Source organism: Herbaspirillum sp. NPDC101397 (assembly GCF_044767325.1).
Taxonomy (GTDB): domain Bacteria; phylum Pseudomonadota; class Gammaproteobacteria; order Burkholderiales; family Burkholderiaceae_D; genus Herbaspirillum.
The window spans coordinates 115,344-171,987 of the sequence record NZ_JBIWNS010000001.1 but is presented as its reverse complement, the minus strand read 5'-3'; the positions used below and the strand labels follow the sequence as shown (position 1 = coordinate 171,987).

The window sequence follows — 56,644 nt, the reverse complement described above, 5'->3', positions numbered from 1 at the left end:
CAGATGGCGCCGAAACCGCGTGCGGCGGTCTTGATTTCAACGGAGCAGCCGCCTTGCAGGTCAACTGATTCGATCAGCACTTCGAGGTTGCCCGAGCTGACCACGCCGACCAGTTCGGCCTTGGCGGAGAGCTTGCGGATGCCGTTTTCAAAACGATAATTCAAGGTTTCCATATCACCAGTTCCTGAAACGTTTGGGCGGGTTGTACAGGCCGCCGGAAGCGCGCACCAGATCCTTCATGTTCTTGGCCGCCAACAGATCGCGCGTAGCCAGACGCTTGTCGATGCCCATGTCTTCTGCGCGGCGGATGATGCCCCGGTCGCGCAGATTCTCGACCATGCGCTTGTCGCGCGCCAGGCCCACCGGCGTATAGCCGGCGACGCCGCGGATCGCCTGCTCGCGCTCTTCTTCGGTACGGCACAGCAGCAGATTGGCGATGCCTTCTTCGGTCAGGATGTGGGTGACGTCGTCGCCGTAGATCATCACCGGCGGGATCGGCATGTTGGCCTGCTCGGCCAGTTGCCAGGCGTCGAGCCGCTCGACGAAGGCCGGCTGCATGTGTTCGCGGAAGGTCTCCACGGTCTGCACCACCAGCTTCTGCCCGCGCGGGATGGTGTTCTTGCCGGCCCGGGCCTGCTGACCGGCCTTGAGCCACGCCGGGCTGGCGTGACGGCGGCCGCGCGCGTCGGCGCCCATGTTGGGTGCGCCGCCGAAACCGGCGATGCGGCCCAGCGTCGCCGTCGACGAATTGCCCTGTAAGTCGATTTGCAGCGTCGAGCCGATGAACATGTCGCAGGCGTAATGACCGGCGGTCTGCGAGAAGGCGCGGTTGCTGCGCATGGAGCCGTCGGGTCCGATGAAGAAGATGTCGGGACGCGCGCGGATGTAGTCTTCCATGCCCAGTTCGGAGCCGAAAGAATGCACCGACTCGACGAAGCCCGCTTCAATCGCCGGGATCAATGCAGGATGCGGATTGAGCGCCCAATGCTTGCAGATCTTGCCGCGCAGGCCCAGCGATGCGCCATAGGTCGGCAGGATCAGCTCGATGGCGGCGGTGTCGAAGCCGATGCCGTGGTTGAGGCGCTGGACTTCGTATTCGGCGTAGATGCCCTTGATGGCCATCATCGCCATGAGCACCTGGATCTCCGAGATTTGCGCCGGGTCGCGCGTAAACAAGGGCTCGATGTAATGCGGCGTCGGCGCCTTGGTCACGAAGCTGACCCAGTCGGCCGGGATGTCGATGCGCGGCAGCACGTCGACGATTTCATCGACCTGGGCGATGACGATGCCGCTGCTGAAGGTGGTCGCCTCGACGATCGCCGGCGTGTCCTCGGTGTTGGGACCGGTGTAGAGATTGCCGTGGCGATCCGCCGCCTGCGCCGCCACCAGGGCAACGCGCGGGGTCAGGTCGACGAAATAGCGGCCGAACAATTCCAGATAGGTATGGATGGCGCCGATATTGAGTTTGCCGGCCGACGCCAGCTTGGCCAACCGGCCGGCCTGGGGACCGGAGAAGGAAAAGTCCAGTTTCGAGGCGATGCCTTTTTCGAAGACGTCCAGATGCTCCGGCAAGGCCAGCACCGAGAACAGCATGTGCAGGTCGTGCACGCGCGCCGGATCGAGTCCGGCCAGCGCCTTCGACAGGAAGTCGGCCTGCTTCTGGTTATTGCCTTCGAGACAGACGCGATCGCCCGATTCGATGACGGCGTACAACAAATCGGCAATGCGCGCCACCGGCAAGAGCTTGCCTTCGAGCGAACTGCCCAGCACGCTGCTTGCGCGCGCCAGGCGTTCATTGCGATTGGTTTGCCGACGATTCCAGACGTGGCCGGTGGCAGACATTTACTTCACTCCCATGATGATGTCGGGCAAGCCGGTGGCGATGCCCGGGAAGACGCACAGCAGGATCACGGCCAGGAACATCAGCGCCAGGAACGGGATCGTGCCTTTGATCACTTCCGACAGCGGGATGTCGGGCGCGATATTCTTGATCACGAACAAGTTCAAGCCGACGGGTGGATGGATCAGGCCCATTTCCATCACCACGGTCATGACGATGCCGAACCAGATCAGGTCAAACCCGGCTTCACGCAACGGCGGCAGGATGATCGGCGCGGTCATCAGGATGATCGACACCGGCGGCAGGAAGAAGCCGAGCACGATCACCATCAGAAGGATCACCGCCAGCAGCAGCCATTTCGACAGGTGCATGTCCACCACCCACTGCGCCGCCGACTGGCTGATGTGCAGGTAACTCATCACGTAGGAATACAGCAGCGACATGCCGATGATCAGCAGCAGCATGCCCGACTCCTTGATGGTCGAGTTGAGGAAAGGCACCAGCTCGCGCGGCTTGTAGATGCGATAGACAACGGCGATCAGCACGATGGCCAGCAAGGCGCCCAGCCCGGCGGTTTCGGATGGTGTCGCAAAACCGCCGTACAGCGCGACCATGACGCCGATCAGCAGGATCAGGAAAGGCAGCACGCGCGGCAGCATTTCCACCTTTTGCGCCAGCGTGAAATGCTCGTCGTCGAGGTAAGCCGACTTCTCGCCGCCGCCGGTGTAGATGGCATGGGCCATCTTGTACTCTTTGCGGGCGCGATACATGGCGTAACCGGCGAACAGGATCACCAGCAACACGCCCGGCCCGATGCCGGCGAGGAACAGGCGTCCCAGCGATTGCTCGGCGGCCACCGCGTACAGGATCATGGTGATCGACGGCGGCAACAGGATGCCCAGCGTGCCGCCCGCAGCGATGATGCCTGCCGCAAACCCGGGCGAGTAACCGCGACGGCGCATTTCCGGAATGCCGGCCGAGCCGATGGCAGAACAGGTTGCCGGCGACGAACCCGCCATCGCGGCAAACAAGGCGCAGGCAAACACGTTGGCGATGCCGAGGCCGCCCGGCACGCGATTCAACCAGGCGTGAATGGCCGAGTACAAGTCTTTGCCGGCAGGCGATTTACCGATCGCCGCCCCCTTGAGGATGAACAGCGGAATCGACAATAAGGTAATGGAAGCGATTTCTTCGTAGACGTTTTGCGTGACGGTGTCGAGCGAAGACGCCGGCATGAAGAAATACATGAACGAGGTCGCCACCACGCCCAGCGCAAATGCGATGGGCATGCCGGAGCACATCACGAGGATGGTGACGATCCCGTACAGGGAACCGAGAACTAAAGGCGTCATGCTTGCTCCTTGGCCGCTACAGATGCAGGTACAGTGCCGGTGATGCGGGTCAATACCTGCACCAGCAATTGCAGCGTCAGCACGGTCATGCCGATCGCCATCATCGAATAGGGAATCCACAGCGGCGGCGCGAACGTCGACGAGGTGGTCTGGCCGTCGACCCAGGCTTCGTGGAACAGCGTCCACGACTTCCAGGCGAAGAACGCGCAGAACACGAACGAGATCAGGTCGACGATGAACATGCGCACCTGGTTGGCCCGGGGCGACAGGAAGCCGGCCAGCGCTTCGATGCCGATATGGCCGCGCAGCGATTGCACGTACGCCGAGCACAGGAAGATCACACCCACCAGCATGAACACCGACGCCTCATCCTGCCAGTCGGTCGGCTGGTGGAAGAAGTAACGCACCACCACCGAATACGTCAGGATGATCGACGTCAGCATCAGCGCGATCATCGCCAGGAACACCGCGAGCTTGTTGAACTTCGCCAGCGCGTGGTGCAATCCGGCAACGACGGGGTTGGCCGGCACCGCGGGCTTGGCTTGCGGCTGCATCTCGAAGCCGTGACTCATAGGAGCTTCTCCGCCAGTTTGAGCAGATTGGCGCAGTTGGCATTGCGTGCGGCGAAGTCTTTCCAGGCGGTGGCGCGGGCGATGTCCTGCCATTTCTTGACGGTCGCGGCGTTGAGGTCGACCACCTTGGCGCCGGCCTTCTGGTACACGGCGGCGACGGCGACGTCATCGGTCTGCGCAGCCTTCAGCGCGAACTGCTCCATCTCGGCGCCGACGGCCATGATGGCGGCCTGCTGGTCCTTGGTCAGTTTTTCGAACACGGACTTGGAAATCATCAGCGGCTCGAACATGTACCAGTAGGCCTTGTCGCGACCGGTGGTCAGCGCCTTGGCGACTTCTTCCAGGCGGAAGGAGATGAACGAGGTCGACGAGGTCATCGCCGCGTCCATCGCACCGGTCTGCATGGCGGCGTAGATTTCGTTGGACGGCAAGGTCACGACGGCAGCGCCGGCTTCCTTCAGGATCAGGTCCATTTCACGCGAGCCGCCACGCACTTTCATGCCCTTGGCGTCTTCCGGCTCGATGATGGGCTTGGTGCGGGAAGCGACGCCGCCGGCCTGCCAGATCCAGCTGACGATGAGGATGCCCTTCTCCGCCAGGATGCGCGCCAGCTCCTTGCCGACTTCGGCGTTCTTCCACGCCGAGCCTTGCGCGTACGAGGTCACCAGGCCGGGCATCAGGCCGATGTTGGTTTCAGGGACTTCGCCGCCGGCGTAGTTGAGCGGCACCAGCGACAGGTCGAGCGCGCCCTTGCGCATGGCCGAGAACTGCGAATTGACCTTCATCAGCGAGGAGCCGGGATAGATCTCGAACTTGAGGCTGCCGTTGGTGCGCTTGGCGACGCCTTCGGCAAACATGCGCGTGAGGCGGTCGCGGAAGTCGCCTTCGTTGATGGTGCCGCCGGGGAATTGGTGGGAAATCTTCAGCGAGGTGGTTGCGCCCTGCGCCCACACCGACGAACTTGCCGTCCACAGTGGTGCGGTCGCGAGTGCACCGATGATGCTTCTACGTTTTTGCGAAGTCATTGTTGATCCTCCTTAAGGTGAGAGAAATACTGCTTTTTTGTGCTTTTTTAGTTGGTGCTATGTATCTAACTTCTTATCAACTTGGAGGCGCCGGAATGTCTCTTCCGTGTTTCCGGCGCCGTTGAATTTGTTGTCGCTTTGCTTTTTTAAGCGGATTTCTTGTATACACGTTCTTACAAAACAAATACATTGTCAAGCATCAAAGATGATTTAGAATGGTTTCATTGCATACTTGATATCAATCCATGGATACCCCTAAGAAACGTTCTGAGACCTTGCGCGAATCGATCGAAGAATTGATCGCCGTCGGCAAGCTCGCACCCGGCCAGCATCTGGACGAGACGGTTCTGGCCGAGCAGTTCGGCGTCTCGCGTACGCCGATCCGCGAAGCGTTGATCCAGTTGGCGTCGATGGGCATCATCGTGATGCGGCCGCGGCGCGGCGCCATCGTGGCCGAGATCGGACCGCAGCAGTTGATCGAGATGTTTGAAGTAATGGCCGAGCTGGAAGCCATGTGCGGACGTCTGGCGGCACGCCGCATGTCGGCCGCCGAGCATACTTCACTGATGGCGGCGCACCAGGCCTGCAAGGACGCGCGCGACGCGGTCGATCCGGATACCTATTTCTACAAGAACGAAGACTTCCACGGCCAGATCTACGCCGGCAGTCATAACGCCTTCCTGGAAGAACAGGCGCGCGTGCTGCAACGCCGCCTGCGCCCTTACCGCCGTCTGCAGCTGCGCGTGCGCGACCGCCTGAAACGGTCTTACGACGAGCATGAAGGCGTGGTCAACGCCATCATCGCCGGCGACAGCGAACGCACCGTGGAGCTGCTGCGCCAGCATGTGATGATCCAGGGCCAGCGTTTTGCCGACCTGGTGGCATCGCTGCATCAGCTCAAGATTGCACCCAACGGCGAGAAGCAGTCGCTCAGCGACGCCCTGGCCTGATCAGCATTAATCAAGACTGAAACGCCACAGCACGTCCAGTACGTGCTGGGTCGGGCGTTCGATATTCTCCGCGCGATGCGCAATCCCCAATTGTCTCCACAAGGCCGGTCGCAGCGGCAGCATCTGCACGCGCGGATCGGGTAGCGGCGCGCCCTGCTCGTGCGGCAACAGCGTCGCGCCGTAACCTGCCGCCACCAGGCTCTTGATGGCATCGTTGTAATTGAGCTGGATGCGCGGCGCCGGCCGTTGCCCGCCGCCCGCAAACCATTCCTGCGTCAGGTGCGACAGCCGCGTGCCGGCGTCGTTGAGGATCAGCGGCTGCGCCGCCAGCCATTCTGGGGTGACCTGGGCCGGGCTGCGCCAGCCGGACGGCAGGAAGGCCATCACCGGATCGCGCCGCCATGGCTGCACCACCAGCCGCGCCACCGGCGTTTGCGGCAAAGCCACCAGGCCGACGTCGAGCGTGCCTTCGCTGAGCCGGCTCAGCGTGTCCTGCGAGGTCAGCACCTCCACCTGCACATCAATGCCGGGGTGATCCTGCCCCAGCACCTCCAGCGCCTGCGGCAGAAGATGCGCAATCGCGCCGGTGGAGGCGCCCAGCCGCACGCGTCCGGCCAGTCCCTGCACCTGCCGCTGCACGTCTTCCAACGCTTGCTCGGCATCGGCCAGCAGGCGGCGCGCCCGTTCGATCAGGGTTTCGCCGATGGTGGTCGGCCGGATCTGGCCGCGCTTGCGCGACAGCAAGGCGGCGCCGATGCGCTCTTCCAGGTCGGCGATGTGCAGGCTGATGGTCGGCGGCGCCAGATGCAGCACGCGCGCGGCCTCGGCGAAAGAGCCATGGTCGGCGATGGCCACCAGCGTGCGCAGGCGATCCAGGTTGATTTCTCTCATGGCGAACCTCGGGTTAAAGGTCTAAATCAGTAAAACTGAATGTTGTCGTTATTAAATTCAACTTTTCTTATTTTAACAAGACGCCGAAGATGAGTGCCTCATCCATCCCAATTGTTCATTTAAGGAACGCGATCATGGCCAAACCTCTTGTTTTCATCGACGGCGACCAGGGCACCACCGGTCTGCTGATCCACGATCGCCTGCGTCATCGCAGCGACCTGCAACTGGCGACGCTGCCGGCAGCCGAGCGCAAAGACGCAGCCCGTCGCGCCGAAGCCATCAACGCCTGCGACATCGCCATCCTGTGCCTGCCGGATGCCGCCGCGCGCGAGGCGGTTGCGGCCATCGAGAATCCGGCCGTACGCGTGATCGACGCCAGTTCCGCGCATCGCACCACGGCGGGCTGGGTCTACGGCTTTCCGGAAATGGACGCCGGCCAGGCGCAGCGCATCGCAACGGCCTCGCGCGTGACCAATCCGGGCTGCTATCCGACCGGCGCGATCAGCCTCTTGCGCCCGCTGATTGAAGCCGGCCTGGTGCCGCGCGACTATCCGGTCAGCGTGCATGCCGTGTCGGGTTATTCGGGCGGCGGCCGTCCCTCGGTGGAGCAATACGAAGGTCCGCAAGGCGCACAGGCGCCCGCCTTCCAGCTGTACGGCACGGCGCTGGCGCACAAGCATCCGCCTGAAATGCAGCGCTACACCGGCCTCGATCATCGTCCGCTCTTCGTACCGGCCTATGGTGCGTTCCGCCAGGGCATCGTGCTGACCATCCCGCTTGAGTTGCGCCTGCTGGCGTCCGGCGTCGAGGGCAAGCAATTGCATGCCGCGCTCGAGCGCCACTATGCCGGCGCCGCACACGTCCGCGTGATCCCATTGGAAGAAACCAAAACGCTGACGCACCTGAACCCGCAAGCGCTCAACGGCACCAACAACATGGATCTGGGTGTGTTCATCAATGAGGAGCACGGACACGTGCTGTTGTCGGCCGTGTTCGACAATCTTGGCAAGGGCGCCTCGGGTGCGGCGGTGCAGAATCTCGATCTGATGCTCGGGCACGCCTGAACTACAGCGTTCTGAGGCTTTCGAAGTAACGCACGTCGCCGCTGAGCGGATCTGTGAAGGCGATCGAGCGCGCCAGCAGTTTCAGCGGCGCGTCATAGTCGTCGGCCATGCCGGCCGGCACGACGTGCGGATAGAAGTTGTCGTTGACAATGGGGACACCGAGCGCCGCCATGTGCACGCGCAGTTGATGCTTGCGCCCGGTGACCGGATTGAGGCGGTACAAACCCAGCACGCCGCGCCGCTCGATGAGATCGACGTGCGTCTCCGAGTTGGGCTCGCCCTCTTCTTCGCGCATCAGGAAGAATTTGTCGGCGTCGACCATCCGGCTGCGATGCACGAAGGGAAAGCTGCGCCCTTCCAGCATCCCGGCCAGCGCTTCGTAGGTCTTGTCCATCGTGCGTTGCTGGAACATCGCCTGGTACGCGCCGCGGCTGGCGGGATTGTGCGAAAAGATGATCACGCCGGCGGTCTCGCGATCGAGCCGGTGGATCGGCGTCAGGTCGGCCAGGCCGGTTTTCTTCTTCAAGCGCACCAGCAGGCTTTCATGCAGGAAGCGGCCGGTCGGAATCACCGGCACGAAATGCGGTTTGTCGACTACCAGCAGATGCGCGTCCTGATGCAGGATCTGTTCGGTGAAGGGAATCGGCGCTTCGCTGCCTTCCAGGTCGCGGTAGTAAAAGATGCAGTCGCCGCGCCGGTAAGGCGAGTCCGGCGCCAGCGCGACGCCATCCTGATTGACCACTTCGCCGCGCGCCATCCGTAGCCGCCACGCCTCTTCCGTCACGCCGGGAAAGCGCGCCACCAGAAAATCCAGCATGTTGCTCCACGAGCCGGCCGCATCCTGCAGCCACAGATAGCTGGGGGCGACGCCGTCCTTGAGCGGCAAAGGCGCGGTCGGTTTCATCGGAGGTCCTTCATGCTTTACCGCTGATCTTGCGCGCGGCGCGGCGCTGCCAGGCGATCACGCTTGGGTTGTTGTCCAGATGCGCCTTGATGCGGCTGCGCTGGGTATCATTGAGCGGCAAGCTTTGCAACAACGCCGGCCAACTTTGCATCGCACGCTCGACGGTGTCGACCAGCACCATTTGCAGCTTGGGTTCGGGAATGTGCCAGATATTGGCCAGCTCGCGCAGCACTGCGGGCGTCAGCAACTGGCGCGCCTTCTCGCCCGGTGCAAACGCCAATGCATGACCTTGACCGGCGAGGTAAGCCGAATACGCCACGATGTCATAGGCCGGCGACAGCTCAGCCGCCTGCGGCATGCGATACAACAAGCTGAAGTTCTTGAGATGGGCGTCGAAGTTGCCGAGCAGTTCATTCACCTTGATCCGGCGCAGCAATTCGAACAAATCTTCCTCGCCCTTGATGCTGCGCTCTTGCAACACCACGCCGAGCGCCGCATAAGTGCCGGCATATTTGGCCGCCGCCGGGGTACCGGTGATCTGAGCGAAGTCTTCCATATGCAGCCGCCCGGTGGCAGTGCCGGCGTCGCGGTCGAAACGATGGATCAGCAGGAAATTTTCGGCATCGCTGCGCAAGCCAAACGGCAGCCGATCGGCAATCGCCGTCAGCGGCACCAGTTCATGCTCGCACACCTGGACACCGGCAGCGCGCGCCAGCGCCAGCGAGGAGAACTCCACTTCCGGCATCTGCGGATAATCCGAGGCCGGCAGCTTGCCGATGAAATGCGCCCCGCGCGCGTCCTTGGAACGCATCACATAACGCCCGCCCGCTGCGCGCACCAGACCGATCTTGGGCTGCACGCCGGAGATCGATTCGCCGTCGGGCGTGGGCAACTGGCCGGCACTCATTTCGTAGCTGTCGCGCCCCTGGCCGATCAGGCGGCCGAGATGGCGATCATCGAGCGTTTCCGACAGCGCTGAGACGTCGCCGGGCAAATCCTTGCCGCAATATGCCAGCAGGCCGAATTCGTCGTCCGGCGCCAGGCCGGCGCGCTCGATCAGGTGCTTGCGCAACTGGCCTTCCGGCAGCAGGTTTTGGAAAAATGCCGGCAAGCCGCCCTTGCCGTCGCCGCGATTGGCTTCCAGCGCAGGATTGAGCAATTGGGCGACGGTGCGCTCTTCAGTCGAGCCGCGATACAGCTGCGACAGTACCGGTCGGTTCGGGTCGATGGCGTAGGCATCGTCGAAGCGGAAATACACGCGCCCGTCGTCGAGCGCAAACAGCGAACCGACCTCGGTGACGCCGAGCCGGATGCGCAGGGACCGCAACATACTCATGATCCGTTCCTCATCAAGGCGTGCAGGCGCTCGGACAACTCCGTGCGCTCGCCCTCACCGTCCTGTTCAGCGGCGCGCTGTGCCGAGACTTCCCGCGGCACCAGCAACAACTCCAGCCCGAGTTCGGTGCAGATCGACAGCAGTTTGCTGAGTTCGATATTGCCCTTGCCGGTTTCCAGCGCCTGCAAGGTGTTGCGGTGGATGCCGCTGCGCTCGGCCAGACTGGTCGAACTGAGTTGCCGGGCCTTGCGAGCGCTGCGGATCTGACTACCGAGGGCGAGAAGTGATTGCATAATAAATTGTGCTGATTGGCTTGATGTCCATTTTATTATGCATTTTTGAAAAAGCAAGGATTTGCATATTAAATTAGTCATATATATAAAATGACTAATTAATTATGCAATTTATTGATCAATTACAAAAAACTGCTCCGGCAATAAAAAATCGCCCCGGAGGGCGATTTCAAAGCACAAGACCGACAATCGAAAATCAGGCAACAGTGTTAACGTTGCGACCGATATTTGGATTGGCAGGCAGAGGCAAGGCATTCAAGAGGCCCACGGCAGTAGTAGCCTGGACATCGAGCGCCTTTTTCAGCATCGCAATATTGACGGAATCACTTGTCTCTTTCGCGGCAAGTGCCGAAGCGACGGCGGGAATGTTACCAACGTCCATGATTCACTCCTTTGATGATGTCACCCTATAACGTCATCTTTTCGTATTTCTTTACGACAATCAAGACGTTTTACAAAAATAAACGAAGTTTTTTACCCCATTTATTGCCAATAAAACAAAGACTTAGCAATTCACCATGACGTCCGCAGTAGCTTGCGGCCAAAAAAAATCGCACCCGTGACGGATGCGATTGAATGGAAACCCGCATAATCCGGTTTCCTCCCCCTCAGGCCTTGGTATTGATGAGACGGCCGATATTCGGGTTGGCTGGCAGGGCCGGACTGACCAGGCCGATCACATCGTCGACGACGTGATTGGCGACCTTGGTCAGGTCCAAACCTATCCCTTCCACAGCTTTTTTCGCCAGCCAGGCGGTTGCGACACCAGTTGCCAGAGATGCGATCTCCATGATGACTCCTTTTACTAACCAGGCTTATGCAACTCCCCGTTAGCGACACAATCTGACATCTCTTTACGAAAATCACATGTCCTTATCTTTGTTTTACACAGGTTAAGATTGCGCCCCTGAACCGCTTACACTGGCCTCCGCCCCCTTCTTCATTGCACCCATGCTCCACCTATTAGAAAAAATCAGCGCCGCTCTTGCCACCACCCCCGCCGGCAGCGAACTCGACCATGCCATCGCACTGGTCAAGGCCTTGCGCCCGCAAAAGCGCGAAGCCCCGGAACTCGCCATCACCAACGTGCGCACCCTGACGCACTTGCTGCAGCAGCATCCGCACCACGCCGCGGCGCTGCGCCATCACCTGCTGCATCTGCTGTCGGTGCGTCGCCAGACCAGCCTGTATACCGATATCGGCATCCTGTCGAACGACGGCTTCTTCTCCGAACTGCACCGCCGCCTCGCCTACCGCGTGCTGCCGCCGGCGCTGGATGAGCGCTACCTGTCCGACTGCCTGGAACAGCTGTTTCCCTTCAACACCGACTATCTGTGGATGCGCGCAGTGCCGGTCGACGATTGGGCTGCGCTGTTCGAGGTATTGCAGAACGCCGATGATGAACTGCCGCCCAAAATCGACAATCTCGACAATCTTGACAAGTTCGACGAGCAAAAGACCCTGACCGAGATCCTGCTGGCCATCCAGGTGCTGTCCTACCGCATCAGCGCGATCGGCATCGAGCCGGAGCTGATCCGCATCTACAGCGACGTCAAGGCCTTCGAATCACCGTTCCTGATGCAGAACGTCGAACTACACCGCTATCTCGATGGCTACATGCATCACCTCAATGGCGACCCGACGCCGCTGGAAGACGCCAGCCACGTGCTGGTGATGCTGGATCAATGCCAGGAAGTCGTCAGCCGCATCCGCAAGAGCACGCTGCGCCTGGGCACCAGCATCGCCGTCACTTACCGGCTGGTGCGTCTGGACCAGCATCTGGACCGCCTGCGCAAGCTGCTGTCGCTGGTCGACGTCGGCAAGCCTGAAAATGCCGCGGCGCTGGCAACGCAAAAGCGCGCCATCGGCCTCGAACTGGGACTGGAACTGATCGAGGCGCACAACCGCAAGTACACCGTGCGCGACCTGTTCGCCGCGAACATCAACCTGCTGGCGCGCAACATCACCGAAAACGCCAGCCGCACCGGCGAGCACTACATCGCCGAAGACCGGCGCGAATATGCCTCCATGTACAAATCGGCGGCGGGCGCGGGCTTCATCATCGGCTTCATGTCGATGATCAAGATCCTGTTCTCCTATCTGCGGGCGGCGCCGCTGGTGGAAGCCTTCCTGTTCAGCATGAATTATTCGCTCGGCTTCATGCTGATCCACGTGCTGCATTTCACCGTGGCGACCAAGCAGCCGGCCATGACCGCCTCGCGCATCGCCGCCGGACTGCACAGCAGCGACGGCCGCAACCTCGATCTCGACAGCCTGACCGACCTGATCGTCAAGGTGATCCGCACGCAGTTCGTCGCGGTGCTGGGCAACCTGACGATCGCCTTCCCGGTGGCGTACCTGCTGGCGAGCGGCTACTTCATGCTGGCAGGCCATCACTTCGTCTCGCCGGACAAGGCGCAGCACCTGCTGCACGACATCGATCCGTTCTCCAGCCTGGCGCTGTTCCATGCTGCGATTGCGGGCGTGTGCCTGTTCCTGGCGGGCTTGATCTCCGGCTATTACGACAACAAGGCGCTCTATACGCGCATGTCGCAGCGCGTGGCCCGCGCACGCTGGCTCAGCCGCATGCTGGGCAAGGCGCGCACGGCGCGATTGGGGGATTATCTGGAAACCAGCCTGGGCGGCCTGATGGGGAATTTTTACTTCGGCATCCTGCTGGGCACCATCGGCACCGTCGGTTTCCTGCTCGGGCTACCGATCGACATCCGCCACATCACATTTGCGGCGGCCAATTTCGCCATTGCGCTGGTCGGGCTCGACCATACCGTCGGCTGGAGCGTGATCGCGGTCTCGACGTTCGGCGTACTGGCGATCGGTACGATCAACCTGTGGGTGAGCTTTTCACTGGCGCTGTTCGTGGCGCTGCGTTCACGCCAGGTGAAATTCCGCCACGGCTGGCCGCTGCTGAAGTCGCTGTGCGCGCGCTTCCTGAGGAAGCCTGTGGATTTCTTCATTCCGCCCCGTGCTGCGCCGGTAGCGCAGGATGGACCTGAATCAGCCTAGGTTCAGCTTAGGACCAGCCCAAGTTCTATCGGGCCGGCTTGTCCAGCTGTTCGTACACGCTGTTGGCGATGCGCGCCAGCTCCGTCCGGTCGATGCTGCCCGATAAGGCGTAGCCGAATTTGCCGTCGATCCAGTAGAACACGTTGACCGTACCTTCCTGTGCAAAGCGGAAGCCGGTGTCCTTGTTCTGCACCTGGTCGGTCGAAACGTACAAAGTCAGTCGCCGCCCCGCCCCGTCGTGGTACATGAACTGCGCCACCGGTGCGCTCTGACCCGGCAGCAAACGTCCGCCGATCAGTTCGTAACCCAGGGGAGCAAGTTTGGGCGCGCGGACATCGGCGCCGATACGTTTGGACAGCCAGCGCACCAGCGCTTCTTCCTGGTCGGCGCCCACTTCCACCGGACGACGTGGATCGGGCGTGTAGACGGCGTGCGCCACGGCGGCGCGACGCGCCATCATCAGCGGCGCATCCACACGCGTCGCGTTACCCGCGACTGCGGCAATCCAGCCCACCGGCGACGACTGCGCCGCACCGTGCAGGTACCAGCCGCCAGCGCCGGCAAAGATCGCGACGATGAACACTGCGGCGTAACGCCGCAGCAATTCCCAATTGCTGCTGGGACGCGCCGACAAGCGCACCGGCAGCGGCTCGTCCAGCACCGGATCGAACAGCAGATGCAAGGCCTGGTTCTGGTGGCGGTAAGTGCGCAGGCGCTCCGCTTCTTCCGGATGGTGTTCAAGCCAGGCGGCAACGTCGGCCAGCCGCTCCTGCGGCAGCAAGCCGTCGACATAGCCCTGCAAATCGGCTTCAGTAACCGGCAACGGGTTCGGATTCATTTGACCACCTTCAACGTCGAATGCTGGGGCCGTCCCTCGACCAGCATGCGCAAGCGTTCGCGCGCCCGCGACAAGCGCGACATGACGGTGCCGAGCGGGATGCCCAGCGTCGCGGCCACTTCTTCATAGGTCATCTCTTCGAGCACGACCAGCAATAAAATCTCGCGTTGCTCGGCCGCCAGCTGGCGCAGGGCCGATTCGAGGTCGTAGCCGACCAGGCGGTCCGGCGCATACGCCGGCGTTGCCAGCGCATCTTCGTCATCCAGCGTGACCGTGGGAATCACGGGCTTGCGGCGCTGGTCGACGTGCAGGTTGTGCATGATGCTGAACAGCCAGGGTCGCATGTCGCCGCTGCGGCGCCAGCTCGCCAGCTTTTGCCAGGCGCGCTCCATGGTGTCCTGCACCAGGTCGTCGGCGCCGGCGCGATCACCTACCAGCGCCCGCGCATAACGGCGCAGGCGCGGCAGGCAAGCCAGCAGGTGACTTTCGTCGGACATGGACTCAGGCTGGGAGTTGAAGATGGAGATGGATCAGTTCTTGACGACGTGCCAGATGTTCTTGAAGTTGTCGCCGGTACGATCGCCCGGATTCTTGTCGGAGGCGAACAGGTACAGCGGCTTGCCGTTGAGGGCCAGTTGCGCGCTGCCGTCGTCGCGCTTGATCACCGAGAACGGTGCGCTTGGCGTGCCGACCGGCGCCACAGGCGGCCAGGCGGTAGCGCAAGGACCGTTGCAGACGCTCTTGCCGACCGGATCGTTGTCAAACGTGTAGACGGTCATGCCCTTGGTGGTGACGAGGACGTCGTCGGCTTTCTTGACGGCCATCTCTTCAGCAAAGGCGGCAGGTGCGGCGGAGGACAGCAAGGTCAATGTCAGCAGGGACAGTGGGAGCAGTTTCATGGCGGTATTCCTTTCATTGCAGGGTTGCGCGGTTTTGCCTTACCCATGACAAGGTAGACGTGTGCAGCGCGGTTTTATTCCGCTACAACGAAAATATATTCTGTCCGCCTCAATACTTTACTTTGTAACAACAGTCCTCTGCATCGGCGCCAGCAAGGCCAGCAGCTTGTTCTGCGTGCGCGACGGGATGTTCGACTTGTCCATCGCCGCCTGCAGATCCTCCACCAGCGCGTTGAACTGCATGTTGTTGAGCGCCAAGCCCTGGTGCACTTCCTTCATCGGGTCGCCGCTGTACTTGCACGGACCGCCGCTCAGTTCGCAGAACTGTTCGGTGATCAGCTTGGCCAGCCGCTTCATGTCGGTTTCCTTGAAGGTGTCCTTGATGCGGACGTCAGCCAGCGCCAGCGCCAGCGTGTCGTCAACCACTTTGGTCAGCACTTCCAGCCCGCCCAAGTCGCGGTACAGGCTGTCATCGGTTTTTTGGGCATGGACCGGCAAGGCGGTCGCCAGCGCAATCAGCACAAGCGAGATCGCGGCCAGCCGGCCCGATGTTGTCGTCGGATATTTCATCAGAAGCCCGCCTGCACGGAAAGATAGACGCCATCCTGGCGCTTGAGGTTATAGATGGTGATGTCGCCGAGCGAAACATAGGCCAGCGTCAGCGACAGGTTTTTGCTCGGGAACCAGGCGACGAAGGCGTCGTAATAATCCTTCTCGTTGTCGGCGCCGAGGTTGCGCGGCTTCATGCGATATTCCGCACCGACCACCCATTGGCGATTGAGCAGATAGGCCACCGAGCTTTCCAGCATGGCCTGGTAGCGGTCGCCCTTGTCGCCGCCGAAACCGAGGATGCCCATCTGGTTGGCCTTGGTGGCGCGCACCGTAGCGTTGAGCAGCAGGCTCTGGTCGAGGAACAGTTTCGTCGCGGCGAGGTAGTAATCGATGCCAGAATCACTCTTGGCTCCCAGGTCCTTGACGTTGGTGACCGCGCCCAGGCCGCCGATGCCGTTGTTGCGCTTGACCATCACGCCGGCGGCGATCTGCGGCATCCAGGTATCCTGGTCATAGACGATGTCGCCGGCCAGCTTGACTTTCACGCCGTAGATGTCCTGATCGATGCGCAAATTGTTGAGCGGCGCCAGGCTGCCGGTGAAGCGCTGCTTGGCCACCGACAGCTCGACCCGGTCGGCGATGCCGACGGCCACGCCGTACGAGGCCAGCTTGTAATCCTGGGTGCCGACATAGGTGTAATGCACATTGGCGCCGTAGCTGTCGCGACTGCCGTAGCCGGTGATGGTGGCCCACGGCACCAGGCCGCCGCCGCCCGCGCCTTCGACCTGGACCACGCCGGCCGTAGCCATCAGCTTGCCCATGTCGGGCGTCATTGCGCTTTGCGCCGATGCTGCGGCCGACATCAATGCCATGCATGCGCCTGATGCGATCAGGGATGCCCGTCGCAGCGCCCTTCCTGTTTTATTGGTCATGTATTTCCCCCTTCCCCAACTCTGCTGCTCCGAATCTGTATCGACTCCAGGTGCAGCAATTCAAATTGCCATGTTCTCCGACTGGCTCGGCACTTCCGGCGGCGTCCATTGCTCCAGCCACTCGATGAAGCGGTCGCCGGGCATCGGCTTGCTCATGAAATAACCTTGCGCCTGGTCGCAACCCATTTGCCGCAACAGGTTCCAGACCGCCAGCGTCTCCAGCCCTTCCGCCACCACGCGCAGGCCCATGTTGTGGCCCAGGTCGATGGTCGACTTGACGATCTTGGCGTCGTCGGCGTCGTGCTCCATGTTCATCACGAAGGATTTGTCGATCTTCAGTTCGTCCACCGGCAGCCGCTTGAGGTAAGCCAGCGAAGAATAGCCGGTGCCGAAATCGTCAATCGCCAGTTCCACGCCCATGGCGTGCAGCCGCTCCAGCGTCAGCTGCGCGCGCACCGGATCGTCCATGATGGCGCTCTCGGTGATCTCCAGGCACATCGACGACGGCGCCAGGTTATTGCGTTCCAGGATATCGGCAAAGTGCTCCGGCAAATCCTGATCCAACAGATCACGTGTCGACAGATTGACCGAAAACTTGAGCGAAATCCCGCGACTTTGCAGTTCGCTGCAGAGGATTGCCGTTTTGCCAAGCATCCACGACGTCAGCATGCGGATGAAGCCGGTGGTCTCGGCAAACGGGATGAAATTGTCCGGACCGATGAAACCCTTTTCCGGATGCATCCAGCGCACCAGCGCCTCGGCGCCGACCACGCGCCCCGAAGCCAGATCGACCTTGGGCTGGGCGTACAGCAGGAATTCGTCGCGGTCGAGCGCGCGGCGCAGTTCGCTCAAGAGGCTCAGGCTTTCCTGGCTGCTCTTGTCGATGGATGGTTCGTAGACGGTGAAACCGCTGCCGCGCCGCTTGGCGACATACATCGCCACTTCGGCGTTGCTCAGCAGGGTGTCGCTGTTTTCACCGTTTTCCGGATAGCCGGCGATGCCGATGCCGGCGCCCAGGTCCACGGTCTGCTCGTCAATCGACAGCGGCACTTCCAGCGAACTCAGGATGCGCTTGGCCTGGCGCACCGCTTCAACCTGATCGGTGGCCGGCAGCAGGATCGCGTACTCGTCGCCGCCGAGACGGGCAACCTTGTCGTTTTCACGTTCCAGCTGCTGTTCCAGACGGCGTCCCACCTGGCGCAGCAGGCTGTCGCCGAAGCTGTGGCCGAGCACGTCGTTGACGTGCTGGAAGCGGTCCAGATCCATCATCAGGATGTGGCATTGGCCGCCGGTGGTTTTGGCGCGCTCGATGGCGGTGTTGAGCAGCGTGGCGAACTGCACGCGATTGGGCAGATCGGTCAGCGGATCCCAATACGCCAGCCGGCGAATTTCCAGTTCGCGGTTGGCGATGCCGGAACGCATGCTTTCAAATGCGTCGGCCAGCTTGCCGATTTCGTCGCCGCCCTTGATGTCGATGCGGGCTCGGTAGTCGCCGGTGCCGAGCCGTTTGGCGACGTCGGCCAATGCGCGCAACGGACTGGTGATGCGGCGCGCCACAAAGGCGCTGGCAAAGATCGCCATGATCACGCCGATGATGCTGATGGACAGCAGGATCAGTTGCAGGCGGCGATACGGCGCCACCGCTTCGCTGATCGAACGCTGCAGCACCGCCACCGCGCTCTGGCTGCCCTGGCCTTTGGCCAGCACCAGCATGCGCGCGCTGTAGTCGTTGTCTGCGATGCTCAGTTGGGGAATGAAACTGTTGCTGGCCGGCGACTGCGGCAATTGCGACATCAGCATCGCCGATTCCGGCTTGGCCAGCGTCGACACATCCTGCTGCCATTGGCCTGCGCGCGTGCTGACCAGCACGCTGACTTGCAGCGACGACAAGGCGCGCATGTCGGAAATCAGTTTTTTATCGACCGGGAAGCCCATCACGACCCAGCCGATGATGACCGGGGCCCGTACCGGCACCGCGACGATCTGGAACAGGTTGTCGTCGACGATCACAGTGTCGGAGGCGCCGTTGGTGGCGGCGGCTTTGCTGACCAGCTCCAGCGCGCTGCGCTGCAGGTCGGTGCTGGGATAAGCTTGGGTGGAAGCTTTGACACGCTGGTCGGTGCCGATCAGCATCGATAGTGTCGAGCCGATGCGCGCGCCGTGGTTTTCGAGTACGGAGGTGATGGTTTCGCGATCGTCGGTGCCGATCGCCTGGCGGAACCCGAAGTCGGACGCCAGCAGCCGTGCGCCCTGGGTCAGCTTGTCGGCGTTCTGTTCCAGCAGGCGCAGGAACACACGCTCGCCGATGATCAGCTCGTCGCGGATCGAGGCGCGCGCGTTTTCATCAATCGCCTTGCGAATGGCAATGAAACCCGCCAGCTGGACCAGCAGGATCAGGATGATGAACAGTGCAACGATGCGGTTTTCCAGCCGATGCCAACGCACTTGTGAGCTCCCCGTTTCTCTTAGCTTGCGGTTACGCTTATTCCACCGGAACGGCCTTGACGTTCAGCTTGACCGAGGCCTGCAAGTCAGCGCCCTGGTAAGTGATCGGCTGTTCCATGGCTGCCTCATTGGGCGCCATTTTGAAATACCAGGCCTTCAGCGCGTACTTGCCGTTGACCAGACCGTCCAGCTTCACGCGGCCGGCCATGTCGGTCTTGCCGAAGAACGGCGTATTGACCACTTGCACGTACGCGACCATCTGGTCATGGATATTACAGCCCAGCACCACGGTGCCGACCTTGTCGAACAGGATCGGGCTGGTCGGGACGCCGGAATACAGCTTCAACTCGAAGGTCTTGGCCGGCGAAAACGAATACACGTGATGCCGCACCTTGTCGTGATTGGGGAAGAGGATGGGCGTACCGACTTGCACCACGCTTACCAGAGGAAAGAATTTGACGTCTTTTTGCTCGACTTCGGCCGGCTTGAGCGATTTCGGCACCGCCTGGCCGCTGGTCGGCTCTGCATAGACCACGGCATTGGGCACGGGTGCGCCGTTGACATCGAGAACCTGTACCGTGACGCTCGCGGCTGCAGCGCTCAAGGCCGCACCGGCCGCCAGCAACGCAAGACTCCCTTCCAGCATGCGACGGGCATGCCGGTGAACAAACGATAGACGCATGATCGTTACGAATTTGAAAAACGGATCGAAAAATCGGCAGCACAACCTGCCAGCCTGCTCACCTCGGAATTATTATTAGCGACGTTTTTGGCGAGCGAGACCCATTATGCAATTAATTCGACCTTTGCGCTGTTAAATAACCGACAACTGCCGGAACAATTTCGGAGCGCACACTGGCGGCATTCAGTCCCGGCGGCGCGATCAGCACCACGGCATTGACCAGCGCCTTGAGCATGCGCTGGACCACAAACGCCGCCACATCCACGTCCGGCGCGCTGATGCTCTTGCGATGCTTGGTCAGGACGCCGCGGATGGCTTCAAAGAAGCGCTGGCGGACATGGTTCGACACCGGCAGGTGAAACGAAGGAAATTCTTCTTCCAGAATGCGATTGAGTTCCGGCTCAACCAGGTGGGCCGCCACCAGCGCTTCGATCAGCGCTTCAAAATCGCGTTCGAGGCTGCCCGACGCATCCATCTTTGCCACCACTTCCTCGAACAGATGCAGCATGCGCGCGACATGGCGCTCGCGCAGCGCAAAAATCAGCGCATCCTTGTTGGGAAAATACTGATACAGCGAACCGACGCTGATGCCTGCGGCTTCCGCCACGAGATTGGTGTTGGTCTTGGCGTAACCGCGTTCCACCAGCACCCTTGCCATGGCGTCGAGGATGGTGTCGACCATGGCTTTCGAGCGTGCTTGGCGAGGTTCTTTGCGAGGTTGCAGTTTCATTTTTCAATCCAGTTTTCTAACATGAGCTAATGTTCGTATATACGAGTATAATACAAAAAGATGAGTTTTTACTCGCTAGCGTGCAAACGGCCTCAGCAAGTCGCCACCGGCCAGGAAATTCAAACGGTGGCAGCAACCTCGTCGAAAAATTCAGTTTCAAATTTCAAATAGCAGTTTCAGATCGTCTTTTCGATTCACATCCAGATACAGCAATAAGAATCCACTTTGGAGAATGTCATGAAATCCGCCTCATCGCCCGCACTGCGTTTGCGGGTGATCGCCCTTTGCGCGCTCACCATCGGCATGTTCGGCCTGTCCGGCTGTGCCAGCTTCAGCGGCATCGACAGCGATAAACACATGGCGCAACCCGGCGATTACGCCGCCGAGCGCAGCCTGGCCGGCCAGGGCCAATGGCCTGCGGCCAACTGGGTCGGCCAGTTCGGGGATGCGCAACTGAGCGCGCTGATCGCCGAAGCCATGGAAAACAGCCCCAACCTGCAACAGGCGCAGGCGCGCATTGCCTCGGCCAGCGCACTGGCTGAGAGCAAAGGCGCGCCACTGCTGCCGACCGTCACCGCTGACGCTTCGTTCACGCGCAACCTGTTCCCGGAAACCACCATTTACCCGCCACCTTACGGCGGCAGCTGGTACAACGAGAAAAAAGCCTTCCTGAACCTGGGCTACGAGCTGGACGTCTGGGGCAAGAATCACGCCGCGCTGGCGCAAGCCGTATCGCAACAGAAGGCCGCAGAAGCTGCTGCCCAGGAAACCCGCCTGGTGTTGGCCAGCTCGATCGCCTCGACCTACAACCAGCTGGCGACTGAATATGCACTGCACGATATTGCGCAGCGCACGGTCAACCAGCGCGAGTCGCTGCAAAGGATTACCGTCGACCGCGTCAAGACCGGTCTGGATACACAAATCGAACGCAGCCAGTCGCAAGGCAGCAGCGCGGAAGCACGCGCCCAGCTGGCGCAAAGCGAAGGCCAGATCACGCTGACGCGCCAGCAGCTCGGCGTGCTGATCGGCAAAGGCCCGGACCGCGGGCTGCAAATCGCCGCGCCACGCATGGCCACGCTGACCACGCCGGAACTGCCGGCGCAATTGCCGCTGAATCTGCTGGGCCGCCGTCCCGACATCGTCGCGGCGCGCTGGCAGGTGGAAGCCGCCACCAAGGACATCGACGTCGCCAAGGCGCGCTTCTATCCCGACATCAACCTGTCGGCCATGATCGGCTTCGACTCCCTGCTCAATACGAATCCGTTCACGGCCTCCAGCAAGAGCATTGCGTTCGGTCCGGCGATCAGCCTGCCGATCTTCGAAGGCGGCGCCCTGCGCGCCAATCTGAAGGGATCGTATGCGTCGTATGACATGGCGGTGGCGTCCTATAACCAGACGCTCAACGAAGCCTACGGCGACGTCGCCAAGCAGATCACCGGCATCCGTTCGATCGATCGCCAGTTGCCGATCCGCCGCGAAGCGCTGGCGTCAACCCAGCGCGCCTACGATCTGGCGCGCGAACGCTATCGCATCGGCCTGACTTCGCAACTGGTGGTGCTCAACGCCGAGACCGCTCTGCTCGCCCAGCAACAGGCGCTGATCAACCTGGAAGCCAGCAAGCGCAACCAGCAGATCGGTCTGTTCAAGGCGCTCGGCGGCGGCTTCGATGCGCAGCAGGCGGGACTGGCTATTGCCACAACTGCAGCCCCCGCAAGCCCGGCGGCGACCAAAGCCCAATAATTTTTATCAGATAGATACAAGCGTGACGCGACCGCCCATGAGCGGCTGCGCCTCCCAGAAAAAACAAAGAAATGCACGGAGTAATTCATGAGTGAAGCCCTTCCACAAAACGGCAACGCCGCCAACGGTAACGGTAACGGTAACGGCAATGGCAAACGCAAGCGCCAATTGCTGGTGTTGACGTTCGTCCTGATCATCGTCGCCATCGGCCTGTTCCTGTACTGGTTCTTGCACGCCCGCTTCTTCGAAGAAACCGACGACGCTTACGTCGGCGGCAACGTCGTGCAGATTTCGGCCCAGGTCGGCGGCACCGTCACGGCGATCAAGGCCGACGACACGCAAGTCGTCAAGGCAGGCCAGCAACTGGTCTCGCTGGACGCCGCCGACACCAAGCTGGCGCTGGCGCAAGCCGAAGCCGCATTGGCCCAGGCCGTGCGCCAGACGCGTCAGACTTTCCTGAACAACGACACGCTGGCGGCCAACGTCACTGCCGCTGAAACAAATCTCGCCCGCACCCGCGACGACCTGCAGCGCCGTCAGGCCGGCATCGCTTCGGGCGCCGTCTCGCAAGAAGATCTGGCCCATGCGCAGGACGCCGTCAAGAACGCCGCCGCCTCGCTGGAACAAGCCCGTGCCGGTCTGGCCGCCAATCGCGCCCTGACCGACCACACCAGCGTCACCGAACATCCGAACGTGCTGCAGGCGGCCACACAAGTGCGCAATGCCTACCTAAACTACGCCCGCGTGAACATCGTGGCGCCAGTCTCCGGCTTCGTGTCCAAGCGTTCGGTGCAACTGGGCCAGCGCATTGCTCCAGGCAACCCGCTGATGGCCATCGTGCCGCTGGAACAGATCTGGATCGACGCCAACTTCAAGGAAGGCCAGTTGAAGCACATCCGTATCGGCCAACCGGTTGAAGTGATTGCCGACGTCTACGGCTCCAGCGTCAAGTACAAGGGCACCGTGGTCGGCTTCTCGGCCGGCACCGGCGGCGCCTTCTCGCTGCTGCCTGCGCAAAATGCCACCGGCAACTGGATCAAGGTAGTCCAGCGCGTGCCGGTGCGCATCGCGCTTGACCCGCAGGAAGTCCAGGCACATCCGCTGCGCGTCGGCCTGTCCACCACCGCCACCGTGGACATCCACGGCGACGGCAAGACGCTGGAGGCCGTCCCCACCAACTTCCAGACCAACGTCTACAGCGACCTCGGCAAGCAAGCCGATGAGATCGTCGACCGCATCATCAGCGACAACGCCAGTGGCTTGCCCACCCAGGCGGCGTCGAAGAAGAAGGCCGCCATCGTCATTCCTCACACCTGATCGGACGCATCCTCCATGGCGAGCAGTCCTCAAACCTATACACCTCCGCCGCCGCTGACCGGCGGCAAGCTGGTGCTGGGCACCTTGTGCGTGTCGCTGGCGGTGTTCATGAACGTGCTCGATTCGTCGATTGCGAACGTGGCAATCCCGACCATCTCGGGCAACCTCGGCGTCTCCATCGATGAAGGCACCTGGGTCATTACCTCCTTTGCGGCGGCCAATGCGATCTCGATCCCGCTGACCGGCTGGCTGACGCAGCGCATCGGCGCGGTGCGTCTGTTCGTGTCGTCGGTGCTGCTGTTCGTACTGGCGTCGTGGCTGTGCGGCCTGGCGCCGACGCTGCCGATCCTGCTGGGCGCGCGCGTCCTGCAAGGCCTGGTAGCGGGCCCGATGGTGCCTTTGTCGCAGTCGTTGCTGCTGGGGGCCTACCCCAAATCCAAAGCATCATTCGCGCTGGCGCTATGGGGCATGACCGCCGTGGTCGCGCCGGTGGCGGGACCGGCGCTGGGCGGCTGGATTACCGATGCTTATAAATGGCCGTGGATCTTCTACATCAACATCCCGGTCGGCTTGCTGGCCGCCGGCATGACAATGGCGATCTACAAGGATCGTGAAAGTCCCACGCACAAACTGCCGATCGACACCATCGGCCTGCTGTTGCTGATTACCTGGGTAGCGGCGTTCCAGATCATGCTCGACAAGGGCAAGGACCTGGACTGGTTTGCCTCGCCGACCATCGTCACGCTGGGCATCATTGCAGCGGTGGCTTTCGCCTACTTCGTGATCTGGGAGTTGAACAACGACCATCCGGTGGTGGACTTGCGCCTGTTCGGCAGGCGCAACTTCTTCGGCGGCACGGTGGCGATCTCGATCGGTTACGGCGTGTTCTTCGGCAACCTGGTGCTGCTGCCGCAATGGCTGCAGCAATATCTCGGCTATCGCTCCATCGACTCCGGCCTGTCGACCGCGCCGATCGGGATTTTCGCGGTGATCCTGATGCCGCTGATCGGCAAGTTCCTGCCGCGCATGGATGCGCGCAAGGTGGCCACGGCATCCTTCGTCGGCTTTGCCTGCGTGTTCTTCATGCGCTCGCGCTACAACCTCGAAGTCGACCAGTGGACGGTCATCTTGCCGACGCTGTTGCAAGGCATCCCGACCGCGATGTTCTTCGTGCCGCTGACGGTGCTGCTGCTGTCCGGCCTGCCGCCGGAACGCATCCCCGCCGCCGCCGGCCTGTCGAGCTTCGTACGCGTGTTCTGCGGCGCGATCGGCACTTCCGTGGCAACCACGGCATGGAACAATCGCACCATCGTCCATCATGCACAATTGACGGAACATGCAACGCCCTACAGCACGGCCTTGCAACAAATGTTCAGCAATCTGACCGGCAGTTTCGGCATGAGCACCGAGCAGGCCACCGGCCTGATCGAGCGCAACCTGAACGCGCAGGCGGCGATGATCGGCATCAACGACATCTTCTGGCTGTCGGGCGTGATTTTCCTCGTGATCATTCCGGTGATCTGGATCATCAAGCCGGCCAAGGGCAACGCAGGAGCAGAAGCGGCGGCTGCGGCGCACTGATACGCGATTATCTTTTCGTGCAAAGAAAAAGCGCTCGCTCCCTCTCGGGACGAGCGCTTTTTTCATGATCGCTGAAAGCGTTCAGGCCGACAAGATCCGATGGTGGAATCGCAAGTGATCTTCCATGAAGGTCGAGATGAAGTAATAGCCGTGGTCGTAGCCGGCATGCCGGCGCAATTCCAGTGGCTGCTTCGCCTGGTCGCAGGCGGCTTCGAATTCCTGCGGCAACAATTGCTCCGCCAGGAATTTGTCGGCCAGTCCCTGGTCGACCAGGATGCCTTGCGGGAACGGCGTCGCGGCCTTGCGCATCAACGCGCTGGCGTCATGTTCCAGCCAGGTCGCGCGGTCGCCACCGAGATAATTGCCGAACGCCTTCTCACCCCAAGGACATTGGGACGGCGCCGCGATCGGTGCGAACGCCGACACTGAGCGATAGACCTCGGGATGGCGCAGCGCCAGCGTCAGCGCGCCATGACCACCCATTGAGTGGCCGAAGACGCCAAGGCGGGCAGCGTCTGCGGCAAACTCTTTCACGATCAGTGCGCGCAGCTCCTGCACCACGTACGACTCCATGCGATAGTGCGTGCTCCACGGCGCCTGCGTGGCGTCAAGATAAAAGCCGGCGCCGACGCCGAAGTCCCAGGAGTCGCTTTCACCCCGGACATTCGCCCCGCGCGGACTGGTGTCCGGCGCCACCAGCATGATGCCAAGTTCGGCGGCGATGCGCTGGGCGCCGCCCTTGATCATGAAAGTCTCTTCGGTACAAGTCAGGCCGGCCAGGTAAAACAGCACCGGCACCGGTCCCTGCTTCGCCTGCGGCGGCGTGAACACCGAGAAACGCATCGGCAGGCCGATCTTTTGCGAGTCGTGTTTGTAGAAGCCCTGCACGCCGCCGAAGCAGGCGTGCTCGCTCAACAGTTCCGGCGTCACGTCAGAACTCGACAACGGAGCGGATCGATTCACCGCTCTTCATCAGGTCGAAGCCTTCGTTGATGCGTTCCAGTGGCAGCTTGTGCGTGATCAGGTCGTCGATGTTGAGCTTGCCTTCCATATACCAGTCGACGATCTTCGGCACGTCGGTGCGGCCGCGTGCGCCGCCGAAGGCAGATCCCTTCCAGACCCGGCCGGTGACCAGCTGGAACGGACGAGTGCTGATTTCCTGGCCGGCTGCAGCCACGCCGATGATGATCGACTGACCCCAGCCCTTGTGACAGCATTCCAGTGACTGGCGCATGGTGGTGGTGTTGCCGATGCACTCGAAACTGTAATCGGCGCCGCCGTCAGTCAGGCCGATGATGGCGTCGACCACGTTGGAGACATCCTTGGGATTGATGAAATCGGTCATGCCGAATTTGCGCGCCATGGCTTCACGGCCAGGGTTCAGGTCGACGCCGATGATCTTGTTGGCGCCCACCATCTTGGCTGCCTGGATCACGTTCAGGCCGATGCCGCCGAGACCGAATACGACCACGTTGGCGCCTGCCTCCACCTTGGCCGTGAACAGCACGGCGCCGACCCCGGTGGTGACGCCACAGCCGATGTAGCAAACCTTGTCGAACGGCGCATCTTCACGAATCTTGGCCAGGGCGATTTCCGGCACCACGATGTAGTTGGAAAACGTCGACGTGCCCATATAGTGGAACAGCGGCTTGCCGTCCAGCGAGAAGCGGCTGGTCGCATCCGGCATCAGGCCGCGGCCCTGGGTCGAGCGGATCGCCTGGCACAGATTGGTTTTTTGCGAGAGGCAGAATTTGCACTCGCGGCATTCCGGCGTGTACAGCGGAATGACGTGGTCATCCTTTTTCAGACTCTTGACGCCGGGACCGACGTCGACCACCACGCCCGCGCCTTCGTGGCCGAGGATGGCCGGAAAAATGCCTTCCGGGTCGGCGCCCGAGAGCGTGTAGTAATCAGTATGGCAAATGCCGGTGGCCTTGATCTCGACCAGTACTTCACCGGCCTTGGGACCGCCCAGTTCGACTTCCTCAATGGTCAATGGCTTGCCTGCCTGCCAGGCGACTGCTGCTTTGGTCTTCATGAATATGTCCCTTTGATCTGTTGATGGAAAATGTCGGCGCACTTGTAGAATTCATCGGCAGCTTGTGAACGATCATCAATCATGGCGTTCATCACGCTCGTTGCGATCATTGCGACCATTGCGAACGGGTCGCATTCCGGCTCAAAAAAATGCGCAAAAAACAGGCAACCGCGATGCGTTCCGCCGAAGGGCCGTATTATCGCATTGCCTGAAGGAATTGGTTTGCAAGGAAATAATTGTCCTTCGCTCAAGGAAGCAGAACTTTGACCGTAAACGATCTGTCTGCATCTGTCGACGGATGACAAAGCATTGCGCTTGCGGTATGGTTAATCCATAAAGAGACGATTCACAGAAGAAACAAAATAAGGATCGATCTTGCCAAGCAATACTCCTTGCGGACAAGAACAATTACCGGGGGACACCGGTTTTGTTTTGATTACAGCAACATCACTCAATACTGGGCAAATGGGAAAAGGGATAAAGTCGCTAGGAAGGTCAACCAGTACGTTACGGACTTTGCTTTTTTTTGTAGTGTTCGTCATCGCCGTCATCAGCGCTCAGACATGGTGGGAAGTCGAGCAGGACCGGCAACTGACGATCGCTTCCGAAAAAGGCAGCTCTATGGTGGCCGTGCGCAGCGTCGAAGAGCACGCGGAACGGATCCTGGCCGACATCGACCATATGCTGGCGTCGACGGCAGTCGCCATCCAGACCGCCGACCAGCACATCCTCGACGACGACGTCGGTCTCTATCAACTGCTCTCCGATGAAAAGCAGTCGCTGGCGCCGGTGCAGTCGCTGCGGTTCGTCGACCTGACCGGTGTCAGCCGCGCCAGTTCCATGCGCGTCGGCGCCACCGAGATCGAACTCAACGACCTGCAATTGCGCGAGGTCGACGCCAATCCGGCCCTGCCACACTACTTCGTCGGCATGCTCGCCAAGAGTCGCTACAACCAAGAGCTGGTGCTGCCCATCGCCCGCAACCTGTACATGCGCGGACAACATGTGGGCATGATCGTGGCCGAGCTGCGCGTCTCCTATTTCTTCGACTTCTACAAACGCATCACCAACTACCAGGCCATCGTTTCGCTACGCAAGGACGACGGCTCGCTGATGATCCGCTCGCCATTCGAGGAAGCCTGGCTGAACAAGAGCCTGCGCGACGCCAAGAGCATGGTCAACATCCGCAACGGCCCGGCTGAAGGCGCTTTCGAGGAAACCTCGGCGCTGACCGGCGAGTATCTGTTGTTTACCTACAAGAAAATCCCCGGAGCGGGGATGGTCGCCGTCTACGCGCGCCGCATGGATGACGTGCTGTCGCCATGGAAAAGCCGTACCTTGAATCGCATCCTGCTGTCGATCGGCATCAGCGGCTTCATCGTGCTGGCGCTGATCGCGTTCCTGATCTATTACAACTACAAGCAGAAGCGCGACGACGTGCTGACCGAGAGCGAGCATCGCTATCGCAAGCTGTACGAAGAAGGCAATGATCCCATCGTCCTGCTCAGCCCGGACATGCTGTACATTGACTGCAATGCGGCCGCGGTGAAGTTCTTCGGCGTCGCCGACAAGCAGCGCATCATCGGCAAGAAGGTCGGCTTGTTCTCGCGTCAGAGCGCGCTGCAATTGCAACAGCCCGACATCGCCGAACTGATCGAAAAAGCCATCGCCGGCGAGCCGCAGCAGTTCGAATGGGTCACCATCCGCCGTCACAAGATCATCTACACCGACGTCACCATCAACCGCACCGAACTGGACAAAGGCTTCGCAATTTTCGCGATCCTGCGCGACATCAGCGCCCGCAAGCGCGCCGAGCTGCTGCAGGGAACGCAGAATCGTATCCTGCACCTGGTGATGACGGACGCCGACCTGGAAGACATCCTCAAGGAAATCGCGCTGTTCGCCGATTCCCAGATTCCGCAAAGCATCTGCTCCATCTTGCTGCTCAACGACGACAACACGCGTTTTTCTGCGATCATCTCCGCGCGCCTGTCCGACCGCGCGCGGCATGGCTACCTGACCATGCCGATCGCACACGGCAACGGCGCCAGCAGCGAAGCCGTGATCACACGCATGCCCTACGTGGTCGGCGACATCCAGAGCGATCCGGTGATGAGCAACGCGCGCCAATACATCCACCTGGAAGAGTTTCCCTCGTGCGGTTCCTGGCCGATCATCGGCAAGGAAGGCCAGGTGCTTGGCGTGTTCTCCGCCCTGCTCAAGGAGCACGGCATCCCCAGTAGCGAATACCTGCACCTGACCGGTGTCGCAGCCGACCTCGCCAGCGTCGCCATCGAAAGCCGCAAGGCCGAGGAACGCATCCGCCACCTCGCGCACTACGACGAACTGACCGGCCTGCCGAATCGTTTCCTGTGCACCCAGCACATCAGCAATGCCATTGCCCATGCGGAACATCGCGGTGGCCAGGTCGCCGTGTTCCTGATGGATCTGGATCGCTTCAAGAACATCAACGACACCTTCGGCCATGAAACCGGCGAAGCGCTGCTGAGCGAGATCGCCCTGCGCTTCCGCCACTGCCTGCGCGAGCTCGATATCCTGGCGCGCGTCGGCGGTGATGAATTCATCGTCCTCGTCGACGACTACGACGATCCGTTGCAACTCGGCGAAATCGCCCAGAAACTCCTGTCGGTGGCGCGCAAGCCGTTCGACATCAGTGGTCACGAATGCCAGCTCAGCGCCAGCATCGGCATCGCCACTTATCCGACCGACGGTCCCAATGCGCAGACGCTGATCAAGAATGCAGACATCGCCATGTACCGCGCCAAGCACAACGGCAAGGACGATTACCGCTTCTATTCAGATGAAGTCAACACGCACACCGTCGAGCGCATCGCGCTCGAAACCGAGCTGCGTCGCGCCATTGAACGCCGCGAATTCGTGGTGCATTACCAGCCCAAGGTGGAGCTCGCCAGCGCGCGCATCGTCGGCGCCGAAGCACTGGTGCGCTGGCAGCATCCGGTGCGCGGTCTGCTGCCCCCGGGCGAATTCATCGGCCTGGCCGAAGAAGCCGGCCTGATCGACCAGATCGGCCTGCTGGTGCTCGACAGCGCCTGTGCCGACATCGTCAAGCTCAACCAGCTCGGGCTGCCGTTCGGCCGTATCGCCATCAATCTGGCCGGCAGCCAGTTCAACGATGACAACCTGCTGGCCGACATCCAGCGCGTAGTGCAGGCACGCGGCGTGTCTTCCGCCAGCCTGGAATTCGAGATCACCGAAAGCATGGTGATGCACAACCGGGAACAGGCCATCGCCATCATGGACGGCATCCGCGCGCTCGGCTTCACGATCTCGATCGACGACTTCGGCACCGGCTACTCGTCGCTGGCCTATCTCAAGCGTTTCCCGGTCGACAACGTCAAGATCGACCGCTCCTTCATCACCGACATTCCACACGACGCCAACGGCAGCGCCATCGTCCAGGCCATCATCGCGATGGCGCACGCGCTCAACCTGAAGGTCGTCACCGAAGGCGTGGAAACCGAAGTGCAGTTGCAAGCCTTGCAAGTATTCGGCTCCGACGAATACCAGGGCTACTTCTTCAGTCGCCCGATCCCGCATGAGCAATTCGTGGAAATGCTGCAGCGGTACGCCCCTGCCTGAACCTCTGCCGCACGCATCCTCGGCGGCAGAAAACTCCCAATGCATGTACATTGACGTTTTTGCGTTGCTTACGCACGTTTCCCGCATAAGCAAATAGGAACTTTGTTGCACCTGCATCAACAAGTCCTCATAAAATAAGCCTGCTTCAAATCATTCATTCATGGGAGTCGTGATGGCATTGTCCTTCAAGAAAAAATTGCTCAGCCTGGCGTTCACCGGCCTGGCCGCCGCCGCTGTGCTGCCGTTGACCGCACACTCGTCGCTGGCCGCCGAACTCAAGCTCGGCCTGTTTGCCGACGTGTCCACGCTGGACCCGCACTTCAACAACATCGCGCCGAACATTTCGCTGTCATCGCATCTGTTCGACGCGCTGGTCAACGTCGACGCGACCGGCAAGCTGATCCCGGGTCTGGCGGTATCGTGGAAAGCCATCGATCCGACCACCTGGGAATTCAAGCTGCGCCGCGGCGTGAAGTTCCATGACGGCTCTGACTTCACCGCCGAAGACGTGGTGTTCTCGCTGGACCGCCCTGCTACCCTGACCAACAGCCCGGGCCCGTTCACCAGCTACACCAAGCAGATCATCGGCAAGGAAATCGTCGATCCCTACACCGTGCGCCTGAAGACCGCCGCGCCGTATGGCCCGCTGGCGCTGGACGTGAGCACCATCTTCATCGTCTCTAAGAAGGCGGCGCAAAACGCCACCACCGAAGACTTCAACAGCGGCAAGGCGCTGATCGGCACCGGTCCGTTCAAGTTCGGCAACTTCAAGCGGGGCGACAGCATCGAGCTGATCCGCAACGACAGCTATTGGGGCGGCAAGGCCGACTGGGACAAGGTCACCTTCCGTATCCTGACTTCCGACGGCGCGCGTCTGGCCGCCTTGCTGGCCGGTGAAGTCGACGCCATCGACAGCGTGCCACCGGCCGACGTGCCGAAGCTGAAGACCAATCCGAAGTTCAGCCTGGTGCAACGCACCTCGTGGCGCACGATTTTCTGGACGCTGGATCAGTCGCGCGACAAGACGCCTGACATCACCGACAAGTCCGGCAAGCCACTGGACAAGAATCCGCTGAAGGACATCCGTGTCCGCCAGGCGATCTCCAAAGCGATCAACCGCCAGGCCCTGACCGAACGCACGCTGGAAGGCCTCGGCACGCCGGCTTCCAATATCGTTGCGCCGGGCATCCTCGGTTACGCCGACAACCTGAAGGTCGAGAAGTACGATCCGGAAGGCGCCAAGAAGCTGCTGGCCGCCGCCGGTTATCCAAACGGTTTCGCGCTGACGCTGCACGGTCCCAACAACCGCTACATCAACGATGAGCGTGTCGTGCAAACAGTGGCGCAGTTCCTGAGCCGCGTCGGCATCCAGACCAAGGTCGAAACCTTCCCGCTGTCGGTCTACTTCGGCAAGGCCCGCAACGGCGACTTCAGCGTTTCGCTGTTGGGCTGGGGCACACTGGCCGGAGACTTCGGCCTGCGTACGCTGGTCGGCACCACCGACGCCAGCACCGGCTGGGGTTCGTGGAACTGGGGCAAGTACAGCAATCCGCAAGTGGACAAGCTGGTGCAATCCTCACTCGGTTCGGTCGATGAAAAGCAACGCCAGGAGTTTGCCAAGCAGGCTGCCACCGTGGCGCTGAACGACTACGCCGTGATCCCGCTGCATCACCAGTATGCAACGTGGGCGGTGCGCAAGGGCCTGAAGTACACCCCGCGCATCGACGAATTCACCTTCGCGCATCAGTTCCATCCGCAGTAAGCGCGGCAATGATGACAAAAGACCTGCCGGTTCTCCCGCAGGTCTTTTTTCTTGTTCGGACGCAGGTCTCGATATCGTTAATATCGTTAATATCGTTGATGTCGTTGTAATATTTCGCCAGCCCGTCGCGACTCACGTACGGCGTCCCGCCTTCTTCCATGATCGATAAAACATGAGCATACATTTCCTGCGTTCGTTTTCCTTCGTCGCTGCTGCCGTCGTACTTTCACAGGCGCACGCACAAGCCACCGGCGACGTCGTCGAGCTGCCGCTGGTCTCCGGCTGGTACGACGGTAAGGTGGTGCGCTACGTGACCACCGACGTCTCCGACAAAAAAGCCGCAGTTGAGATGGGCGCCAACTACGTGCCGCGTCTGGCCAACGCCATCAATCAAGCGCGTCAGCCCGGCCAGCCAAGTGCCGTCGAGCGCATCTATGCATTCGCGAATTTCAAGCAAGGCGGCGTGCTGCCGTCGCTGCCCTCACCGATCGGCGCAGCCAACGCCAACCTGAACTATTCGCCGCTATGGCAGGTACACAAGGTTACCTGGCTGGCTGGAAAGCAGCCGCGCCTGTTGAAGTCTGAAGAGGAAGTATTGGCCGCAGAAGAAGCCGGCCAGGTGAGCATAGAAAAGACCAATCTGGTGGTCAATTGCCCGGTGGTGTTTTCGGAAGCGGACGGGCCGCTGCCGCATGTGAAGATTCATCTCGCCAACCAGGACCCCGAACCCTGATGTTGATATTGATGTTGAGGTTGATGGCTTGATTATTTTTTGCTGGTGTTGTCGACCAGCCGATCAACATGGAACAGTTGCGGGAATAGCCTGATCCAGAGCGCCACCACTACCAGCGTGCCGATGCCGCCGATCAGCACCGCCGGCACCGCGCCGAACCATGCGGCGGTCAGCCCGGACTCGAATTCGCCAAGCTGGTTCGAGGTGCCGATGAAGACCGAATTCACCGCGCTCACGCGGCCACGCATTTCGTCGGGCGTCTCCAGCTGCACGAAGGTCGAGCGCACCACCACGCTGATCATGTCCGAGGCGCCCAGCACCACCAGCGCCAACAGCGATACGACGAAGGACTGTGACAGTCCGAACACAATCGTGGCCAACCCGAAAATCCCCACCGCGATGAACATGGTGCGGCCGATGCGGCCCTTGAGCGGATTGCGCGCCAGGAAGATCGCCACCGACAAGGCGCCCACCGCCGGCGCCGAGCGCAGCAGCCCGAGCCCGACCGAGTTGGTGTGCAAGATGTCATGCGCATACACCGGCAGCAGCGCCGTCGCGCCGCCCAGCAGCACCGCGAACAGATCAAGCGAAATGGCGCCGAAGATCGCCGGCTTGCTACGGATGTAGGCAATGCCGGCAAACACGGATTTGAGCGTGGCGTTCTCGCGTTTGCTCGGTGGCGTTTCCACCTTGATCATCGACACCAGCACGCTGCACAGCACGAACAGGACACAGCTGGTGATGTACACCGTCGATGGCCCTGCTACATAAAGGAAGCCACCGATGGCAGGTCCAATGATGATCGCCACCTGCGTCGCCGATGCAGATCCTGCCACCGCACGCGGCAACAACGAAGGTTGTATCAGCGTCGGCAGCATGGCCGACATGGTTGGTTTGCTGAAGGCGCGGCCGGCGCCGATCACGAACACGATGGCGAAGATCGCCTCCTTGGTGAGCCAGCCGCCGAGGCTGCCCGCCGCCAGCAAACCGGCGGCGATCGCTTCCACCAGGATGCTCAGGCGTGCGACCTGGCGACGGTCATGCCGGTCCGCCACGTGACCGACCACGAACACCAGGAACAGCGAAGGAATGAATTGCACCAGTCCGACAATGCCCAGGTCGAAAGGACTATGCGTGAGTTGATAGACCTGCCAGCCGACCGCGACGATCTGCATTTGCAATGCAATCGTGGAGGCTACGCTGGCGAGCCAGAACAATCGGAAAGAGCGATGATGTAACAGCTGTTCTGGCACGATGGCGGAGGTCATTGGCGAGGATTTTTCTTGTGCGGGATGGTGCGTGAAAGCGGGTGCTGCGAGGATTGCAGCGCGCGGATATACTACTTCATTTCCCGCACGCCGTCTTTCGCGTTTGCCTGGTCTTTCGCGCTCCTGCGCTTTCCCAAAGGATTCATACATGCAATACCGCCCACTTGGCCGCACCAACATCAACGTCAGCCTGATCACACTCGGCACCATGACCTGGGGTGAACAGAACACCGAAGCTGAAGCGCACGCGCAGCTCGACTACGCCACCGAACGCGGCATCAACCTGATCGACGTCGCCGAGATGTATCCGGTGCCGCCCAAGGCGGAAACCCAGGGCCTGAGCGAACGCTACCTTGGCACCTGGCTCAGGAAGTCCGGCAAGCGCGACCAACTGCTGATCGCCACCAAGGCCACCGGCCCTGCCCGCAAGCCGCACAACCCGCGCCACGTGCGCGGCGGCATCAACAACTTCGACCGCAAAGGACTGACCGAGGCGCTCAACGGCAGCCTCGAACGCCTGCAGCTCGATCACGTCGACCTGTACCAGTTGCACTGGCCGGACCGCAGCGTCAACAGCTTCGGCCAGCTCAACTACAGCCACATCGCCGATGAAGAAACCGTCGCCATCGACGAGACCCTGAGCATCCTGTCCGAGTTCGTCAAGGCGGGCAAGATCCGCCACATCGGCCTGTCGAATGAAACCTCGTGGGGCGTGGCGCAGTTCCTGCGCGCGGCCGAGAAGTTCGATCTCGAGCGCATCGTCACGATCCAGAATCCTTACAATTTGCTGAATCGCAGTTTCGAAATCAACCTCGCTGAATTCGCCCACCGCGAGCAAGTCGGCCTGCTGGCCTATTCGCCGCTGGCCTTCGGCGTGCTGTCGGGCAAATATGAAAACGGCGCTCGCCCTGCCGGCGGTCGTCTGACTTTATTCGAACGCTTCGCCCGCTACACCAACCCCCAAGCCGAAGCGGCCGCCAAGGCCTATGTCGCACTCGCCCGCAAGCACGGCATCGATCCGGCGCAACTGGCGCTGGCCTATGTCAACAGCCGCCCTTTCGTGACGTCAAACATCATCGGCGCCACCACGCTGGAACAGCTGCGCAGCAACATCGACAGCCTGTCGGTGCAACTGTCGCCGGAAATCGTCGAGCAAATCGACGCGATCCACAAGACGCAGCCGAATCCGGCGCCCTGAACTCCGATTCAGCGTCCCAAACAAAAAGCCCGCCGGTTTGCGCCGACGGGCTTTTTTAATATTGCAGCGAATTACTTTGCGCCGAGATTGGCGGTCTCCTTGTAGATTTCCTGGATCAGGTCCTTGCCGACGCGCGACTCCATCGACTTGTGCACCGGCAGCAAGGCCTTGCGCCATTCGGCCTTTTCGGCGTCGGTCAGGTAATACACCTTGGTCTTGCCGGAAGCCTTGATCGCCGCCAGCGCATCTTCGTTCTCTTGCTGGGCGATGGCGTTGGCGTAGCGCGTTGCATCCTTCATGGCCGACTCAAGCTGGCCGCGCACATCCGCTGGCAGGCTATCCCAGAACTTCTTGTTCACGATCACCGCATAACCGATGTAGCCGTGATCGGACACGGTCAGCTGCGATTGCACTTCATGCACTTTCTGGGAATAGATGTTCGACGGCGTATTTTCGCTGCCGTCGACCACACCGGTCTGCATCGCCTGGTAGACCTCGGAGAACGCCAGCACCTGCGGATTGGCTTTGAGCGCGCGGAACTGCTCGTCCAGCACCTTGGACGACTGGATGCGCATCTTCATGCCGCGAAAATCGTCGACCTTGTGCAACGGCTTGTTGGCGGTCATCACCTTCATGCCGTTGTCCCAGTAGGCCAGGCCCTTGATGCCCTTGGTTTCCAGTTTCCTGAACAGGTTCTGGCCGATCGGTCCTTCAGTGATGCGCGCCAGCACCGCGCGATTGGGGAAGATATAGGGCAGATCGAAGACCTCATATTCCTTCACGCCCAGCGGGCCGAACTTGGCCAGCGACGGCGCCAGCATCTGCACCGCGCCGAGCTGCAAGGCTTCCAGCTCCTCCTTGTCCTTGTAGAGCTGGCTGTTCGGATATACCTCGACCTTCACGCGTCCTTTGGTGCGCTCTTCGGCGAGTTGCTTGAAACGCTCCGCGCCCTTGCCCTTGGGCGTGTTGTTGGCCACCACGTGGCTGAACTTGATGACGATGGTCTGCTGCGCCAGCGCCGGGGTTGCCTGCAGTGCGAATGACAACAAGGCTGCGGTCGTAGCCGCAGCGAATAGTTTTTTGGTCATGCATTGTCTCCTTGATGATGCCGCTACAAAAAAGCAATCAGAAAACGATCAGATCGCGCAATCCTTCCCCTGAAGCCAGACGGTCGAAGCCGCTGTTGATATCCGAGAGCGCCAGCCGCTGTCCCATCAGTTTGTCGATCGGCAAGCGGCCGCTCTTGTATAGGCCGATGTAACGCGGGATGTCGCGCAGCGGCACGCAGGAGCCGATGTAGCTGCCCTTGACCGTGCGTTCCTCGGCCACCAGGCTGACTTGCTGCAAGGCCCATTTCTGGTCGGGGGCAGGCAGGCCCGCGGTGACCGTCATGCCGCCGCGGCGCGTCATGCGGTAGGCGGCTTCCATCGCTTGCACCGAGCCCGCCATTTCGAAGGCATAGTCGACGCCGCCCTTGGTCAGCGCCCTGACCTTTTCCACCGCGTCTGGGTCGCGCGCATTGACCGTCGCCGTGGCGCCGAGGGATTTAGCCAGCGCCAGCTTGCTGTCGTGCAAGTCGACCGCAATCACTTCACGGGCGCCCGAGGCCAGCGCGCCCAGCATGGCGCACAAACCGACGCCGCCCAGTCCAAGCACGGCGGCGGTGGTGCCGGCCTTGACCTCGGCCGTGTTGACGGCTGCGCCGACGCCGGTCAGTACTGCGCAGCCGAACAAAGCGGCCTCGATCGGATCGATGTCGGCCTCGACCTTGACGCAGGAGCGGCGCGACACCACGGCATGGTCGGCGAAGGCCGATACGCCCATGTGATGATTGACCGGCTTGTTCTGCGCACGCAGGCGCAAGGCGCCCGACAGCAGCTGACCCTTGGTGTTGGTTTCGGCGCCCGGTTCGCACAGCGCCGGACGGCCTTCCATGCACGGCAGGCAATGGCCGCAGCTCGGCACGAACACCAACACCACGAGGTCGCCGCGCCGCAGGTCGGTGACGCCTGCACCGACCTCGAGCACTTCGCCCGAGGCTTCATGGCCCAACGCCATCGGCACCGGCCGCGGACGTACCCCGGTAATCACCGACAAGTCGGAGTGGCACAGGCCGGCGGCGCGCATCTTGACCAGCACTTCGCCTGGTCCGGGCGCGTCGAGATCGAGTTCCTCAATACGCAAGGGACGGCTGCCGGCGAAAGGCTCGACGGTGGTTGTTTCTCTCAATACTGCTGCCTGAATCTTCATGTTGTCTTCTCCGGTTCGAATGAATCCTCAGATGATACGACCACCGTCGACCGGCACTTCCATTCCGGTCAAAAAATGCGAGGCATCGGTGGCGAGGAACACGGCGACGTTGGCAACATCCGCGCCTTCGCACATGCGTCCCAGCGGGATGGTGGCGATGAAGCGCGCACGATTCTCCGGCGTGTCGGGCACGCCCATGAACTGCTCCAGCAAGCCGGTTGCCCCCATTACCGGGCAGATCGCATGTACGCGGATGCGATCCGGCGCCAGTTCGACCGCCATCGATTTCGACAGCATGTTGACCGCGCCCTTGGAGCTGTTGTACCAGGTCAGCCCCGGACGTGGACGGATGCCCGCCACCGAACCGATATTGAGCATCACGCCGCCGCGGTCCTTCTGCTGCGCATTGCGCTGGCGCATCAGCGGCAGCACTGCGCGCGTCATGTGATAGATCGACTTGACGTTGATCGCGTACATGCGATCAAAGGTTGCCTCGTCGACATCCAGCATGGGCTGGTTGCGATGCGTGGTGCCGGCGTTGTTGACGATGATGTCCGGCGCGCCGAAGCGGTCGACGCAATGCTTGACGGCGGCGTTGACGTCGGTCGCGCTGGTGACGTCGCAGATCACGGCGCTGGCTGCGCTGCCGAGCTCATGCGCCAGCAATTGCGCGCCGTCGTAGTTGATGTCCGCCAGCACCACTTTGGCGCCCTCGCGTACATAGGCGCGTGCAATTTCAGCGCCGAAGCCGGAAGCCGCACCGGTGACGATGGCGACCTTGTCGAGTAACTGAGTCATGGCAGCGCCTTATTTGTAATAGTGGACGACGGTCTTGGTGGTGCTCATTTCTTCCAGCGCCAGCAAGCCCTTCTCGCGGCCGTGGCCGCTCTTCTTGACGCCGCCGAACGGTAATTCGACGCCGCCGCCGGCGCCGTAGCAGTTGATGAACACCTGGCCGCTCAGCACGCGCTGTGAGACGCGCGCCTGGCGCCCGCCGTTCTCGGTCCAGATGCCGGCAGCGAGGCCGAACTCGGTGGCGTTGGCCAGCTCGATGGCGTCTTCCTCGTCCTTGAACGGGATCGCCGACAGCACTGGTCCGAACACTTCCTTGCAGGCCAGCCGGTGATCGCGCGGCACGCGGCCGAAAAAGGCCGGCTTGACGAAATAACCGTCGGCCGGCAAGTCCTTGCCGAAGGCGCCTTCGGCCAGCAGCGGCACGCCCGATTCGACCGCCTCGCTGATGAACTTGCGCACGCGATCGTATTGCTTCTTGTTGACGATGGGGCCGCAATCGAGATCCATCTCGGGCGTGCCGACCGTCACCGCCTTGAAGCGCTCGGCCACCGCCGCGACGAACTTGTCGTAGATGCTTTCCTGCACCAGCAGACGGCTGCCGGCCGAGCAAGTCTGGCCGGCGTTCTGCGTGATGGCCTTGACGATCACCGGCAGCGCCTTATCGAAATCGACGTCTTCGAACACGATCTGCGGCGACTTGCCGCCCAGCTCCAGCACGCAGGCAACGTGGTTGCGCGCAGTCGCTTCCTGCACCATGACGCCGACTTCGGGCGATCCGGTGAAGGTGGCGAAATCGATGCCGGGATGCGCGGTGAGTGCGGCGCCGGCTTCATGGCCGTAGCCGGTGACCAGGTTCAGCGCGCCCGGCGGGAAGCCGGCTTCGATGGCCAGCTCGGCGATCTTGATGCCGCTCAGGCAGGCATCTTCCGACGGCTTGAGCACGGTGGCGTTACCCATCGCCAGCGCCGGCGCCAGCGAACGGCCGAACATCTGCGCCGGATAATTCCACGGAATAATGTGCGCGGTCACGCCATGCGGCACGCGCACCAGGCTGACGTTATAGCCTTCCAGGTAAGGAATGGTTTCGCCGTGGATCTTGTCGGCGGCGGTGCCGTAGAACTCGAAATAGCGCGCCACCACCTTGACGTCGTTGCGCGCCACGGTGATCGGCTTGCCGGTGTCGCGCGCTTCCAGCTGGGCGATTTCCTCGGCGTTGGAGAGGATCAGTTCACCCAGCTTCTGCAGCAGGCGGCCGCGCTCGGTCGCGGTCATCCTGCCCCACGGCCCGCTCAATGCACGGCGTGCTGCGTCCACCGCCAGCTTGACGTCGGCTTCCCCACCGCGCGAAATGCTGCTGAACACCTTGGCATTACTGGGATCGATGACATCGATGGTGCGTTCGTCCTGAGCCGCTTGCCAGCGGCCGTCTATCAGTATGGTTTTCATGGTTGTCTCCGGTAGGTTAAATTTTGGGTTCAGTTTTTCGGTTCAGTGCACGGGCACAGCATGGGTCAGATGCGTCAATTCACCGCGCTCCAATGTGAGGGTGTCGTCGGGCAGGTCACGCAACAGGCTGCGATTGGATTCGGTAACCACCACGCAGACTTCGCTGTCGATCTCGCGCAGACGGCGCAGCGATTCGCCGTACTGTGTCGCCAGCACCGGCGCCAGTCCCTGGAACGGCTCGTCCAGCAGCACCAGGCGTGTACCGGCCATCAGCGCGCGGCCGAGAGCGGCGATCTTGCCCTGGCCTCCGGACAGCGCAGCGCCCGAGCGCGGCAGCATTTCCTTGAGCTGCGGCACCACCGTCAGGGCTTTCTCCAGGCGACGGTCGACTTCTGCAGTGGACAGGCCCAGCACGTCGCACGGCAGGCGCAGGTTTTCTTCCACGGTGAAGGTCGGGAACATCACCCGGTCTTCCGGCGCATAGCCGATGCCGAGCGCGACGCGGCCATGCGCCGGCACCGCAGCCAGGTCGCGGCCGTCGAACTCGATCACGCCTTCCTGCAGCGGAATCAGGCCCATGACGGCGCGCAGCAAGGTGGTCTTGCCGGCGCCGTTGCGGCCCACTACGGCCAGCAGGCCGCCGGCGCGGAACTCCGTCTCGATCTGGCGCAGCACGGTGATGCCGGCGATGCGCGCGCTGACGTTCTTGATTTTCAGCATGTCATTCTCCGATCACGTTGCGGCGGATTTCGGGGTTGGCGAGCACTTCCTGTGGCGGTCCGTCGGCGGCGATGCGGCCCGAAATCCAGGCCGCCACGCGCGTCGCGTACTGCGTCACGATGTCGACGTCATGCTCGACGAAGATCGAGGTGATCTTCTGCTCGTCGAGTACACGCATGATGATCGCCATCAGTCCGTGCTTTTCATCGGTGGACACGCCGCTGGTCGGTTCATCCATGATCAGCAGCTTGGGCTGCAACACCAGCGCCATGGCGATGTCGAGCAGTTTGCGCTGGCCTTCCGGCAGCAGCGAGCACAGTTCGTCGGCGCGGGCGCGCAGGCCGACCAGCTCCAGGATATGGTCGACTTCCGTGGCCGGGATCGCACGGCTGAGCGGAGTCCAGATACGCAAGCGGCCGGTCCGTCCGGCTGCCGCCAGCTGTATGCATTCGCGCACGGTGTGCTCGAGGAACAGCTGCGGCAACTGGAACGACCGGCCGATGCCGCGCTGGACGATGGCGCGCGGCGACAAACGCGTGATGTCGCGTCCGTCGAAGCTGACTGTACCCCCGCTGGGCCGGATGAAGCCGGTGCAGATGTTGATGAAGGTGGTCTTGCCGGCGCCGTTCTGGCCGATCACCGCCAGGCGTTCTCCGGGATGCAGCTCGAAGTTGATGTTGTCGGCCACGACAAGACCGCCGAAGGCGAGCTGCAGTCCGCTTGTTTGCAATAAGGGCTGGGTCATTTCGGCTCCTTCCGGAACAGCAGACCGGACAAGCCGGTCGGCACGAAGAACACCAGTCCGATCAGCACGAAGCCCAACACCATCTGCCAGGCGCCTGTGAACAGCGCCGCCGAGTACAGCTTGACGAACTCGAACACCAGCGCACCCAAGAAAGCACCGACCGGATGGCCGACGCCGCCGAGGATGGAGATGAACACGATCTCGCCCGAGCGCACCCAGTAGCCCATCTCCGGTGTCACCAGCCCCTGCATCAGCGCAAACATCGCGCCCGACAAGCCACACAGCGCAGCCGAGATGACGTAGCCGATCCACAGCGCCCGGTTAGCCGAGAGGCCGACGTATTCCAGCCGCGTCTCGTTGGTCTTGACCGCGGTCAGCGCCTGCCCGGCGATCGACATCATGTAGCGCTGAACGCCCCAGGCCAGCACCACCGCCAACACCACGGCCACGATCAGCAAGGTGGTTTCAAAGCCGTCACGCTCCATGCGTACGCCGAAGAAAGTCGGACGCGCCAGACGAATGCCGTCGGTGCCGCCGGTCAGGCTGTAGAACTTGCCGAGGATGGAGAACAGCACCATCGACAGCGCCAGATTCAGCATGCCGAAGAAGATCGCCCGGTAACGCACCACGAACAAGCCGATCACCATGCCCATGACCGCGCCGAACACCGTGCCGAGCAGGATCAGCACAGCGCTGTCGAGCTCCGGCATGGCGCGCGCCGTGAAGGCCACCGCATAACCGGCCGCGCAGGAAAACATCGCATGGCCGAACGACAGTTGCCCGGAACGGATCAGGATGGAAACGCCCAGCGCGGCGATGCCGAAACTGGTGGCGACGACCATCGGTGTTTTAAGCCAGGGCCAGATCATCGGCAATCCCAGCGCAAACACCACCAGCAGGACGCCGGCTATTTTTATTTTCGGCGATATTATTGTTGACATCAGACTCTCCTCGCCTGGGCCACGGAGAACAATCCCTGTGGACGGAACAACAACACCAGCACCATGATCAGGTACGGCACCAGCACTTCGCTTTCAGGCTGCAGATAGACCGCGAACGAACGCGTCAGGCCGATCAGGATCGCCGTGATCAGCGTGCCTTCGATCTGCCCGAGGCCGGCGGTGGCGACCACCGCGAACGACAGCACGATCATGTCGGCGCCGATGCCCGGCACCAGCGAAGTCGTCGGCGACGCCAGTGCGCCGCCGAGGGCGCCCAGCATCGAGCCGACCACGAAGGTCAGCAGGCAGATGCGACGGGCGTCGATGCCCATCGCCATTGCCACCTCGCGGTTGTGCGCCACGGCGACAATCTGGCGTCCGGTGCTGCTCGACTTGAGGAAATGCCGCAAGCCGAAGAACACCACCAGCGCCACGCCCGGCAACACCATCAGCTGATAGCGCGTGTACGTAATGCCAAGCACCTCGGCCACGCCGAGATAGTTGACGATGTCGGAAACGAAATAAGGCTGGGATCCCCAGATCAGCCGTTGCAGATCTTCAAAGATCATGAAGGCGGCGAAGGTCACCAGCAGCTGCAGTATCTGTTCCTTGTGATAGATACGGCGCAGCAGGAAGATTTCCATGACGGCTCCCATGACGGCGCCGACCACCAGCGCGGCCACCAGCAGCCAGACGAAGGACCACGCCGGCGAAAATTTCGCAGCGACCGCCCACATGCCGAGGGTCGCGGCGAAATAACCGCCGAAGGCGTACATGCTGCCGTGCGCCATGTTGAGGATCCGCATCACGCCGAACACCAGCGTCATACCCAGCGCCACCAGAAACAGCAGCGCCGCGTATGACAACCCGTCCAGCATGGCCAGCAAGAATAATTCCTGGTTCATGTTGTTGCTCAGTCAGTCCGGTCGTGGTTCAGTTGGCGATGGGCGGGAAGGTCTTGATGCGAGGATCGCGCAAGAGCTCCGGCTTGATGGTCTTGACCCAGTCCACCGACTTTTGTCCGACCGGCGCGATCGCCATTTCAGCCGGATAGATCTCGATCTTGTCGAGCACCGGGAATGGATAGGCGGCAGTCTTCTTGGTGGTGCCCAGCAACTGATCTTCCAGGCCCTGGCCATCGGCGCGGATCTTCACTTCGCGCGTCAGTCCGCGGAAGTTCAGGCCGTGCATGGCGTCAGCCACCTGTTCAGTGCTCGGCCACTGGCCCTTGTTGGCCTTGATCGCCTTGTCGTAGCCGGCCACCATGCCGTCCAGCGCCTGGATCATGTGATAGACCGAGTAGATCGGATACGCGCCGGTCTTGGCCTTGAACTTCTGCACGAAGTTCTTCAGCTTCGGATCGTCCTTGAGCTCCGGATGCAGGAAGTAATGATCGCCGCGCGCGCCGACGATGACGCCGTCAGGCAGCGTCGTACCCAGCCGCTCCAGCGAGCTTTCCGCCAGCGGCAGCACGAACAGCGAGTTCTTGATCAGGCCGCGTTGCGCCGACTGCCGCACGAAGGTGTCGAGATCGCCGCCCCATGAAGTCGACAGGATGACGTCCGGACGCAGCGCCTGCAGGCGGCTGATTTCGGTCGAGAAATCGCTGGCGCCGAATTTCGGAAACAACTCGGCCACCACCTTGACGTCAGGCTTCAACATCTTCAGCGTATGCGAGAACAGCTCCCACGAATCGCGGCCCCAGGCGTAGTCCTGGTTCACCACGGCGATGGTCTTGAAGTTCGGTTTCTGGCGCAGCAGGTACAGCACGCTGGCGACCATTTCGGTGGTGGCGTTGGCCTGGGTGCGCACGACGTAGCGATAGCGGCGCTCTTCCAGCACTTTCTCGGTGCCGCAATCCCACAGGATGTTGAGCACCTTGAGGTCTTCCGCCACTGGCGCGACGATGTTGCAGCTGCCGCTGGAGATCGAGCCGAGCATCACCTTGACGCCCTGCTCCTGCACCACGCGCCGATATTCGGACAGCAGCTTGTCGCCGCCCACGCCTTCATCGACAAAGGTCGGCACCACTTTGACGCCGTTGATGCCGCCGGCGGCGTTGAGGTCTTCCAGGTAGATTTCCGCAGCCTGCTTGGCCGGTACGCCGAATACCGAGGCCGGGCCGGAGGTGAAGGTGGTAATGCCGATTTTCAGTTCGGCCGGTTTGGTGGTTTGCGCCTGTGCGAGCGGCACAGCCAGTGCAGTCATGGCAAAGCCTGCGGCCAGCATCAGCCGGGTGATTTTTGTTGTAAACATATCTCCTCCAAGAATGGATACGTAATGCGATGGTGTGCGTCAGTGCATGAGCGGTGTCCGCCATGCATCCCCACGCTTGCTTGTTGTTGTGTTGTTTCGTACCGTGCCGTGCGTCTGGCGTGCAGAACCGCTGGGGTTGTCTCCTTGCGGCTTTGCGTTTCCTGCTTTTTTCTTTTGTATTTTTACTGCCTCTTACTGCTGTCACTGCTATCACTGCTGAATCAAATTAATTACACCTCGCCGATCAGCCGCAGGAATTTTTCCGCCTGCATGATGACCGGCTTGTCGATCATTTTTCCGTTGAGCGAGATGGCGCCGCCGTCGCTCTGCGCCACCGCCGCCATGACCGCGCGAGCCCAGACGATTTCATCGGTGCTGGGCAGGAATCCCTGATTGACGATGCCGACCTGACGCGGATGGATGCACAGCTTGGCGCCGAAACCGATGCGGCGCGCACGGCTGACGGCATGCTCCAGAAAAGGCAAGTCGTCGAAGGTGGTCGTAACGCCGTCGACCGGTTGTGCGATGTTCGCCAGTCGCGAGGCAATGACCATCTCCACGCGCAGATGCGTCAGTTCGCTTTCCTGCGGTTCGCACTGGATGCCGAGATCGACCTGCAGGTCGATCGAACCGAACACCAGTCGCTCGACATGTTGCGCCCGCGCGATATCACGCATCTGTGCAATGCCGACTGCAGTTTCGATCAGCGGCAACAGACGCGAACGGCTGCGCGGACCGACGAAATGCTGGGCGATGTTGCGGATGGCATCGCAGTCATCCGCCTTGGGCAGCACGATGCCGGCGATCGGGGCATTGGCGAAGCAACGCACGTCGTCGGCATACCACTCGGTGTCGGCGGCATTGATGCGCACCCACAGCTTGTCTTGCTGGTTGGCCTGCTGATTCGCTTGCTGCGCCAGCCAATCAGCCAGCGTGTCGCGCGCTTGCGTCTTGGCCGCCGGCGCTACCGCATCCTCCAGGTCCACGATGACCGCATCCGCGCCGCTGGCCAACGCCTTGCCGTAGCGGTCGGGCCGGTTGGCGGGGACGAACAGGTAAGACCGCGCAAGCGGCGAGGCTGTCATCACACTGCTCCGCGTGCGCGCAAGGTGTCGATCTCGGTCTGTGCATAACCGAGTTTGCCGAGGATGGCGTCGGTATGCTGACCCAGCGCCGGAATGGCGTCCATGCGGAAGTCGAAGGTGTTGTTCACACCCGGCGGCAACAAGGCTGGCAAGTTGCCGGCCGGCGAACCGACTTCGGTCCAGCGCTCGCGCGCCGCGAGTTGCGGGTGCTCCCACAGGTCTTGCATGGTGTTGACGCTGGCGTTGGCGATCTGCGCCTGGTCGAGCCGGGCCACTACTTCCTGCGCGGTCAGCGGCGCGAACATGTCGAGGATCAGCTTGCGCAATTCGGTGCGGTTTTCGTGACGACGCGAATTGGTCGAGAAACGTGCATCCTGCGCCAGCGCCGGATCCTGCAAGACGGATTCACAGAATACTTTCCATTCGCGCTCGTTCTGCAGGCCCAGCATGACCACCTTGCCGTCGCCTGCCGTGAACGGGCCATAAGGATAAATCGTGGCGTGCTCGGCGCCCGAACGCACCGGCGCCGATGCGCCCTGATAGGCGTAATACATCGGGAAGCTCATCCATTCGGTCAGCGACTCCAGCATCGACAGGTCAATGTGGCTGCCTGTGCCGTCGCGACCACGCTTGATCAGCGCCGCCAGGATGTGCGAGTAGGCGTACATGCCGGCGGCGATGTCGGCAATCGAGCAGCCGGCCTTGGCTTGCTCGTCGGCGGTGCCGGTCACCGACAGGAAACCGGCCTCACTCTGGATCAGCAGGTCATAGGCTTTCTTGTCGCGATAAGGGCCGTTCTCGCCATAGCCGGAAATGTCGCAGACGATCAAGCGAGGATTCTTCTTGTGCAGCACCGCCGCCGACAGGCCGAGCCCGGCCGCGGCGCCGGGCGCGAGGTTCTGCACCAGCACGTCGGCTTCGTCCAGCAGCTTGTCGATGATGGCCTTGCCGTCCGCGTCCTTGAGGTTGAGCGTGAGGCTTTCCTTGGAACGGTTGGTCCAGACGAAATGCGACGACAGTCCGTTGACACGTTCATCGTAGCCGCGTGCGAAGTCGCCGACGCCGGGGCGTTCGACCTTGATCACGCGGGCGCCCATGTCGGCCAGCTGGCGCGTGCAGAACGGCGCGGCGATGGCGTGTTCCAGGCTGACGACGGTAATGCCTTCGAGAGGACGGATGGACGGCATCATGATTTATCTCGCGAATAAGTTGTTCAAGGCATCGTTCACGGCCGGCGCCGCATGCAGCTGCCAGGCGTGGGCGATGATGCGATCGGTTTCCTGCGGCGTGGCGGCGTTGGAGAAGCGGATCAGGCGCTGCGCCTTATCCTCCAGTTCGGGACGCGACAAGGTGTTGTCCGGGTCACCCTTGGGCACGTCGACGGCGGCGCTCAGATGACGGCCGTCAACGGTGTCGACCTCGACACGGCCGAGCCAGCGCGCCGGATAGGCGGTGTTGACCTCCTCGTCCAGCGTCATGCGGACCTTGTCGCGGAATACGCTGACCTTGCCGTCCTGCAGCGCATGCTGTTCGAACTCGCCCAGCCCCGCGCTCTGATGTACGGCGATCAGTCCCAGCACGGTGCCCATCGAGAACTTGGCCTGATGCACGGTCTGCGGATTGACCACCGGACCGAGCACGTCGATGGCGCCCTGGTGGACGCGCGTATTCACGGCGGCGATCTGATCGTGCTGCAAGCCTTCGCGTTGCATCAGCAATTGCAGCGCGTCGGCGGCGGGATGCGTATGGCGGCAGGAGGCATGGAATTTGAACGAGGTCTCGGCGGTGGCCCAACGCTCGCCGAGGCGATCGGTGAGCTTGGCCGGATCGGCGTCGGTCGACATGCCAGCCGCCATGCCTTGTGCGCCTTCGAGGATACGTTGCGCGCCGGTGAAACCATCGCGTGTGAGGTAGGCGGCCAGCAAACCGTCCGCGGCGGCTTTGCCGGTATGCAGTTGTTTGGAATCGGCGGCGTCGCGCAAGAATTCCCACAAACCGGCTGCCTGCGTGCCAGCCGAACCGAGCGCGTGCAGGAATTGATCGGCGTTGAAACCCATCAGCTTGCCGACCGCCACCGCTGCGGCCAGGGTGCCGGCCGTGCCGGTGGTGTGGAAGATGCGGTAGTGCGAACGGCCGAGGAATTCGCCGATACGGATGCCCGCTTCGTATCCCGCCACGGCCGCCACCAGCAAATCGGCGCCCGACTTGCCGAGATCCTGCGCCGCCGCCAGCGCCGCCGGGAACACCACAGCCGCCGGATGGAACACGGAGCCGTTGTGGACGTCGTCCTGCTCCACCAGATGCGACGAGGCGCCGTTGACCAGCGCGGCGAAATACGGCGAGCTGTTCTTGCGATTGACGAGGATGGTGCTGGGTCCATTGGACGGCCCCATCTTCTCGACGTAGCGCTCCATGATGTCGATCTGGCGCGCCCCCTTCCCGGCCAGAGCCGAAGCAAACCAGTCGAGGTAGAGGTCTTCGGTGCGCGCGATCACGGACGCGGGGATGTCTTCGTAACGCAGACCGGCGAGGAACTCGCTCAGGACGCGTGAAGGATGGGATGAATTCGAGCTCATGGCCGGTTCCTCAGAAAGACCGCGGCAGGCCGAGGATGTGCTCGGCCACGTAGGAGTAGATCAGGTTGGTGGAAATCGGCGCGACCTGGTACAGGCGCGTCTCACGGAACTTGCGCTCGACGTCGTATTCGCAGGCGAAGCCGAAGCCGCCGTGCGTTTGCAGGCAGACGTTGGCCGCTTCCCAGGAAGCCTTGGCGGCAAGGAACTTGGCCATGTTGGCTTGCGCGCCGCAGGGCTGGTGAGCGTCGAACAGTTCACAGGCCTTGAAGCGCATCAGGTTGGCGGCTTCCAGTTCGATGTAGCTGTCGGCGATCGGAAATTGCACGCCCTGGTTCATGCCGATCGGACGGTCGAACACCACGCGCTCCTTGGCGTATTGCGCGGCCTTCTCTATGAACCAGTAACCGTCGCCGATGCATTCTGCGGCGATCAGCGTGCGCTCGGCGTTGAGGCCGTCGAGGATGTATTTGAAGCCTTTGCCCTCTTCGCCGATCAGGTTCTCGACGGGGATTTCGAGGTTGTCGAAGAACAGTTCATTGGTCTCGTGGTTGACCATGTTGAGGATCGGCCGCACCGACATGCCGTTGGCGATGGCATGCTTGAGATCGACCAGGAAGATCGACATGCCTTCCGACTTCTTCTTGACCTGGTCCAGCGGCGTGGTGCGCGCCAGCAGGATCATCAGATCGGAATGCTGAATGCGCGAGATCCATACCTTCTGACCGTTGACAACGTACTTGTCGCCCTTCTTGACGGCGGTGGTCTTGATCTTGGTGGTGTCGGTGCCGGTGGTCGGCTCGGTCACGCCCATCGACTGCAGGCGCAATTCACCGCTGGCGATCTTGGGCAGATACAGTTGCTTCTGCTCGGCGGAACCGTGGCGCAGCAAGGTGCCCATGTTGTACATCTGGCCGTGGCAGGCGCCGGAGTTGCCTCCGGTGCGATTGATTTCTTCCATGATCACCGAGGCTTCGGTCAGGCCTAGGCCCGAGCCGCCATACTCTGCCGGAATCAACGCCGCCAGCCAGCCGGCCTTGGTCAGCGCATCGACGAACTCCTCCGGATAACCGCGCGCTTCATCGACCTTGCGCCAGTACTCGGGAGGAAAGGTGCTGCAAAGATCGCGCACGGCGTCGCGCAAGTCCTGATAGGCGTCCGATGGAGAGGACTGATGGGACATCGATAATTCTCCTGCTGATTGAGTGAAATGACTAAGGTGTTTTGTCTGAAGTTTTTATCGTCAGGCCAGCACGGCCTCGGCTTGCATCGCCAGTTCGCCGCGCAGGTTCTGCGCCCACAGTTCGGCGCGCTTGCCGTCGGCCGATAACTTGCCGCAGACCTCGAAGGTTTCGATGTCGAACAGGCTGCCGACGGCGCGGAAGTTGAACTCCACCAGGCGCGCCAGCGGCAGGCTGCGGCCCAGCAGATCGACCAGCAGCGTGGCGATCAGCGGACCATGCACGATCAGGCCGGGATAGCCTTCGACGCCGGTGACGTAGCTGCGGTCGTAGTGGATGCGATGGCCGTTGAAGGTCAGCGCCGAGTAGCGGAACAGCAGCACCGGATCGGGCTTGATGCGGCGGCGCCAGTCGGCTTCCACCGGCGCCTGCTTCGGCGCAACAGCGGCTGTGCCAGGTTGCGGCATGCCGCGATAGACGATGTCGTGTTCTTCATGAACTGCGACCTTGCCGTTGTGCGCAATCTCGTGCGCCACCGTGACGAAAGCCAGCTCGCCGGTCTTGCCCTTCTTGACGTCGACGCTGGCGATGCGCGAGGTCTTGGTTGCCGTCGCGCCGATCAGCAGCGGCGCGGCAAAACGCAGACGGCCGCCGGCCCACATGCGGCGCGGCAGCGGCACCGGCGGCAGGAAGCCGCCGCGGCGCGGATGACCGTCGTCGCCGACTTCCGACTGGCGGCACGTGGTCCAGAAATAGATCCAGTGCCACAGCGGCGGCAGCGCGTCGCCCGCAGCCGGCGTCTGTGGATGGTCAAGCGTGGCGGCCAGTGCGGCGGCGAAGCCTGGGTTGATGGTGTCGCTGTGGCTTTCAGTCTTGCCGACCCATTGACGCAACAGCGTCAGGTCGATGTCATGCTGGCTCATGGAATGCTCTGCTGAGGTGTCGATGAAGTGAACCAGGAGTAAGCGCCGGTTCACGAATGGAGCAGAGTCTGAGCGCCGCTAGTTGTCAAAACAATCTGTATTTTCTGAAGGGGGGCATCGTCTGACGTGAAGTCACTCATGTGCGGCCGCATCATTTTTTCAGGGAATTTTCGCGGGCGCCGCGCGGACATTGGCGTCAGGGCGCAGCATTTGCGCCGCGCCCTTCGGCTGCTATAGTGGCGACACGCCGCCATCCCTGCGGCAAAGATTGTTCTTCAATCAACATTCCACGAGAGATCCATGAAGAAAACCCACCTGATGTCGCTCATCGCAGCACTCGCCTGTACTACTTCGGCGGCCTCCTTCGCCCAGACCAACGCCGACAACGCGCTGTTGCAAGCCGCACAAAAACGCAAGGATGTATTGGTCAAGGATCTTGGCACGCTGGTCAATATCGACTCCGGCACCGACGACGCCAAAGGCCTGGCGCAGGTCGAAGCGATGCTGGCGCAGCGCCTGAAGGAAGTCGGCGCCAGCGTCGAGATCGTCGCCGCGCCACCGGCCGCCGGCAAGATGGTGATCGGCAAGCTGCAAGGCAGCGGCAGCAAGAACATCATGCTGATGATCCACTACGACACCGTGTTCGGCGTCGGCGAAGCGACCAAGCGACCGTTCAAGATCACCGGCAACAAGGCCTTCGGTCCGGGCGTGGCCGACGCCAAGGGTGGCGCGCTGCTGATCGTGTATGCGCTCGACATCGCGCGCGAACGCGGCTTCAAGGATTACAAGACGCTGACCGTGCTGTTCAATCCCGACGAAGAAAAAAGCTCGCTCGGTTCGCGCGACATGATCACCAAGCTGTCGGCCGACCAGGACTACGTGCTGGTGTTCGAACCGCCTGAAGCCGACGTCGTGACCGTCGCCACCAACGGCATCGCCTACGTCCACCTCGACGTCAAGGGCCGCGCCTCGCACGCCGGCTCCGCGCCGGAAGCCGGCCGTAACGCCGCCGTGGAATTGTCCAACCAGATCATCCAGCTCAAGGACCTCGGCAGCCAGGCCAAGGGCACCACCGTCAACTGGACCGTGATCCAGGCCGGTGACCGCGTCAACATCATTCCTGAAAAAGCCAGTGCCACCGCCGACATGCGCATGTCCGACGTCGGTGAAATCCAGCGCGTGCAAGCCGATGCCGACAAGATCATCCAGAAGAAGCTGATCCCCGAGACCGAAGTCAAGGTCAAGGTGGAAAACCGTCGTCCGCCATTCAGCAAGAACGCCGACAGCGACCGCCTGGCCGCCACCGCCGACAGCATCTACAAGGAACTGGGCAAGTCGATCACGCCGGTATCCATGCGCTACGGCACCGACGCCGGCTTCGCCTACAACCCCAAGACCGGCAAGCCCATCGTGCTCGACGGCATGGGCATAGTCGGCGACCGCATCCACTCCTCCGACGAATGGGCAGATCTGGACAGCGTGGTGCCGCGCCTGTACCTGACGGTGCGCATGATGGAAGCGATGGGCAAGGGAAAGTAATACCCTCCCCGACCATGCACGTCAAAACGGGCCCTCGCGGCCCGTTTTCACCATTTCCGATTGTTTCCGATTTTCCTGCAGGAGAACTCATGAAGGTCAGACGTATTGTCGCCAATATACGCACCGAAGCCGTCGATCAGGCCGCAGCGTTCTATCGTGGCGTCTTCGGACTCGATGTGCTGATGGATCATGGCTGGATCGCCACCTATGGCTCGGATGCACAGATGCACGTGCAGATCAGTTTCGCCTCGGAAGGCGGTTCGGGCACGCCGGTGCCGGACCTGTCGATTGAAGTCGATGACATCGAAACTGCATTGCTGCGCGTGCAAAAGATGAACCTCCCGCTTGAGTACGGCCCCGCTGACGAACCCTGGGGCGTGCGGCGTTTTTATGTACGGGATCCGTTCGGCAAACTGGTCAACGTGCTGGCGCATATCAAGCAGTAAGCCCCGGCGCGGAAGAAAAAATACCGCATGGAAACTTCCTGAAAATAGCAACACAAACACAACGGACCGGCATGGTCCGTTGTGTTTTCTGACGTTACAATTGCTGCGTACCGTTCCGGTACGAGCGATCACAACGAAGCAATGAATAATATAAATCGGGCATGGGAACGCCCACGATGGTGGTTTTTTATCCTGTTGCCGCTGGTGCATTTCGCCAGCGTCAAGCTCACCTTTTTCTGTGCCGTCACGCCCGAGAATGAAGTTGTCGTCTGGTTGCCCAACGCCGTCTTGCTGGCGGCGCTCATGCGTTTTCGCGGCCGGCGCGGATGGCTCATGGCGCTGCTCGCCTTCGCCTCCGACTTGACCGCCAATCTTGCCGTGTTCACACTGCCCGTCGCCGTGCAGCTGGGCATCATCAACCTGATCGAAGTCGTCGTCACCTACTTGCTCATGCGCCGAGCGGGCGCATCGTCCGATCTGAAACGCGTGGAAGACCTGCGCAAATTCACCATCGCCGGCCCGCTGGTCGGCACCCTGCTGGCGAGCCTGATGGCCGCCGCCGTGCTCAAGACGCAGATGGCGACCGACGCGCCGTATCTGACGCTGACGCGACTGTGGTGGTTCGGCGATGCGCTCGGCATGATGATCTACACACCACTACTGCTGGCCCTGACGCAGACCAAAACGGCCGACCATGAGCGTATCGTATTACGCAAGTCGGATGCCCTGGCGCTGCTGGTGATCATCGTGCTTGCGGGCGTGATTTTTTCAACTTATGGCGGCGCCGTCGACGGCATCTCCCTGACGCCGACACTGCTGCTGCCGATGGTGCTGTACATCGCGGTGCGCTTCGGCACCCGCTGGACGACGCTGACGGTGGCGCTGGTGTCGCTCGCCATTTCGATGATGCTGACCAGCGGCCACAAACCGTTTGGCGATGTCTCGGTGCATCTGGAGATTGTCCGCGCACAGGAGTTCATCCTGACGCTGTGCATCGTCGGCATCGGCTTCTCAATCCTGATGGATGAATTGCGCGTGCGCGAACGCGGACTGGAAGCGCGCGTGCGGCAACGCACCCACGAGCTGGAAGACTCCAACAGCAGGCTCGCCACGCTGAGCCAAACCGACGGCCTGACCGGCATCGCCAATAGGCGCCGCTTCGACGAAGTGTTCGCTGCGGAATGGAGCCGCGCCGGACGCAGCAGCCAACCGCTGGCGCTGGCGATGCTGGACGTTGATTATTTCAAGGCCTACAACGACACCTACGGACACCAGTGCGGCGACGACTGCCTGCGCGCCATCGCCAATTTGCTCGGCAACAACATCCGCCGCGCCGGCGATCTTGCGGCGCGCTACGGCGGCGAAGAATTTGCCTTCATCGCACCGATGACGGATCGCGACAACGCACTCGGCATCGCCGAAGCCATCCGCCGCGCGCTGGAGCAACTGTCCTTGCCGCACGCCGCCTCGCCCTTCCATGTCGTCACCGCCAGCATCGGCATTGCCGTCGTCATTCCGGGCAAAGGCGATACGCCGCAAGCGCTGCTGCAGATGGCGGATGCAGCGCTGTACCAGGCCAAGCAGCAAGGACGCAATCAGGTGGTCCCGGCCGGTTGATCGGAACGCCCGCCACAGTCGTTCAGATTTTAGGCGTAATATAAGTCGGGATAAAACAGACCGGATCCCGCATGCCGGCACTCACTTCAGAGAGACATCATGCTATTCGACCTCACCGACCTGCGGCTGTTCATCCTGATCGCCGAACTCAACAGCCTCACGCGCAGCGCCGAGCGCATGAACCTGTCGCTGGCGGCGACCAGCAACCGCATCAAGGAACTCGAGACCCGCTTCGGCATGCGCCTGCTCTACCGCGAAAGCAAGGGCGTGCAACTGACGCCAGCGGGCCAAACCTTCCTCTCGCATGCGCAGCAATTCATGCAGCAGGTCGAGCGCCTCAAGGGCGACATGCAGCAGTACAACAACGGCATCAAGGGTTACATCCGCATCTTCGCCAACACCACGGCGGTGACGGAGTTCATGCCCGAAATCCTCGGCAAATTCCTCACGCTGCATCCGCAGGTCAACGTCGCTCTGGAAGAACGGCTGAACCACGACATCATGCGCGGCATCCAGGAAGGCACGGCCGACATCGGCATCGTCGCCGGACCGGTGCAGGGAGAAGGACTGGAGATTTTGAATTTTTCAACCGACCGGCTGGTCCTCGCCACGGCGCTGGAGCATCCCTTGGCCGGCATCGGCAAGGTTTCCTTCGCCGAGACGCTGGAATATGAACACGTCGGCCTGCATGAAGGCAGCACGCTGCATCACTTCCTCAACCGCATCGTGTCGGAAAGCGGCCAGCGTCTGAAGTTGCGAATCCAGGTGCGCAGCTTTGAAGCGATGTGCCGCATGGTGGAGACCAACGTCGGCATCGGCATCGTGCCGCACTCAGCGGCGTTGCGTCACAAGCAGACCATGCAATTGAGCCTGACCGAACTGACCGATCCGTGGAGCGTGCGCGAGCGCAGCATGGTGGTGCAGAGCCTCGATGCCCTGCCCCTGTACGCGCGCGACCTGGTGGAATTCATCCGGCAGCAAACGGCGCAGGTGCCGCCGGTGCCTGTGGAAAAAGAAGCTGCTTGATCTTGTTGGAAGGGCTGCTCAGCCGTGCGTCATCATCCAGGCGGCTATCGCAATCAGCGCGCCGCAAAACAGCATGCGCAAGCGCCGCTCCGGCAAATGATGCGCCAACGCCACTCCCCAGGAAATACTGAGCACGCCGCCCAGCGCCAACGGAATGCCAACGCTCCAGTCGACATGGCCGGCGCTGGCGTAAGTCCATAGCGCCACCAGCGTTCCCGGCGTCACCATCGCCAGACCCAGGCCTTGCGCCGCGGTCTGCGTCATGCCGAACAAACCGACCAGCCCCGGCACCGCCACGATGGCGCCGCCGACGCTGAAGAACCCCGCCGAAGCCCCTGCTGCGAGTCCCATGAGGAAGATGTATTTCTGCGGCAGGCGCGCGCGCGGGATCATCTCCTTTTGCTTGCGCAGCAAGGTCCACAGGTAATACAAGGCCAGCACCACCATGAACAAGGCGAACGCCAGATGCAGCGAGCGCGCCTCAATTGACGTTGCGAAGCGTGCCGCGAAGTAAGTCGTGAACACCGCCGGCACAGCCATTTGCAGCGCCGCGCTGAGTTCGATCTTGTTGCGCTGCTTATAGCGCCAGAAGCCGATCACCACGTTCGGCACGATCATCACCAGCGCGGTTCCCTGCGCCAGTTGCTGGTCCATGCCATAGAGGAACCCGAGCACCGGAATCGCGATCAGCCCGCCGCCGATGCCGAACAGACCACCGATGGCGCCGAGCACGCCGCCGAGAAAGAAGTTGACCACGACGGTGAAATACAAAGAATGCATCATAGGTGTAAAGTACGCACTTGGCCGGACAAGTCCCGTTGCAAAAACACAGAGGACTTGCCGAACCGGCGACCCAAAAGGAGATAGGCGTGAGTAACGGAAGTAGCGGGGTTCTGGTAGTAGTACTTGAAGCGGGCGTGGTGATCATCATTGCGTTGGCGATTTACCTGATCCGAAAAAAATAAACGAATCATCGTACGCAACCCCGGCAACACCGCAGCCATGCCCTCCTCAAGCTGTCCGCCAGTTTATCAGCCAGCCTTCGCCGTCACAAGCGAAGCACGCGATCTGCTCAGAAACGCCCGATGAAATTCTTTAATCCGGCGCAGCACTGTATCGACCACGCAATAATGTGACACCCCCAACATTAAGGAATCAGCAATCATGGATCTAGGACTTCAAGGAAAAATCGCCCTCGTCTGCGGCGCCAGCAAAGGCCTCGGCTACGCCTGCGCCGAACACCTGGCACGCGAAGGCGCCCACGTCGTCATCGTCGCCCGCAGCCAGGACACGCTCGACCAGGCCGCTGAAAAACTGCGCGCGCTGGGCAACATCAAGGTCATCGCCGTCGCCACCGACATCGCCACACCTGAAGGCCGCGCCAAGGCGCTGGCTGCAGTCGACGAAATCGCCGGCGAGCCGGGCCACGGTCCCGACATCCTCGTCAACAACGCCGGCGGTCCGCCGCTGGGCGACTTCCGCGACTGGGACCGCGAGATCTGGCTCAAGGCCAT

53 protein-coding genes (2 of these 53 only partly in view) are annotated in these 56,644 nt (G+C 61.6%); 15 read left to right on the top strand and 38 right to left on the bottom strand.

From position 1 onward, the window contains the following. The 5 genes in view from mdcC to dctP are tightly spaced (at most 1 nt apart) and all read right to left on the bottom strand, a layout consistent with a single transcriptional unit that may run on beyond the window. A protein-coding gene (gene mdcC, locus ACIROW_RS00800; protein ID WP_402270862.1) for a malonate decarboxylase acyl carrier protein crosses the window boundary here: on the bottom strand, positions 1–173 show its 5' portion. It extends 139 nt beyond the left edge of the window; only the first 173 of its 312 coding nucleotides appear in the window; it begins with the start codon at positions 171–173; its stop codon lies off the left edge, out of view. A 1-nt stretch (position 174) separates the two neighbouring features. Further along, positions 175–1,842, bottom strand: coding sequence for a malonate decarboxylase subunit alpha (gene mdcA / locus ACIROW_RS00795; protein WP_402270860.1), 1,668 nt, complete (start codon positions 1,840–1,842; stop codon positions 175–177). After that, positions 1,843–3,192, bottom strand: coding sequence for a TRAP transporter large permease (locus tag ACIROW_RS00790; RefSeq protein ID WP_402270858.1), 1,350 nt, complete (start codon positions 3,190–3,192; stop codon positions 1,843–1,845). Further along, a complete protein-coding gene (locus ACIROW_RS00785) occupies positions 3,189–3,764 on the bottom strand; it encodes a TRAP transporter small permease (protein WP_402270855.1) in 576 nt (191 codons plus the stop codon). Before ACIROW_RS00785 ends, ACIROW_RS00790 begins: the two co-directional genes overlap by 4 nt. Continuing rightward, positions 3,761–4,789, bottom strand: a complete 1,029-nt coding sequence (gene dctP / locus ACIROW_RS00780) for a TRAP transporter substrate-binding protein DctP (RefSeq protein ID WP_402270852.1) — start codon at positions 4,787–4,789, stop codon at positions 3,761–3,763. Before dctP ends, ACIROW_RS00785 begins: the two co-directional genes overlap by 4 nt. A 245-nt stretch (positions 4,790–5,034) precedes the next feature. Here dctP and ACIROW_RS00775 point away from each other — a divergent pair, with 245 nt between their 5' ends. Next, a complete protein-coding gene (locus ACIROW_RS00775) occupies positions 5,035–5,739 on the top strand; it encodes a GntR family transcriptional regulator (RefSeq protein ID WP_402270850.1) in 705 nt (234 codons plus the stop codon). 6 nt (positions 5,740–5,745) lie between these two features. Here the strand turns inward: ACIROW_RS00775 and ACIROW_RS00770 are convergent, their stop codons facing one another. Then, positions 5,746–6,630, bottom strand: a complete 885-nt coding sequence (locus ACIROW_RS00770) for a LysR family transcriptional regulator (RefSeq protein WP_116433001.1) — start codon at positions 6,628–6,630, stop codon at positions 5,746–5,748. Between the two features lie 134 nt (positions 6,631–6,764). Between ACIROW_RS00770 and argC the strand changes: the two genes are divergently transcribed. After that, positions 6,765–7,694 (top strand): N-acetyl-gamma-glutamyl-phosphate reductase, encoded by a 930-nt coding sequence (gene argC, locus ACIROW_RS00765; protein ID WP_402270848.1) that lies wholly within the window; start codon positions 6,765–6,767, stop codon positions 7,692–7,694. A gap of 1 nt (position 7,695) precedes the next feature. Here the strand turns inward: argC and ACIROW_RS00760 are convergent, their stop codons facing one another. The 5 genes from ACIROW_RS00760 to ACIROW_RS00740 form a co-directional block, all read right to left on the bottom strand. Next, positions 7,696–8,598 carry an RluA family pseudouridine synthase gene (locus ACIROW_RS00760; protein WP_402270846.1) on the bottom strand — a complete coding sequence of 301 codons (903 nt, stop codon included), beginning with the start codon at positions 8,596–8,598 and terminating at the stop codon, positions 7,696–7,698. A 10-nt stretch (positions 8,599–8,608) separates the two neighbouring features. Continuing rightward, complete coding sequence (locus ACIROW_RS00755; protein WP_402270844.1) at positions 8,609–9,934, bottom strand: type II toxin-antitoxin system HipA family toxin; 1,326 nt, start codon at positions 9,932–9,934, stop codon at positions 8,609–8,611. Beyond that, a complete protein-coding gene (locus tag ACIROW_RS00750) occupies positions 9,931–10,227 on the bottom strand; it encodes a helix-turn-helix domain-containing protein (RefSeq protein ID WP_402270841.1) in 297 nt (98 codons plus the stop codon). The genes ACIROW_RS00755 and ACIROW_RS00750 overlap by 4 nt, the downstream gene beginning before the upstream one ends. Positions 10,228–10,423: 196 nt before the next feature. Then, a complete protein-coding gene (locus ACIROW_RS00745) occupies positions 10,424–10,609 on the bottom strand; it encodes a YjfB family protein (RefSeq protein WP_116433006.1) in 186 nt (61 codons plus the stop codon). 226 nt (positions 10,610–10,835) lie between these two features. Continuing rightward, positions 10,836–11,018: a hypothetical protein gene (locus ACIROW_RS00740; RefSeq protein ID WP_116433007.1), complete on the bottom strand. Its 183-nt coding sequence runs from the start codon at positions 11,016–11,018 to the stop codon at positions 10,836–10,838. Between the two features lie 160 nt (positions 11,019–11,178). Here ACIROW_RS00740 and ACIROW_RS00735 point away from each other — a divergent pair, with 160 nt between their 5' ends. Next, on the top strand, positions 11,179–13,251 hold the full coding sequence (locus ACIROW_RS00735; protein WP_402270838.1) for a site-specific recombinase: 2,073 nt from the start codon (positions 11,179–11,181) through the stop codon (positions 13,249–13,251). A 25-nt stretch (positions 13,252–13,276) separates the two neighbouring features. On the opposite strand, the gene ACIROW_RS00730 is transcribed toward ACIROW_RS00735, so the two are convergent. From ACIROW_RS00730 to ACIROW_RS00695, 8 genes are all read right to left on the bottom strand, one after another. Next, positions 13,277–14,089 carry an anti-sigma factor family protein gene (locus ACIROW_RS00730; protein ID WP_402270837.1) on the bottom strand — a complete coding sequence of 271 codons (813 nt, stop codon included), beginning with the start codon at positions 14,087–14,089 and terminating at the stop codon, positions 13,277–13,279. Next, on the bottom strand, positions 14,086–14,586 hold the full coding sequence (locus ACIROW_RS00725; protein ID WP_402270835.1) for an RNA polymerase sigma factor: 501 nt from the start codon (positions 14,584–14,586) through the stop codon (positions 14,086–14,088). The genes ACIROW_RS00730 and ACIROW_RS00725 overlap by 4 nt, the downstream gene beginning before the upstream one ends. 33 nt (positions 14,587–14,619) lie before the next feature. After that, a complete protein-coding gene (locus ACIROW_RS00720; RefSeq protein ID WP_402270833.1) occupies positions 14,620–14,988 on the bottom strand; it encodes a hypothetical protein in 369 nt (122 codons plus the stop codon). A 117-nt stretch (positions 14,989–15,105) separates the two neighbouring features. Further along, positions 15,106–15,558, bottom strand: a complete 453-nt coding sequence (locus ACIROW_RS00715) for a group 1 truncated hemoglobin (protein WP_402270831.1) — start codon at positions 15,556–15,558, stop codon at positions 15,106–15,108. Continuing rightward, entirely contained in the window at positions 15,558–16,412 is an 855-nt protein-coding gene (locus ACIROW_RS00710; RefSeq protein WP_402270829.1) for a DUF3034 family protein, read from the bottom strand. The genes ACIROW_RS00715 and ACIROW_RS00710 overlap by 1 nt, the downstream gene beginning before the upstream one ends. A 120-nt stretch (positions 16,413–16,532) precedes the next feature. After that, entirely contained in the window at positions 16,533–18,917 is a 2,385-nt protein-coding gene (locus ACIROW_RS00705; protein ID WP_402270827.1) for a putative bifunctional diguanylate cyclase/phosphodiesterase, read from the bottom strand. 37 nt (positions 18,918–18,954) lie between these two features. Beyond that, a complete protein-coding gene (locus ACIROW_RS00700; RefSeq protein WP_402270825.1) occupies positions 18,955–19,599 on the bottom strand; it encodes a methylamine utilization protein in 645 nt (214 codons plus the stop codon). A 112-nt stretch (positions 19,600–19,711) separates the two neighbouring features. Then, positions 19,712–20,329, bottom strand: coding sequence for a TetR/AcrR family transcriptional regulator (locus ACIROW_RS00695; RefSeq protein ID WP_402270823.1), 618 nt, complete (start codon positions 20,327–20,329; stop codon positions 19,712–19,714). A 237-nt stretch (positions 20,330–20,566) separates the two neighbouring features. Here ACIROW_RS00695 and ACIROW_RS00690 point away from each other — a divergent pair, with 237 nt between their 5' ends. The 3 genes from ACIROW_RS00690 (at position 20,567) to ACIROW_RS00680 (ending at position 24,967) form a co-directional block, all read left to right on the top strand. Continuing rightward, positions 20,567–22,069, top strand: a complete 1,503-nt coding sequence (locus tag ACIROW_RS00690) for an efflux transporter outer membrane subunit (protein ID WP_402270821.1) — start codon at positions 20,567–20,569, stop codon at positions 22,067–22,069. A gap of 87 nt (positions 22,070–22,156) precedes the next feature. Beyond that, a complete protein-coding gene (locus tag ACIROW_RS00685; RefSeq protein WP_402270819.1) occupies positions 22,157–23,386 on the top strand; it encodes an HlyD family efflux transporter periplasmic adaptor subunit in 1,230 nt (409 codons plus the stop codon). Between the two features lie 15 nt (positions 23,387–23,401). Then, positions 23,402–24,967 (top strand): DHA2 family efflux MFS transporter permease subunit, encoded by a 1,566-nt coding sequence (locus ACIROW_RS00680; RefSeq protein ID WP_402270817.1) that lies wholly within the window; start codon positions 23,402–23,404, stop codon positions 24,965–24,967. 81 nt (positions 24,968–25,048) lie between these two features. Here the strand turns inward: ACIROW_RS00680 and fghA are convergent, their stop codons facing one another. Genes fghA through ACIROW_RS00665 form a run of 3 tightly spaced genes read right to left on the bottom strand, consistent with a single transcriptional unit; the run spans position 25,049 to position 27,256 of the window. Then, on the bottom strand, positions 25,049–25,912 hold the full coding sequence (gene fghA, locus ACIROW_RS00675) for an S-formylglutathione hydrolase (RefSeq protein ID WP_402270815.1): 864 nt from the start codon (positions 25,910–25,912) through the stop codon (positions 25,049–25,051). Beyond that, positions 25,899–27,005, bottom strand: a complete 1,107-nt coding sequence (locus ACIROW_RS00670) for an S-(hydroxymethyl)glutathione dehydrogenase/class III alcohol dehydrogenase (protein ID WP_116433896.1) — start codon at positions 27,003–27,005, stop codon at positions 25,899–25,901. Before ACIROW_RS00670 ends, fghA begins: the two co-directional genes overlap by 14 nt. After that, positions 27,002–27,256, bottom strand: a complete 255-nt coding sequence (locus ACIROW_RS00665) for a hypothetical protein (RefSeq protein ID WP_402270813.1) — start codon at positions 27,254–27,256, stop codon at positions 27,002–27,004. Before ACIROW_RS00665 ends, ACIROW_RS00670 begins: the two co-directional genes overlap by 4 nt. A 214-nt stretch (positions 27,257–27,470) precedes the next feature. On the opposite strand from ACIROW_RS00665, the gene ACIROW_RS00660 reads away from it, so the two are divergent. The 3 genes from ACIROW_RS00660 (at position 27,471) to ACIROW_RS00650 (ending at position 33,121) form a co-directional block, all read left to right on the top strand. Then, positions 27,471–30,626 (top strand): EAL domain-containing protein, encoded by a 3,156-nt coding sequence (locus ACIROW_RS00660; RefSeq protein ID WP_402270810.1) that lies wholly within the window; start codon positions 27,471–27,473, stop codon positions 30,624–30,626. Between the two features lie 172 nt (positions 30,627–30,798). Further along, the gene (locus ACIROW_RS00655) at positions 30,799–32,388 is read left to right on the top strand and encodes an ABC transporter substrate-binding protein (RefSeq protein WP_402270808.1); all 1,590 of its coding nucleotides are present in this window, start codon (positions 30,799–30,801) and stop codon (positions 32,386–32,388) included. 172 nt (positions 32,389–32,560) lie between these two features. Beyond that, entirely contained in the window at positions 32,561–33,121 is a 561-nt protein-coding gene (locus ACIROW_RS00650; RefSeq protein ID WP_402270806.1) for a hypothetical protein, read from the top strand. Positions 33,122–33,153: 32 nt separating this feature from the next. On the opposite strand, the gene ACIROW_RS00645 is transcribed toward ACIROW_RS00650, so the two are convergent. Continuing rightward, complete coding sequence (locus ACIROW_RS00645; protein ID WP_402270805.1) at positions 33,154–34,389, bottom strand: MFS transporter; 1,236 nt, start codon at positions 34,387–34,389, stop codon at positions 33,154–33,156. A 148-nt stretch (positions 34,390–34,537) separates the two neighbouring features. On the opposite strand from ACIROW_RS00645, the gene ACIROW_RS00640 reads away from it, so the two are divergent. After that, positions 34,538–35,587: an NADP(H)-dependent aldo-keto reductase gene (locus ACIROW_RS00640; RefSeq protein WP_402270802.1), complete on the top strand. Its 1,050-nt coding sequence runs from the start codon at positions 34,538–34,540 to the stop codon at positions 35,585–35,587. Between the two features lie 71 nt (positions 35,588–35,658). Here ACIROW_RS00640 and ACIROW_RS00635 read toward each other — a convergent pair whose 3' ends face one another. The 14 genes from ACIROW_RS00635 to ACIROW_RS00570 all read right to left on the bottom strand — a co-directional run bounded on the left by ACIROW_RS00635 (position 35,659) and on the right by ACIROW_RS00570 (position 50,502). Beyond that, entirely contained in the window at positions 35,659–36,675 is a 1,017-nt protein-coding gene (locus tag ACIROW_RS00635; protein ID WP_402270800.1) for a TRAP transporter substrate-binding protein, read from the bottom strand. Positions 36,676–36,712: 37 nt separating this feature from the next. Then, positions 36,713–37,837 (bottom strand): zinc-dependent alcohol dehydrogenase family protein, encoded by a 1,125-nt coding sequence (locus tag ACIROW_RS00630; protein WP_402270798.1) that lies wholly within the window; start codon positions 37,835–37,837, stop codon positions 36,713–36,715. Positions 37,838–37,864: 27 nt separating this feature from the next. After that, the gene (locus ACIROW_RS00625; protein WP_402270796.1) at positions 37,865–38,635 is read right to left on the bottom strand and encodes an SDR family oxidoreductase; all 771 of its coding nucleotides are present in this window, start codon (positions 38,633–38,635) and stop codon (positions 37,865–37,867) included. A gap of 9 nt (positions 38,636–38,644) precedes the next feature. Continuing rightward, the gene (locus tag ACIROW_RS00620) at positions 38,645–40,078 is read right to left on the bottom strand and encodes an aldehyde dehydrogenase family protein (RefSeq protein WP_402270794.1); all 1,434 of its coding nucleotides are present in this window, start codon (positions 40,076–40,078) and stop codon (positions 38,645–38,647) included. A gap of 42 nt (positions 40,079–40,120) precedes the next feature. Then, a complete protein-coding gene (locus ACIROW_RS00615; protein WP_402270791.1) occupies positions 40,121–40,798 on the bottom strand; it encodes an ABC transporter ATP-binding protein in 678 nt (225 codons plus the stop codon). A gap of 1 nt (position 40,799) precedes the next feature. Beyond that, a complete protein-coding gene (locus ACIROW_RS00610) occupies positions 40,800–41,543 on the bottom strand; it encodes an ABC transporter ATP-binding protein (protein ID WP_402270788.1) in 744 nt (247 codons plus the stop codon). Next, on the bottom strand, positions 41,540–42,484 hold the full coding sequence (locus ACIROW_RS00605) for a branched-chain amino acid ABC transporter permease (protein WP_402270787.1): 945 nt from the start codon (positions 42,482–42,484) through the stop codon (positions 41,540–41,542). The genes ACIROW_RS00610 and ACIROW_RS00605 overlap by 4 nt, the downstream gene beginning before the upstream one ends. Next, on the bottom strand, positions 42,484–43,389 hold the full coding sequence (locus ACIROW_RS00600) for a branched-chain amino acid ABC transporter permease (RefSeq protein ID WP_116433031.1): 906 nt from the start codon (positions 43,387–43,389) through the stop codon (positions 42,484–42,486). The genes ACIROW_RS00605 and ACIROW_RS00600 overlap by 1 nt, the downstream gene beginning before the upstream one ends. A gap of 28 nt (positions 43,390–43,417) precedes the next feature. After that, the gene (locus ACIROW_RS00595) at positions 43,418–44,740 is read right to left on the bottom strand and encodes an ABC transporter substrate-binding protein (RefSeq protein WP_402270785.1); all 1,323 of its coding nucleotides are present in this window, start codon (positions 44,738–44,740) and stop codon (positions 43,418–43,420) included. 230 nt (positions 44,741–44,970) lie between these two features. Then, positions 44,971–45,825 carry an HpcH/HpaI aldolase/citrate lyase family protein gene (locus ACIROW_RS00590; protein WP_402270783.1) on the bottom strand — a complete coding sequence of 285 codons (855 nt, stop codon included), beginning with the start codon at positions 45,823–45,825 and terminating at the stop codon, positions 44,971–44,973. After that, positions 45,825–47,015: a CaiB/BaiF CoA transferase family protein gene (locus ACIROW_RS00585; RefSeq protein WP_402270781.1), complete on the bottom strand. Its 1,191-nt coding sequence runs from the start codon at positions 47,013–47,015 to the stop codon at positions 45,825–45,827. Before ACIROW_RS00585 ends, ACIROW_RS00590 begins: the two co-directional genes overlap by 1 nt. Before the next feature lie 3 nt (positions 47,016–47,018). Then, complete coding sequence (locus ACIROW_RS00580; RefSeq protein ID WP_402270779.1) at positions 47,019–48,401, bottom strand: MmgE/PrpD family protein; 1,383 nt, start codon at positions 48,399–48,401, stop codon at positions 47,019–47,021. Between the two features lie 10 nt (positions 48,402–48,411). Then, a complete protein-coding gene (locus ACIROW_RS00575; RefSeq protein WP_402270777.1) occupies positions 48,412–49,581 on the bottom strand; it encodes an acyl-CoA dehydrogenase family protein in 1,170 nt (389 codons plus the stop codon). A gap of 60 nt (positions 49,582–49,641) precedes the next feature. Beyond that, positions 49,642–50,502 (bottom strand): MaoC family dehydratase N-terminal domain-containing protein, encoded by an 861-nt coding sequence (locus tag ACIROW_RS00570; RefSeq protein WP_402270774.1) that lies wholly within the window; start codon positions 50,500–50,502, stop codon positions 49,642–49,644. A 300-nt stretch (positions 50,503–50,802) separates the two neighbouring features. On the opposite strand from ACIROW_RS00570, the gene ACIROW_RS00565 reads away from it, so the two are divergent. The 4 genes from ACIROW_RS00565 to ACIROW_RS00550 all read left to right on the top strand — a co-directional run bounded on the left by ACIROW_RS00565 (position 50,803) and on the right by ACIROW_RS00550 (position 55,130). Next, the gene (locus ACIROW_RS00565) at positions 50,803–52,041 is read left to right on the top strand and encodes a glutamate carboxypeptidase (RefSeq protein WP_402270772.1); all 1,239 of its coding nucleotides are present in this window, start codon (positions 50,803–50,805) and stop codon (positions 52,039–52,041) included. Between the two features lie 89 nt (positions 52,042–52,130). Beyond that, a complete protein-coding gene (locus tag ACIROW_RS00560) occupies positions 52,131–52,487 on the top strand; it encodes a VOC family protein (protein ID WP_402270771.1) in 357 nt (118 codons plus the stop codon). A gap of 141 nt (positions 52,488–52,628) precedes the next feature. Continuing rightward, positions 52,629–54,104 (top strand): diguanylate cyclase domain-containing protein, encoded by a 1,476-nt coding sequence (locus tag ACIROW_RS00555; protein WP_402270768.1) that lies wholly within the window; start codon positions 52,629–52,631, stop codon positions 54,102–54,104. A gap of 99 nt (positions 54,105–54,203) precedes the next feature. Next, positions 54,204–55,130 (top strand): LysR family transcriptional regulator, encoded by a 927-nt coding sequence (locus ACIROW_RS00550; RefSeq protein ID WP_402270766.1) that lies wholly within the window; start codon positions 54,204–54,206, stop codon positions 55,128–55,130. 18 nt (positions 55,131–55,148) lie between these two features. On the opposite strand, the gene ACIROW_RS00545 is transcribed toward ACIROW_RS00550, so the two are convergent. After that, positions 55,149–55,913: a sulfite exporter TauE/SafE family protein gene (locus ACIROW_RS00545; RefSeq protein ID WP_402270763.1), complete on the bottom strand. Its 765-nt coding sequence runs from the start codon at positions 55,911–55,913 to the stop codon at positions 55,149–55,151. A gap of 381 nt (positions 55,914–56,294) precedes the next feature. On the opposite strand from ACIROW_RS00545, the gene ACIROW_RS00540 reads away from it, so the two are divergent. Further along, on the top strand, positions 56,295–56,644 hold the beginning of the coding sequence (locus ACIROW_RS00540) for an SDR family oxidoreductase (protein ID WP_402270761.1). It continues 454 nt past the right edge of the window; only the first 350 of its 804 coding nucleotides appear in the window; the start codon lies at positions 56,295–56,297; the stop codon falls past the right edge of the window.

What these genes read in the sequence shown, in the direction of transcription:
- mdcA (WP_402270860.1), bottom strand. Translation starts at nt 1,842, where the DNA reads ATGTCTGCCACCGGCCACGTCTGGAATCGTCGGCAAACCAATCGCAAT.
- ACIROW_RS00790 (WP_402270858.1), bottom strand. Translation starts at nt 3,192, where the DNA reads ATGACGCCTTTAGTTCTCGGTTCCCTGTACGGGATCGTCACCATCCTC.
- ACIROW_RS00785 (WP_402270855.1), bottom strand. Translation starts at nt 3,764, where the DNA reads ATGAGTCACGGCTTCGAGATGCAGCCGCAAGCCAAGCCCGCGGTGCCG.
- dctP (WP_402270852.1), bottom strand. Translation starts at nt 4,789, where the DNA reads ATGACTTCGCAAAAACGTAGAAGCATCATCGGTGCACTCGCGACCGCA.
- ACIROW_RS00775 (WP_402270850.1), top strand. Translation starts at nt 5,035, where the DNA reads ATGGATACCCCTAAGAAACGTTCTGAGACCTTGCGCGAATCGATCGAA.
- ACIROW_RS00770 (WP_116433001.1), bottom strand. Translation starts at nt 6,630, where the DNA reads ATGAGAGAAATCAACCTGGATCGCCTGCGCACGCTGGTGGCCATCGCC.
- argC (WP_402270848.1), top strand. Translation starts at nt 6,765, where the DNA reads ATGGCCAAACCTCTTGTTTTCATCGACGGCGACCAGGGCACCACCGGT.
- ACIROW_RS00760 (WP_402270846.1), bottom strand. Translation starts at nt 8,598, where the DNA reads ATGAAACCGACCGCGCCTTTGCCGCTCAAGGACGGCGTCGCCCCCAGC.
- ACIROW_RS00755 (WP_402270844.1), bottom strand. Translation starts at nt 9,934, where the DNA reads ATGAGTATGTTGCGGTCCCTGCGCATCCGGCTCGGCGTCACCGAGGTC.
- ACIROW_RS00750 (WP_402270841.1), bottom strand. Translation starts at nt 10,227, where the DNA reads ATGCAATCACTTCTCGCCCTCGGTAGTCAGATCCGCAGCGCTCGCAAG.
- ACIROW_RS00745 (WP_116433006.1), bottom strand. Translation starts at nt 10,609, where the DNA reads ATGGACGTTGGTAACATTCCCGCCGTCGCTTCGGCACTTGCCGCGAAA.
- ACIROW_RS00740 (WP_116433007.1), bottom strand. Translation starts at nt 11,018, where the DNA reads ATGGAGATCGCATCTCTGGCAACTGGTGTCGCAACCGCCTGGCTGGCG.
- ACIROW_RS00735 (WP_402270838.1), top strand. Translation starts at nt 11,179, where the DNA reads ATGCTCCACCTATTAGAAAAAATCAGCGCCGCTCTTGCCACCACCCCC.
- ACIROW_RS00730 (WP_402270837.1), bottom strand. Translation starts at nt 14,089, where the DNA reads ATGAATCCGAACCCGTTGCCGGTTACTGAAGCCGATTTGCAGGGCTAT.
- ACIROW_RS00725 (WP_402270835.1), bottom strand. Translation starts at nt 14,586, where the DNA reads ATGTCCGACGAAAGTCACCTGCTGGCTTGCCTGCCGCGCCTGCGCCGT.
- ACIROW_RS00720 (WP_402270833.1), bottom strand. Translation starts at nt 14,988, where the DNA reads ATGAAACTGCTCCCACTGTCCCTGCTGACATTGACCTTGCTGTCCTCC.
- ACIROW_RS00715 (WP_402270831.1), bottom strand. Translation starts at nt 15,558, where the DNA reads ATGAAATATCCGACGACAACATCGGGCCGGCTGGCCGCGATCTCGCTT.
- ACIROW_RS00710 (WP_402270829.1), bottom strand. Translation starts at nt 16,412, where the DNA reads ATGGCATTGATGTCGGCCGCAGCATCGGCGCAAAGCGCAATGACGCCC.
- ACIROW_RS00700 (WP_402270825.1), bottom strand. Translation starts at nt 19,599, where the DNA reads ATGCGTCTATCGTTTGTTCACCGGCATGCCCGTCGCATGCTGGAAGGG.
- ACIROW_RS00695 (WP_402270823.1), bottom strand. Translation starts at nt 20,329, where the DNA reads ATGAAACTGCAACCTCGCAAAGAACCTCGCCAAGCACGCTCGAAAGCC.
- ACIROW_RS00690 (WP_402270821.1), top strand. Translation starts at nt 20,567, where the DNA reads ATGAAATCCGCCTCATCGCCCGCACTGCGTTTGCGGGTGATCGCCCTT.
- ACIROW_RS00685 (WP_402270819.1), top strand. Translation starts at nt 22,157, where the DNA reads ATGAGTGAAGCCCTTCCACAAAACGGCAACGCCGCCAACGGTAACGGT.
- ACIROW_RS00680 (WP_402270817.1), top strand. Translation starts at nt 23,402, where the DNA reads ATGGCGAGCAGTCCTCAAACCTATACACCTCCGCCGCCGCTGACCGGC.
- ACIROW_RS00670 (WP_116433896.1), bottom strand. Translation starts at nt 27,005, where the DNA reads ATGAAGACCAAAGCAGCAGTCGCCTGGCAGGCAGGCAAGCCATTGACC.
- ACIROW_RS00660 (WP_402270810.1), top strand. Translation starts at nt 27,471, where the DNA reads ATGGGAAAAGGGATAAAGTCGCTAGGAAGGTCAACCAGTACGTTACGG.
- ACIROW_RS00655 (WP_402270808.1), top strand. Translation starts at nt 30,799, where the DNA reads ATGGCATTGTCCTTCAAGAAAAAATTGCTCAGCCTGGCGTTCACCGGC.
- ACIROW_RS00650 (WP_402270806.1), top strand. Translation starts at nt 32,561, where the DNA reads ATGAGCATACATTTCCTGCGTTCGTTTTCCTTCGTCGCTGCTGCCGTC.
- ACIROW_RS00645 (WP_402270805.1), bottom strand. Translation starts at nt 34,389, where the DNA reads ATGACCTCCGCCATCGTGCCAGAACAGCTGTTACATCATCGCTCTTTC.
- ACIROW_RS00640 (WP_402270802.1), top strand. Translation starts at nt 34,538, where the DNA reads ATGCAATACCGCCCACTTGGCCGCACCAACATCAACGTCAGCCTGATC.
- ACIROW_RS00635 (WP_402270800.1), bottom strand. Translation starts at nt 36,675, where the DNA reads ATGACCAAAAAACTATTCGCTGCGGCTACGACCGCAGCCTTGTTGTCA.
- ACIROW_RS00630 (WP_402270798.1), bottom strand. Translation starts at nt 37,837, where the DNA reads ATGAAGATTCAGGCAGCAGTATTGAGAGAAACAACCACCGTCGAGCCT.
- ACIROW_RS00625 (WP_402270796.1), bottom strand. Translation starts at nt 38,635, where the DNA reads ATGACTCAGTTACTCGACAAGGTCGCCATCGTCACCGGTGCGGCTTCC.
- ACIROW_RS00620 (WP_402270794.1), bottom strand. Translation starts at nt 40,078, where the DNA reads ATGAAAACCATACTGATAGACGGCCGCTGGCAAGCGGCTCAGGACGAA.
- ACIROW_RS00615 (WP_402270791.1), bottom strand. Translation starts at nt 40,798, where the DNA reads ATGCTGAAAATCAAGAACGTCAGCGCGCGCATCGCCGGCATCACCGTG.
- ACIROW_RS00610 (WP_402270788.1), bottom strand. Translation starts at nt 41,543, where the DNA reads ATGACCCAGCCCTTATTGCAAACAAGCGGACTGCAGCTCGCCTTCGGC.
- ACIROW_RS00605 (WP_402270787.1), bottom strand. Translation starts at nt 42,484, where the DNA reads ATGTCAACAATAATATCGCCGAAAATAAAAATAGCCGGCGTCCTGCTG.
- ACIROW_RS00600 (WP_116433031.1), bottom strand. Translation starts at nt 43,389, where the DNA reads ATGAACCAGGAATTATTCTTGCTGGCCATGCTGGACGGGTTGTCATAC.
- ACIROW_RS00595 (WP_402270785.1), bottom strand. Translation starts at nt 44,740, where the DNA reads ATGTTTACAACAAAAATCACCCGGCTGATGCTGGCCGCAGGCTTTGCC.
- ACIROW_RS00590 (WP_402270783.1), bottom strand. Translation starts at nt 45,825, where the DNA reads ATGACAGCCTCGCCGCTTGCGCGGTCTTACCTGTTCGTCCCCGCCAAC.
- ACIROW_RS00585 (WP_402270781.1), bottom strand. Translation starts at nt 47,015, where the DNA reads ATGATGCCGTCCATCCGTCCTCTCGAAGGCATTACCGTCGTCAGCCTG.
- ACIROW_RS00580 (WP_402270779.1), bottom strand. Translation starts at nt 48,401, where the DNA reads ATGAGCTCGAATTCATCCCATCCTTCACGCGTCCTGAGCGAGTTCCTC.
- ACIROW_RS00575 (WP_402270777.1), bottom strand. Translation starts at nt 49,581, where the DNA reads ATGTCCCATCAGTCCTCTCCATCGGACGCCTATCAGGACTTGCGCGAC.
- ACIROW_RS00570 (WP_402270774.1), bottom strand. Translation starts at nt 50,502, where the DNA reads ATGAGCCAGCATGACATCGACCTGACGCTGTTGCGTCAATGGGTCGGC.
- ACIROW_RS00565 (WP_402270772.1), top strand. Translation starts at nt 50,803, where the DNA reads ATGAAGAAAACCCACCTGATGTCGCTCATCGCAGCACTCGCCTGTACT.
- ACIROW_RS00560 (WP_402270771.1), top strand. Translation starts at nt 52,131, where the DNA reads ATGAAGGTCAGACGTATTGTCGCCAATATACGCACCGAAGCCGTCGAT.
- ACIROW_RS00555 (WP_402270768.1), top strand. Translation starts at nt 52,629, where the DNA reads ATGAATAATATAAATCGGGCATGGGAACGCCCACGATGGTGGTTTTTT.
- ACIROW_RS00550 (WP_402270766.1), top strand. Translation starts at nt 54,204, where the DNA reads ATGCTATTCGACCTCACCGACCTGCGGCTGTTCATCCTGATCGCCGAA.
- ACIROW_RS00545 (WP_402270763.1), bottom strand. Translation starts at nt 55,913, where the DNA reads ATGATGCATTCTTTGTATTTCACCGTCGTGGTCAACTTCTTTCTCGGC.